General features: G+C 55.3%; 54 protein-coding genes, 6 tRNA genes and 3 rRNA genes (2 of these 63 running past the window's edge). 11 read left to right on the top strand and 52 right to left on the bottom strand.

Annotation, left to right across the window (positions count from 1 at the left end):
- The 33 genes from rpsC to tyrS all read right to left on the bottom strand — a co-directional run.
- Positions 1-164 carry the beginning of a 30S ribosomal protein S3 gene (rpsC, locus tag IF654_RS03235; RefSeq protein ID WP_003176422.1) on the bottom strand. 523 nt of this gene lie to the left of the window's left edge, so the window shows 164 of its 687 coding nt (coding positions 1-164); its start codon is at positions 162-164; its stop codon lies off the left edge, out of view.
- Between the two features lie 13 nt (positions 165-177).
- Positions 178-510 carry a 50S ribosomal protein L22 gene (gene rplV, locus IF654_RS03230; protein ID WP_003444373.1) on the bottom strand — a complete coding sequence of 111 codons (333 nt, stop codon included), beginning with the start codon at positions 508-510 and terminating at the stop codon, positions 178-180.
- A gap of 13 nt (positions 511-523) precedes the next feature.
- Entirely contained in the window at positions 524-799 is a 276-nt protein-coding gene (gene rpsS / locus IF654_RS03225) for a 30S ribosomal protein S19 (RefSeq protein ID WP_003232420.1), read from the bottom strand.
- A 16-nt stretch (positions 800-815) separates the two neighbouring features.
- Positions 816-1,640, bottom strand: coding sequence for a 50S ribosomal protein L2 (gene rplB / locus IF654_RS03220; RefSeq protein ID WP_047277892.1), 825 nt, complete (start codon positions 1,638-1,640; stop codon positions 816-818).
- A 14-nt stretch (positions 1,641-1,654) separates the two neighbouring features.
- Positions 1,655-1,954, bottom strand: a complete 300-nt coding sequence (gene rplW, locus IF654_RS03215) for a 50S ribosomal protein L23 (RefSeq protein ID WP_003444375.1) — start codon at positions 1,952-1,954, stop codon at positions 1,655-1,657.
- Positions 1,951-2,553 (bottom strand): 50S ribosomal protein L4, encoded by a 603-nt coding sequence (gene rplD, locus IF654_RS03210; RefSeq protein WP_047277894.1) that lies wholly within the window; start codon positions 2,551-2,553, stop codon positions 1,951-1,953. The genes rplW and rplD overlap by 4 nt, the downstream gene beginning before the upstream one ends.
- A gap of 12 nt (positions 2,554-2,565) precedes the next feature.
- The gene (gene rplC / locus IF654_RS03205; RefSeq protein WP_003444377.1) at positions 2,566-3,201 is read right to left on the bottom strand and encodes a 50S ribosomal protein L3; all 636 of its coding nucleotides are present in this window, start codon (positions 3,199-3,201) and stop codon (positions 2,566-2,568) included.
- 81 nt (positions 3,202-3,282) lie between these two features.
- Positions 3,283-3,594, bottom strand: a complete 312-nt coding sequence (rpsJ, locus tag IF654_RS03200; protein WP_003186070.1) for a 30S ribosomal protein S10 — start codon at positions 3,592-3,594, stop codon at positions 3,283-3,285.
- A gap of 143 nt (positions 3,595-3,737) precedes the next feature.
- Positions 3,738-4,931 carry an elongation factor Tu gene (gene tuf, locus IF654_RS03195; RefSeq protein ID WP_005791980.1) on the bottom strand — a complete coding sequence of 398 codons (1,194 nt, stop codon included), beginning with the start codon at positions 4,929-4,931 and terminating at the stop codon, positions 3,738-3,740.
- A gap of 35 nt (positions 4,932-4,966) precedes the next feature.
- Positions 4,967-7,069: an elongation factor G gene (gene fusA / locus IF654_RS03190; protein WP_047277898.1), complete on the bottom strand. Its 2,103-nt coding sequence runs from the start codon at positions 7,067-7,069 to the stop codon at positions 4,967-4,969.
- 30 nt (positions 7,070-7,099) lie between these two features.
- Positions 7,100-7,570: a 30S ribosomal protein S7 gene (gene rpsG, locus IF654_RS03185; protein WP_016779172.1), complete on the bottom strand. Its 471-nt coding sequence runs from the start codon at positions 7,568-7,570 to the stop codon at positions 7,100-7,102.
- A 123-nt stretch (positions 7,571-7,693) separates the two neighbouring features.
- On the bottom strand, positions 7,694-8,065 hold the full coding sequence (gene rpsL, locus IF654_RS03180; protein ID WP_002555494.1) for a 30S ribosomal protein S12: 372 nt from the start codon (positions 8,063-8,065) through the stop codon (positions 7,694-7,696).
- Positions 8,066-8,281: 216 nt separating this feature from the next.
- Positions 8,282-12,481: a DNA-directed RNA polymerase subunit beta' gene (gene rpoC / locus IF654_RS03175; RefSeq protein ID WP_047277900.1), complete on the bottom strand. Its 4,200-nt coding sequence runs from the start codon at positions 12,479-12,481 to the stop codon at positions 8,282-8,284.
- Between the two features lie 64 nt (positions 12,482-12,545).
- On the bottom strand, positions 12,546-16,619 hold the full coding sequence (gene rpoB, locus IF654_RS03170; RefSeq protein WP_047277902.1) for a DNA-directed RNA polymerase subunit beta: 4,074 nt from the start codon (positions 16,617-16,619) through the stop codon (positions 12,546-12,548).
- Between the two features lie 219 nt (positions 16,620-16,838).
- A complete protein-coding gene (gene rplL, locus IF654_RS03165) occupies positions 16,839-17,204 on the bottom strand; it encodes a 50S ribosomal protein L7/L12 (protein WP_047277905.1) in 366 nt (121 codons plus the stop codon).
- Positions 17,205-17,284: 80 nt separating this feature from the next.
- The gene (rplJ, locus tag IF654_RS03160; RefSeq protein WP_003444392.1) at positions 17,285-17,785 is read right to left on the bottom strand and encodes a 50S ribosomal protein L10; all 501 of its coding nucleotides are present in this window, start codon (positions 17,783-17,785) and stop codon (positions 17,285-17,287) included.
- Between the two features lie 196 nt (positions 17,786-17,981).
- Positions 17,982-18,677, bottom strand: a complete 696-nt coding sequence (rplA, locus tag IF654_RS03155) for a 50S ribosomal protein L1 (RefSeq protein ID WP_016779167.1) — start codon at positions 18,675-18,677, stop codon at positions 17,982-17,984.
- Complete coding sequence (gene rplK, locus IF654_RS03150; RefSeq protein ID WP_008008888.1) at positions 18,677-19,108, bottom strand: 50S ribosomal protein L11; 432 nt, start codon at positions 19,106-19,108, stop codon at positions 18,677-18,679. The genes rplA and rplK overlap by 1 nt, the downstream gene beginning before the upstream one ends.
- Before the next feature lie 116 nt (positions 19,109-19,224).
- Positions 19,225-19,758 (bottom strand): transcription termination/antitermination protein NusG, encoded by a 534-nt coding sequence (nusG, locus tag IF654_RS03145; RefSeq protein WP_047277909.1) that lies wholly within the window; start codon positions 19,756-19,758, stop codon positions 19,225-19,227.
- A gap of 9 nt (positions 19,759-19,767) precedes the next feature.
- Positions 19,768-20,136: a preprotein translocase subunit SecE gene (gene secE / locus IF654_RS03140; protein WP_047277911.1), complete on the bottom strand. Its 369-nt coding sequence runs from the start codon at positions 20,134-20,136 to the stop codon at positions 19,768-19,770.
- A gap of 46 nt (positions 20,137-20,182) precedes the next feature.
- Positions 20,183-20,258 (bottom strand) — tRNA-Trp (locus IF654_RS03135).
- 245 nt (positions 20,259-20,503) lie between these two features.
- Positions 20,504-20,579, bottom strand: a tRNA-Thr gene (locus IF654_RS03130).
- Positions 20,580-20,603: 24 nt separating this feature from the next.
- A tRNA-Gly gene (locus IF654_RS03125) sits at positions 20,604-20,677 on the bottom strand.
- Positions 20,678-20,701: 24 nt separating this feature from the next.
- A tRNA-Tyr gene (locus IF654_RS03120) sits at positions 20,702-20,786 on the bottom strand.
- A gap of 159 nt (positions 20,787-20,945) precedes the next feature.
- Positions 20,946-21,329: a hypothetical protein gene (locus IF654_RS03115; RefSeq protein WP_047283159.1), complete on the bottom strand. Its 384-nt coding sequence runs from the start codon at positions 21,327-21,329 to the stop codon at positions 20,946-20,948.
- Positions 21,330-21,336: 7 nt separating this feature from the next.
- The gene (locus IF654_RS03110) at positions 21,337-22,080 is read right to left on the bottom strand and encodes a pantothenate kinase (RefSeq protein WP_047283160.1); all 744 of its coding nucleotides are present in this window, start codon (positions 22,078-22,080) and stop codon (positions 21,337-21,339) included.
- Positions 22,070-23,017 (bottom strand): bifunctional biotin--[acetyl-CoA-carboxylase] ligase/biotin operon repressor BirA, encoded by a 948-nt coding sequence (gene birA / locus IF654_RS03105; RefSeq protein WP_047283161.1) that lies wholly within the window; start codon positions 23,015-23,017, stop codon positions 22,070-22,072. Before birA ends, IF654_RS03110 begins: the two co-directional genes overlap by 11 nt.
- Positions 23,018-23,196: 179 nt before the next feature.
- Positions 23,197-23,312, bottom strand: a 5S ribosomal RNA gene (rrf, locus tag IF654_RS03100).
- A gap of 150 nt (positions 23,313-23,462) precedes the next feature.
- Positions 23,463-26,354: ribosomal RNA gene (locus IF654_RS03095) — 23S ribosomal RNA — on the bottom strand.
- A gap of 235 nt (positions 26,355-26,589) precedes the next feature.
- Positions 26,590-26,665: transfer RNA gene (locus tag IF654_RS03090), tRNA-Ala, on the bottom strand.
- A 9-nt stretch (positions 26,666-26,674) separates the two neighbouring features.
- Positions 26,675-26,751: transfer RNA gene (locus IF654_RS03085), tRNA-Ile, on the bottom strand.
- Between the two features lie 122 nt (positions 26,752-26,873).
- A 16S ribosomal RNA gene (locus IF654_RS03080) occupies positions 26,874-28,410 on the bottom strand.
- The 16S, 23S and 5S rRNA genes sit together here with 2 tRNA genes alongside, the layout of an rRNA operon.
- Positions 28,411-28,887: 477 nt before the next feature.
- Complete coding sequence (gene tyrS / locus IF654_RS03075) at positions 28,888-30,087, bottom strand: tyrosine--tRNA ligase (protein ID WP_047277942.1); 1,200 nt, start codon at positions 30,085-30,087, stop codon at positions 28,888-28,890.
- A gap of 213 nt (positions 30,088-30,300) precedes the next feature.
- Between tyrS and IF654_RS03070 the strand changes: the two genes are divergently transcribed.
- On the top strand, positions 30,301-31,701 hold the full coding sequence (locus tag IF654_RS03070; protein WP_047277945.1) for a peptidoglycan DD-metalloendopeptidase family protein: 1,401 nt from the start codon (positions 30,301-30,303) through the stop codon (positions 31,699-31,701).
- A 3-nt stretch (positions 31,702-31,704) separates the two neighbouring features.
- On the top strand, positions 31,705-32,796 hold the full coding sequence (locus IF654_RS03065; RefSeq protein ID WP_083334294.1) for an anhydro-N-acetylmuramic acid kinase: 1,092 nt from the start codon (positions 31,705-31,707) through the stop codon (positions 32,794-32,796).
- A gap of 78 nt (positions 32,797-32,874) precedes the next feature.
- On the opposite strand, the gene erpA is transcribed toward IF654_RS03065, so the two are convergent.
- A complete protein-coding gene (erpA, locus tag IF654_RS03060; protein ID WP_003444456.1) occupies positions 32,875-33,225 on the bottom strand; it encodes an iron-sulfur cluster insertion protein ErpA in 351 nt (116 codons plus the stop codon).
- Between the two features lie 135 nt (positions 33,226-33,360).
- Positions 33,361-34,395, bottom strand: coding sequence for an N-acetyl-gamma-glutamyl-phosphate reductase (gene argC, locus IF654_RS03055; protein ID WP_047277950.1), 1,035 nt, complete (start codon positions 34,393-34,395; stop codon positions 33,361-33,363).
- Between the two features lie 134 nt (positions 34,396-34,529).
- On the opposite strand from argC, the gene hemJ reads away from it, so the two are divergent.
- From hemJ to coq7, 6 genes are all read left to right on the top strand, one after another.
- A complete protein-coding gene (hemJ, locus tag IF654_RS03050) occupies positions 34,530-34,958 on the top strand; it encodes a protoporphyrinogen oxidase HemJ (protein WP_047277952.1) in 429 nt (142 codons plus the stop codon).
- A 30-nt stretch (positions 34,959-34,988) separates the two neighbouring features.
- On the top strand, positions 34,989-35,954 hold the full coding sequence (locus IF654_RS03045) for an NAD(P)H-dependent flavin oxidoreductase (protein WP_047277954.1): 966 nt from the start codon (positions 34,989-34,991) through the stop codon (positions 35,952-35,954).
- A 61-nt stretch (positions 35,955-36,015) separates the two neighbouring features.
- Positions 36,016-36,531, top strand: coding sequence for a DUF805 domain-containing protein (locus tag IF654_RS03040; RefSeq protein WP_047277956.1), 516 nt, complete (start codon positions 36,016-36,018; stop codon positions 36,529-36,531).
- Between the two features lie 76 nt (positions 36,532-36,607).
- Entirely contained in the window at positions 36,608-37,396 is a 789-nt protein-coding gene (locus tag IF654_RS03035) for an SDR family NAD(P)-dependent oxidoreductase (protein ID WP_047277958.1), read from the top strand.
- A gap of 66 nt (positions 37,397-37,462) precedes the next feature.
- Complete coding sequence (locus IF654_RS03030; protein WP_047277960.1) at positions 37,463-37,801, top strand: histidine triad nucleotide-binding protein; 339 nt, start codon at positions 37,463-37,465, stop codon at positions 37,799-37,801.
- Between the two features lie 118 nt (positions 37,802-37,919).
- Positions 37,920-38,567: a 2-polyprenyl-3-methyl-6-methoxy-1,4-benzoquinone monooxygenase gene (coq7, locus tag IF654_RS03025; RefSeq protein WP_047277962.1), complete on the top strand. Its 648-nt coding sequence runs from the start codon at positions 37,920-37,922 to the stop codon at positions 38,565-38,567.
- A 73-nt stretch (positions 38,568-38,640) separates the two neighbouring features.
- Here the strand turns inward: coq7 and speD are convergent, their stop codons facing one another.
- Positions 38,641-39,432, bottom strand: a complete 792-nt coding sequence (gene speD, locus IF654_RS03020) for an adenosylmethionine decarboxylase (protein ID WP_047277964.1) — start codon at positions 39,430-39,432, stop codon at positions 38,641-38,643.
- Between the two features lie 240 nt (positions 39,433-39,672).
- Positions 39,673-40,095: an OsmC family protein gene (locus IF654_RS03015; RefSeq protein ID WP_003444470.1), complete on the bottom strand. Its 423-nt coding sequence runs from the start codon at positions 40,093-40,095 to the stop codon at positions 39,673-39,675.
- 224 nt (positions 40,096-40,319) lie between these two features.
- Between IF654_RS03015 and crp the strand changes: the two genes are divergently transcribed.
- A complete protein-coding gene (gene crp, locus IF654_RS03010; RefSeq protein ID WP_047277966.1) occupies positions 40,320-40,964 on the top strand; it encodes a cAMP-activated global transcriptional regulator CRP in 645 nt (214 codons plus the stop codon).
- On the opposite strand, the gene IF654_RS03005 is transcribed toward crp, so the two are convergent.
- From IF654_RS03005 to rpe, 7 genes are all read right to left on the bottom strand, one after another.
- On the bottom strand, positions 40,961-41,662 hold the full coding sequence (locus IF654_RS03005) for a lipoate--protein ligase family protein (RefSeq protein WP_194862767.1): 702 nt from the start codon (positions 41,660-41,662) through the stop codon (positions 40,961-40,963). The genes crp and IF654_RS03005 overlap by 4 nt on opposite strands.
- A gap of 28 nt (positions 41,663-41,690) precedes the next feature.
- Positions 41,691-42,527 (bottom strand): indole-3-glycerol phosphate synthase TrpC, encoded by an 837-nt coding sequence (trpC, locus tag IF654_RS03000; RefSeq protein WP_047277970.1) that lies wholly within the window; start codon positions 42,525-42,527, stop codon positions 41,691-41,693.
- A complete protein-coding gene (trpD, locus tag IF654_RS02995; protein ID WP_047277972.1) occupies positions 42,524-43,573 on the bottom strand; it encodes an anthranilate phosphoribosyltransferase in 1,050 nt (349 codons plus the stop codon). The genes trpC and trpD overlap by 4 nt, the downstream gene beginning before the upstream one ends.
- A gap of 9 nt (positions 43,574-43,582) precedes the next feature.
- A complete protein-coding gene (locus IF654_RS02990) occupies positions 43,583-44,176 on the bottom strand; it encodes an aminodeoxychorismate/anthranilate synthase component II (RefSeq protein ID WP_047279287.1) in 594 nt (197 codons plus the stop codon).
- Positions 44,177-44,187: 11 nt separating this feature from the next.
- A complete protein-coding gene (gene trpE, locus IF654_RS02985; RefSeq protein WP_047277977.1) occupies positions 44,188-45,675 on the bottom strand; it encodes an anthranilate synthase component I in 1,488 nt (495 codons plus the stop codon).
- Positions 45,676-45,745: 70 nt separating this feature from the next.
- A complete protein-coding gene (locus IF654_RS02980; protein ID WP_047277979.1) occupies positions 45,746-46,564 on the bottom strand; it encodes a phosphoglycolate phosphatase in 819 nt (272 codons plus the stop codon).
- Entirely contained in the window at positions 46,561-47,235 is a 675-nt protein-coding gene (rpe, locus tag IF654_RS02975; protein WP_047277981.1) for a ribulose-phosphate 3-epimerase, read from the bottom strand. Before rpe ends, IF654_RS02980 begins: the two co-directional genes overlap by 4 nt.
- Before the next feature lie 216 nt (positions 47,236-47,451).
- Between rpe and IF654_RS02970 the strand changes: the two genes are divergently transcribed.
- Positions 47,452-47,910 carry an REP-associated tyrosine transposase gene (locus tag IF654_RS02970; protein ID WP_047277984.1) on the top strand — a complete coding sequence of 153 codons (459 nt, stop codon included), beginning with the start codon at positions 47,452-47,454 and terminating at the stop codon, positions 47,908-47,910.
- Here IF654_RS02970 and IF654_RS02965 read toward each other — a convergent pair.
- The 6 genes from IF654_RS02965 to IF654_RS02940 form a co-directional block, all read right to left on the bottom strand.
- The gene (locus tag IF654_RS02965) at positions 47,907-48,737 is read right to left on the bottom strand and encodes an ABC transporter permease (RefSeq protein ID WP_047277986.1); all 831 of its coding nucleotides are present in this window, start codon (positions 48,735-48,737) and stop codon (positions 47,907-47,909) included. The genes IF654_RS02970 and IF654_RS02965 overlap by 4 nt on opposite strands.
- Before the next feature lie 10 nt (positions 48,738-48,747).
- Positions 48,748-49,995, bottom strand: coding sequence for an ABC transporter permease (locus IF654_RS02960; RefSeq protein ID WP_047277987.1), 1,248 nt, complete (start codon positions 49,993-49,995; stop codon positions 48,748-48,750).
- A gap of 68 nt (positions 49,996-50,063) precedes the next feature.
- Entirely contained in the window at positions 50,064-51,104 is a 1,041-nt protein-coding gene (locus IF654_RS02955; protein WP_194862768.1) for an ABC transporter substrate-binding protein, read from the bottom strand.
- A gap of 35 nt (positions 51,105-51,139) precedes the next feature.
- Positions 51,140-52,264 (bottom strand): ABC transporter ATP-binding protein, encoded by a 1,125-nt coding sequence (locus IF654_RS02950; protein WP_047277990.1) that lies wholly within the window; start codon positions 52,262-52,264, stop codon positions 51,140-51,142.
- 250 nt (positions 52,265-52,514) lie between these two features.
- The gene (locus tag IF654_RS02945; RefSeq protein WP_047283179.1) at positions 52,515-53,144 is read right to left on the bottom strand and encodes a response regulator; all 630 of its coding nucleotides are present in this window, start codon (positions 53,142-53,144) and stop codon (positions 52,515-52,517) included.
- A 19-nt stretch (positions 53,145-53,163) separates the two neighbouring features.
- Positions 53,164-55,542: a PAS domain-containing sensor histidine kinase gene (locus IF654_RS02940; RefSeq protein ID WP_047281406.1), complete on the bottom strand. Its 2,379-nt coding sequence runs from the start codon at positions 55,540-55,542 to the stop codon at positions 53,164-53,166.
- 74 nt (positions 55,543-55,616) lie between these two features.
- On the opposite strand from IF654_RS02940, the gene IF654_RS02935 reads away from it, so the two are divergent.
- Positions 55,617-56,615 (top strand): alpha/beta hydrolase family protein, encoded by a 999-nt coding sequence (locus tag IF654_RS02935; protein WP_047283181.1) that lies wholly within the window; start codon positions 55,617-55,619, stop codon positions 56,613-56,615.
- 3 nt (positions 56,616-56,618) lie between these two features.
- Here IF654_RS02935 and IF654_RS02930 read toward each other — a convergent pair whose 3' ends face one another.
- Both IF654_RS02930 and murU read right to left on the bottom strand, forming a co-directional pair.
- Complete coding sequence (locus IF654_RS02930; protein WP_047295842.1) at positions 56,619-57,383, bottom strand: TerB family tellurite resistance protein; 765 nt, start codon at positions 57,381-57,383, stop codon at positions 56,619-56,621.
- Position 57,384: 1 nt separating this feature from the next.
- On the bottom strand, positions 57,385-57,671 hold the 3' portion of the coding sequence (gene murU / locus IF654_RS02925; RefSeq protein ID WP_070414526.1) for an N-acetylmuramate alpha-1-phosphate uridylyltransferase MurU. The gene runs 385 nt beyond the window's last position; only the last 287 of its 672 coding nucleotides appear in the window; its start codon lies off the right edge, out of view — the gene reads right to left on this strand; the stop codon is at positions 57,385-57,387.

Genomic DNA, 57,671 nt, shown 5'->3' with positions numbered 1-57,671 from the left:
ATACGGCTTACGGACGCGCTTTTTAGTTTGTCTTGGAGGTATTCACGCACCTTCAGATCAGCGAACAAGTAGTCCGCATAAGTCCGGCCGTCTGCGTACCAGACGGAGGTGTGCTCCTTGACGATTCCCAGGCGAATGCCAATGGGATGTACTTTCTGACCCATCTCTTCGACTCCGTTACTTGTCAGCAACCTTGACAGTGATATGGCAAGACCGCTTGACGATGCGATCAGCGCGGCCTTTGGCACGCGGCATGATGCGCTTCAGCGAACGCCCTTCGTTGACGAAAACGGTGGCGACTTTCAAGTCGTCAACGTCTGCGCCTTCGTTATGCTCGGCGTTGGCTACGGCCGACTCCAGCACTTTCTTGATGATCTCGGCGGCTTTCTTGTTGCTGAAAGCCAACAGGTTGAGCGCTTCGCCCACCTTCTTCCCGCGGATCTGGTCGGCGACCAAGCGGGCTTTCTGGGCGGAGATTCGAGCGCCCGACAACTTAGCGGCTACTTCCATCGTTCCTTACCCCTTAACGCTTGGCTTTCTTGTCTGCCACGTGCCCACGATAAGTGCGGGTACCGGCAAACTCGCCTAGTTTATGGCCAACCATGTCTTCGTTCACGAGAACTGGAACATGCAGACGACCGTTATGCACAGCGATGGTCAGACCGACCATTTGTGGCAGGATCATCGAACGACGCGACCAGGTTTTCACCGGCTTGCGATCATTCTTTTCCGCCGCCACTTCGATCTTCTTCAGTAGGTGAAGATCAATAAAAGGACCTTTTTTCAGAGAACGTGGCACTGTCGTATCCCTCTATTTACTTGCGACGACGGACGATCATTTTGTCGGTACGCTTATTACCACGAGTCTTCGCGCCCTTAGTCGGGAAGCCCCATGGCGATACCGGATGACGACCACCAGAGGTACGACCTTCACCACCACCATGTGGGTGGTCAACCGGGTTCATGGCAACACCACGAACGGTTGGGCGAACGCCACGCCAGCGTTTGGCACCAGCTTTACCCAGCGAACGCAGGCTGTGCTCGGAGTTCGAGACTTCACCCAGGGTCGCACGGCATTCAGCCAGAACTTTACGCATTTCACCGGAGCGCAGACGCAGGGTCACGTAGACACCTTCACGAGCTACCAGCTGAGCAGATGCACCAGCGGAGCGAGCGATTTGCGCGCCTTTACCCGGCTTCAACTCGATGCCGTGTACGGTGCTACCAACTGGAATGCTACGCAGCTGCAGCGAGTTACCCGGCTTGATCGGAGCCAAAGCACCCGAAATCAGCTGGTCACCAGCGCTCACGCCTTTTGGGGCGATGATGTAACGGCGTTCGCCGTCTGCGTACAGCATAAGAGCAATGTGAGCAGTACGGTTTGGATCGTATTCGATACGCTCAACAGTGGCAGGAATGCCATCTTTGTCGTTGCGACGGAAGTCGACCATACGGTAATGCTGCTTATGACCACCACCGATGTGACGCGTGGTAATGCGGCCATTGTTGTTACGACCACCAGACTTCGATTTTTTCTCGAGCAGCGGTGCGTGAGGAGCGCCTTTATGCAGCTCCTGGTTGACCACCTTGACCACATGACGGCGGCCAGGGGAAGTCGGTTTGCATTTAACGATTGCCATGATGCACCCCTTCCTTACTCAGCACTGCTGCTGAAATCGAGATCTTGGCCTGGCTGAAGGGAAATTACCGCCTTCTTCCAGTCATTACGCTTGCCCACGCCGCGAGCGGTGCGCTTGCTCTTACCCAGTACATTCAGGGTAGTAACACGCTCAACTTTCACGCTGAACAGGCTTTCGACGGCCTTCTTGATTTCCAGCTTGGTTGCATCAGTAGCAACCTTGAAAACGAACTGGCCTTTCTTGTCTGCCAGAACCGTAGCCTTCTCGGAAACGTGCGGGCCAAGCAGAACTTTAAATACGCGTTCCTGGTTCATCCCAGCAGCTCCTCGAATTTCTTCACGGCCGACACGGTGATCAACACCTTGTCGTATGCGATCAGACTAACTGGATCGGAACCTTGCACGTCACGGACATCAACGTGTGGCAGGTTACGAGCAGCCAGGTACAGGTTCTGATCAACAACTTCAGACACGATCAGGACATCAGTCAGACCCATGCCATTCAGTTTGTTCAGCAGATCTTTGGTTTTCGGCGCTTCAACAGCGAAGTCCTGAACCACGACCAGACGATCAGTACGCACCAGCTCAGCAAGGATGGAACGCATTGCTGCGCGATACATCTTCTTGTTCAGCTTCTGAGAGTGATCCTGTGGACGAGCTGCGAATGTGGTACCACCGCCACGCCAGATTGGGCTACGGATAGTACCGGCACGAGCACGGCCAGTACCTTTCTGACGCCAAGGGCGCTTACCGCCACCACGAACGTCGGAACGGGTCTTTTGCTGCTTGCTACCTTGACGGCCGCCAGCCATGTAGGCCACGACTGCTTGGTGAACCAGCGTCTCGTTGAACTCGCCGCCGAATGTCAGTTCGGAAACTTCGATCGCTTGAGCGTCATTTACGTTTAATTGCATGTCAGCTTCCCCTTAACCGCGAGCCTTGGCCGCCGGACGTACAACCAGGTTGCCGCCAGTAGCGCCAGGAACAGCACCCTTGACCAACAACAGATTGCGTTCAGCGTCGACGCGCACTACTTCGAGGGACTGCACGGTCACGCGCTCAGCGCCCATATGACCGGACATTTTTTTGCCCTTGAATACACGACCAGGAGTCTGGCACTGGCCAATAGAGCCCGGGACGCGGTGGGAAACGGAGTTACCGTGAGTGTTATCTTGGCCACGGAAATTCCAACGCTTGATCGTACCCTGGAAGCCTTTACCTTTGGACTGACCGGTCACATCGACCATCTGACCTGCGGTGAAGATTTCAGCGTTGATCAGATCGCCTGCCTGGTACTCGCCTTCTTCAAGGCGGAATTCCATTACGGTACGACCGGCTGCAACGTTTGCCTTGGCGAAGTGACCCGCCTGGGCAGCTGTTACACGCGAAGCGCGACGCTCGCCGACAGTGACTTGCACTGCACGATAGCCATCGGTTTCTTCAGTTTTGAACTGGGTGACGCGATTCGGCTCGATCTCAATGACCGTGACCGGAATGGAGACACCTTCTTCGGTGAAAATACGGGTCATACCGCATTTACGACCGACTACACCAATAGTCATGTTGTAAACCTCATGAGTGTACGGGGCTTTCACCCGCTATGGCCGCCCATTTCAGAGCGTTACACGACTAAGACCCAAGTCTTAGCCGAGGCTGATCTGCACTTCCACACCGGCCGCAAGATCAAGCTTCATAAGTGCATCAACGGTTTTATCCGTTGGCTGGACGATGTCCAGTACGCGCTTATGAGTACGGATCTCGTACTGGTCACGCGCGTCTTTGTTGACGTGCGGGGAGACCAGAACGGTGAACCGCTCTTTACGGGTAGGCAGTGGAATTGGACCACGCACTTGAGCACCAGTACGTTTCGCGGTTTCCACGATTTCCTGGGTTGATTGGTCGATCAGGCGATGGTCAAAAGCCTTCAACCTGATACGGATTTGCTGATTTTGCATTGGATTTCAGACTCCAGATTGCTATTCCCACCGAGCGCAATACGCCCGTTAAAAGGAGGCGCAATTCTATAGACGACCCCAGTAGGTGTCAACTCAATAAAAAAAGCCCCCGCTAGGCGGGGGCTTTTTCATGCAATCATCGATTACTCGATGATTTTGGCTACGACGCCAGCGCCGACGGTACGACCGCCTTCACGGATAGCGAAACGCAGACCATCTTCCATTGCGATGGTTTTGATCAGGGTAACAGTCATTTGAATGTTATCACCCGGCATTACCATTTCAACGCCTTCTGGCAGCTCGCAGTTACCAGTCACGTCAGTAGTACGGAAGTAGAACTGTGGACGGTAGCCTTTGAAGAACGGAGTATGACGGCCGCCTTCTTCCTTGCTCAGAACATATACTTCTGCAGTGAACTTGGTGTGCGGCTTAACCGAACCCGGCTTAACCAGAACCTGACCACGCTCAACGTCGTCACGCTTAGTACCACGCAACAGAACGCCGCAGTTCTCGCCTGCACGACCTTCGTCAAGCAGCTTGCGGAACATTTCAACGCCGGTGCAAGTGGTAACAGTCGTGTCACGCAGACCAACGATTTCCAGCGGATCCTGAACGCGAACGATACCGCGCTCGATACGACCAGTCACAACAGTACCGCGACCAGAGATCGAGAATACGTCTTCGATTGGCATCAGGAACGGCTTGTCGGTCAGACGAACTGGTTCTGGGATGTAGCTGTCCAGAGTTTCAACCAGCTTACGAACAGCAGTGGTGCCCATTTCGTTTTCGTCGTTGCCTTCCAGAGCCATACGAGCAGAACCGATGATGATCGGAGTGTCGTCACCTGGGAAGTCGTAAGTGCTCAGCAGATCGCGCACTTCCATCTCAACCAGTTCCAGCAGCTCAGCGTCGTCTACCAGGTCAGCCTTGTTCAGGAAAACCACGATGTACGGAACGCCTACCTGACGGGACAGCAGGATGTGCTCACGGGTTTGTGGCATCGGACCATCAGCGGCCGAACAAACCAGGATCGCGCCGTCCATCTGGGCAGCACCAGTGATCATGTTCTTCACGTAGTCAGCGTGACCTGGGCAGTCAACGTGAGCGTAGTGACGAATTGTCGAGTTGTACTCAACGTGAGCAGTGTTGATGGTGATACCACGAGCTTTTTCTTCTGGCGCGCTGTCGATCTTGTCGAAGTCAACACGAGCAGAACCGAAAACTTCGGAGCAAACACGAGTCAGAGCTGCAGTCAGAGTGGTTTTACCATGGTCAACGTGACCGATAGTGCCAACGTTGACGTGCGGTAGGGAACGATCAAATTTTTCTTTAGCCACGACAATTAACTCCTTGCCTAAAGGACTGAACTAAATCAGCCTTGTTTTTTAGTAACAGCTTCGACGATGTGCGACGGCGCTGTATCGTATTTTTTGAATTCCATAGAGTAGCTTGCGCGACCCTGGGACATGGAACGAACGTCGGTTGCATAACCGAACATTTCACCCAACGGAACCTCAGCGCGGATAACCTTGCCAGAAACCGTATCTTCCATACCCTGAATCATGCCGCGACGACGATTCAAGTCGCCCATCACGTCACCCATATAGTCTTCTGGTGTAACAACCTCTACCGCCATGATCGGCTCAAGCAGCTCACCACCACCTTTGGTAGCCAGTTGCTTGGTCGCCATGGAAGCAGCCACCTTAAACGCCATCTCGTTGGAGTCGACGTCGTGGTAAGAACCATCAAACACGGTAGCCTTCAGGCCGATCAGCGGATAGCCGGCAACAACACCGTTCTTCATCTGCTCTTCGATACCCTTCTGGATAGCCGGGATGTATTCCTTAGGAACCACACCACCTACCACTTCGTTCACGAACTGCAGACCTTCCTGACCTTCGTCAGCAGGTGCAAAACGGATCCAGCAATGGCCAAACTGACCACGACCGCCGGACTGACGAACGAACTTGCCTTCGATCTCACAGCTCTTCGTGATGCGCTCACGATAAGAAACCTGAGGCTTACCGATGTTGGCTTCGACGTTGAACTCACGCTTCATCCGGTCTACCAGGATGTCGAGGTGCAATTCGCCCATGCCAGAGATGATCGTCTGACCAGTCTCTTCATCAGTTTTTACACGGAAAGATGGATCTTCCTGAGCAAGCTTGCCCAGTGCGATACCCATTTTTTCCTGGTCATCCTTGGTTTTAGGTTCAACGGCAACCGAAATAACCGGCTCCGGGAATTCCATACGAACCAGAATGATTGGCTTGTCAGCGGCGCACAGGGTATCACCAGTGGTGACATCCTTCATGCCGATCAAGGCCGCGATGTCACCAGCGCGCACTTCCTTGATCTCTTCACGGGCGTTTGCGTGCATTTGCACCATACGACCCACACGCTCTTTCTTGCCTTTAACCGAGTTGATCACGCCGTCACCGGAGTTCAACACGCCCGAATAAACACGGACAAAGGTCAAAGTACCCACGAATGGGTCAGTCGCAATCTTGAACGCCAAAGACGAGAACGGTTCAGCATCATCCGCGTGACGCTCCATCTCGATATTTTCGTCATCCGGATCAGAACCCTTGATGGCTGGAATATCGGTAGGCGCTGGCAGGTAATCGATCACAGCATCGAGAACCAGGGGAACACCCTTGTTCTTGAAGGAAGAACCACAAACAGCCAGAACGATCTCACCAGCGATAGTACGCTGACGCAGAGCCGCCTTGATTTCCGCGACGGTGAGCTCTTCACCTTCGAGGTACTTGTTCATCAGCTCTTCACTGGCTTCGGCCGCAGCCTCAACCATCTGGCTGCGCCACTCTTCAGCCAATTCCTGCATTTCAGCAGGGATAGCTTCACGACGCGGCGTCATGCCCTTGTCAGCATCGTTCCAGTAAACCGCTTCCATGGTCATCAGATCGATCTGACCCTGGAAGTTGTCTTCGGAACCGATAGCCAACTGGATAGGCACCGGAGTGTGACCCAGACGCTTCTTGATCTGACCTACTACGCGCAGGAAATCTGCACCAGCACGGTCCATCTTGTTTACGTAAACAAGACGCGGAACCCCGTACTTGTTGGCTTGACGCCATACGGTTTCAGACTGAGGCTCAACACCCGAGGTGCCGCAGAACACAACAACCGCGCCATCGAGTACACGCAGGGAACGTTCAACTTCAATCGTGAAGTCAACGTGGCCCGGGGTATCAATTACATTGAAACGGTAGTTGTCGTACTGCTTGGCAGAACCCTGCCAAAAGGTAGTGATCGCAGCAGAAGTAATGGTAATACCACGCTCCTGCTCCTGCACCATCCAGTCCGTGGTCGCGGCGCCGTCATGCACCTCGCCCATCTTGTGACTTTTGCCCGTGTAAAAAAGTACCCGCTCAGTAGTCGTGGTTTTACCCGCGTCCACGTGAGCACAGATACCAATGTTACGGTAGCGGTTAATCGGTGTAGTACGAGCCATAAAGCCCTCGCAAAGTGAGTAGCGCTGAAATTAGAAGCGGTAGTGCGAGAAAGCTTTGTTAGCTTCAGCCATACGGTGCACGTCTTCACGCTTCTTAACTGCTGCACCTTTGCCTTCAGCAGCGTCCAACAGTTCGCCAGCCAAGCGCAAAGCCATAGACTTTTCGCCACGCTTGCGCGCGAAGTCTACCAACCAGCGCATGGCCAGAGCGTTACGACGGGACGGACGAACTTCGACCGGAACCTGGTAAGTAGCACCGCCTACACGGCGCGACTTCACTTCGACCAGCGGAGCGATGGCGTCGAGTGCTTTCTCGAAGAGTTCCAGGGGATCGCTGTTCTTACGCTCTTTAACCTTCTCCAGCGCGCCATAAACGATACGCTCGGCAACGGCTTTCTTGCCGCTTTCCATCACGTGGTTCATGAACTTGGCCAGGATTTGGCTTCCGTATTTTGGATCGTCAAGCACTTCGCGCTTGGCTGCTACGCGTCTTCTTGGCATGGATAAGCCCTCAAACGGTCTTCAGGTTAGCTCGGAACCATTGCATCTTGACGATGCACGTCCGACCTTACTCTTATCGACTCAGAAAAAAAGAAATCTGCATTATTTACCAGCTACCGAAAACTACTTCGGCTTCTTGGTACCGTACTTCGAGCGACCCTGGTTACGACCTTTAACGCCGGAAGTATCCAAAGAACCGCGAACGGTGTGATAACGAACACCTGGCAAGTCTTTTACACGACCGCCACGAATCAGTACCACGCTGTGCTCTTGCAGGTTGTGGCCTTCACCGCCGATGTACGAGGAAACCTCGAAACCGTTGGTCAGACGCACACGGCATACTTTACGCAGTGCCGAGTTAGGTTTTTTCGGCGTAGTTGTATACACACGAGTGCATACACCACGACGTTGCGGGCAGTTTTGCAGCGCAGGCACGTCGGATTTCTCGACGATACGCTTACGCGGCTGACGTACCAGCTGGTTGATAGTTGCCATCTACTAGCTCCACTGTTGTCTTGCGACGCTATTGTCTTGCAAGAAAAGCAAAATGGCAGGAACGAATTCCCGCCAAATTTAGGGGTACAAGAGTCTAAAGAGGATCTTGCCCCCAGTCAAGGCAAGGCCCCGACCTTCCGCATCATCAAACCTAGACTATTGGTCTCGATTCGATGAACGGAACAGCCAGGGCCCTTCCTTCATTTAGTACCGAACTCAGTTACCGCTTGAGTTCAGCGCTTCGGTCAGTGCAGCTTCCACTTCACTGGCGCTAACGCGCAATGGCTTGTCAGCATCACGGCGGCGCTTGCGCTCGCTGTGGTAAGCCAAACCAGTACCTGCCGGGATCAAACGACCCACGACAACGTTTTCTTTCAGGCCGCGCAGGTAATCGCGCTTACCCGTTACCGCTGCTTCGGTCAGAACGCGGGTTGTCTCTTGGAAAGAGGCCGCAGAGATGAACGATTCAGTCGACAACGATGCCTTGGTGATTCCCAACAGAACACGCGTGAACTTGGAGACAAACTTGTCTTCAGTGCTCAGACGCTCGTTCTCGGTCAACACCTGCGTCAACTCCATCTGGTCACCCTTGATGAAGGAGGAGTCGCCAGACTCGGAAATTTCAACTTTACGCAGCATCTGACGCAGGATGGTCTCGATGTGCTTATCGTTGATTTTCACGCCTTGCAGACGGTAAACATCTTGAATCTCGTTAACGATGTACTTGGCCAGCGCACTCACACCCAGCAGACGCAGGATGTCATGCGGATCGCTAGGACCGTCGGAGATAACTTCGCCACGGTTCACTTGTTCGCCTTCGAAGACGTTCAGGTGACGCCACTTCGGAATCAGCTCTTCATACGGATCGCTACCATCGTTCGGGGTAATGACCAGACGGCGCTTGCCCTTGGTCTCTTTACCGAACGCGATTGTGCCGCTGACTTCAGCCAAAATCGAAGCTTCTTTTGGACGGCGCGCTTCGAACAAGTCAGCAACCCGCGGAAGACCACCGGTGATGTCTCGAGTTTTCGAAGTCTCTTGCGGAATACGAGCGATAACGTCACCGATCGCGATTTCCGCACCATCCGCCACACCAACCAAGGCGTTTGCAGGCAAGAAGTACTGTGCCGGTACGTCAGTACCTGGCAAGAGCAAGTCTTTGCCATCTACACCCACCATCTTCACAGCAGGACGGATATCCTTACCGGCAGCTGGACGGTCTTTGGCATCAAGCACTTCAATGTTGGTCATACCGGTCAATTCGTCAGTCTGACGCTTGATCGTGATGCCTTCTTCCATGCCCACGTAGGTCACGGTACCTTTCATTTCGGTAACGATTGGGTGAGTGTGCGGATCCCACTTGGCTACGATTGAGCCAGCATCGACCTTGTCACCCTCTTTAACCGAGATAACAGCACCGTACGGCAGCTTGTAGCGCTCACGCTCACGACCGAAGTCATCAGCGATCGCCAGCTCACCGGAACGCGAAACAGCGACCAGGCAGCCATCTACACGCTCAACGTGCTTCAGGTTGTGCAGACGGACAGTACCGCCATTCTTCACCTGAACGCTGTCAGCAGCCGAGGTCCGGCTAGCCGCACCACCGATGTGGAACGTACGCATTGTCAGCTGTGTACCTGGCTCACCGATCGACTGAGCGGCGATTACGCCGACAGCTTCACCAATGTTCACCTGGTGACCACGGGCCAGATCGCGGCCGTAGCACTTGGCGCAGATACCAAAACGGGTTTCGCAGCTGATTGGCGAGCGAACGATAACTTCGTCGATGCTGTTCAGCTCGATGAACTCAACCCATTTCTCGTCAACCAGAGTGCCAGCAGGAACGATAACTTCCTCAGTACCCGGCTTGAATACGTCGCGGGCGATCACTCGGCCCAATACGCGCTCACCCAACGGCTCTACAACGTCACCGCCTTCAATGTGCGGCGTCATCAGCAGACCGTGCTCGGTACCGCAATCAACTTCAGTTACAACCAGGTCTTGTGCGACGTCCACGAGACGACGAGTCAGGTAACCGGAGTTAGCCGTTTTCAAGGCCGTATCCGCGAGACCCTTACGAGCACCGTGAGTCGAGATGAAGTACTGAAGTACGCTCAAACCTTCACGGAAGTTCGCAGTGATCGGTGTTTCGATGATCGAGCCGTCCGGCTTGGCCATCAGACCACGCATACCGGCCAACTGACGGATCTGCGCAGCAGAACCACGAGCACCGGAGTCAGCCATCATGTACATCGAGTTGAACGACTCTTGCTCAACTTCATTGCCGTGACGATCGATAACCTTCTCTTTCGAGAGGTTCGACATCATCGCCTTGGAAACTTCATCGTTAGCTTTCGACCAAAGGTCGATTACCTTGTTGTACTTCTCGCCCTGAGTCACCAGGCCGGAGGCGTACTGACTTTCGATTTCTTTCACTTCATCGGTAGCAGCACCGATGATGCGGGCTTTTTCATCCGGGATAACGAAGTCGTTAACACCGATGGAAACGCCGGAAATAGTCGAGTAAGCAAAACCTGTGTACATCAACTGGTCAGCAAAGATCACAGTCTCTTTCAAGCCAACCACGCGGTAGCACTGGTTGATCAGTTTGGAGATTGCCTTTTTCTTCATTGGCAGGTTGACGACGTCGTAAGACAGACCTTTTGGAACAACCTGGAACAACAACGCACGGCCGACAGTCGTGTCGACGATACGGGTGTTGGTCACGCTGCCGCCATCACGATCATTGACGGTTTCGTTGATCCGCACCTTGACCTTAGCGTGCAGCGCAGCTTCGCCAGCGCGGAACACGCGGTCAACTTCCTGCAGGTCGGCGAATACACGACCTTCGCCCTTGGCGTTGATCGCTTCGCGGGTCATGTAGTACAGACCCAGTACAACGTCCTGCGACGGAACGATGATTGGCTCACCGTTGGCTGGCGACAGAATGTTGTTGGTCGACATCATCAAGGCACGCGCTTCCAGCTGGGCTTCCAGCGTCAGCGGTACGTGCACGGCCATTTGGTCGCCGTCGAAGTCGGCGTTGTACGCAGCACAAACCAGAGGGTGAAGCTGAATAGCCTTACCTTCAATCAGTACTGGTTCAAATGCCTGGATACCCAAACGGTGCAAGGTTGGCGCACGGTTAAGAAGTACCGGGTGTTCGCGAATGACTTCGGCAAGAACGTCCCAAACTTCAGGCAGCTCGCGCTCAACCATTTTCTTGGCGGCTTTAATAGTGGTAGCGAGACCACGCATTTCAAGCTTGCCAAAAATGAACGGTTTGAACAGCTCAAGGGCCATTTTCTTCGGCAGACCGCACTGGTGCAGACGCAAGGTCGGACCTACGGTAATTACCGAACGACCCGAATAGTCAACGCGCTTACCGAGCAAGTTCTGACGGAAACGACCTTGCTTACCCTTGATCATGTCAGCCAGGGATTTCAGAGGACGCTTGTTAGAACCGGTAATGGCACGGCCGCGACGACCGTTGTCGAGCAGGGCATCGACAGCTTCCTGCAACATACGTTTTTCGTTACGCACGATGATGTCCGGTGCGGACAGATCAAGCAGGCGCTTCAAACGGTTGTTACGGTTGATCACGCGACGATACAGGTCGTTGAGGTCGGAGGTCGCAAAACGACCGCCATCCAACGGAACCAGAGGACGCAGATCTGGCGGCAGTACTGGCAAAACAGTCAGAACCATCCACTCTGGCAAGTTGCCGGAGCCTTGGAAGGCTTCCATCAACTTCAGACGCTTGGACAGTTTTTTAATCTTGGTTTCAGAGTTGGTTTGCGGAATCTCTTCGCGCAGACGACCAATCTCATGCTCCAGATCGATAGCGTGCAACAGTTCGCGAACAGCTTCGGCACCCATACGGGCATCGAAATCGTCACCAAACTCTTCCAGCGCTTCGAAATACTGCTCATCGTTCAGCAGCTGACCTTTTTCCAGCGTGGTCATGCCCGGATCGATAACGACGTAGCTCTCGAAATAGAGAACGCGCTCGATATCACGCAGGGTCATGTCCATCAGCAAGCCGATACGGGACGGTAGCGACTTCAGGAACCAGATGTGGGCTACTGGCGAAGCCAGTTCAATGTGGGCCATGCGCTCACGACGGACCTTGGCCAGCGCAACTTCAACGCCGCACTTCTCACAGATCACACCGCGGTGCTTCAAGCGCTTGTACTTACCGCACAGGCACTCGTAATCCTTTACCGGGCCAAAGATTTTGGCGCAGAACAGGCCGTCACGCTCAGGCTTGAACGTACGGTAGTTGATGGTTTCCGGCTTTTTAACTTCACCGAACGACCACGAACGGATCATCTCAGGCGATGCCAATCCAATACGGATGGCGTCGAACTCTTCGACTTGACCCTGGTTTTTCAGCAAATTCAGTAGGTCTTTCAAGGCCTTTCCTCCTGGCGGAGCAGAGAGCGGGCAGTACAGCCCCGCTCTCGATTCGCGTCACGTGTTATTCGGTTTCCAGATCGATATCGATGCCGAGGGAACGAATTTCTTTGATCAACACGTTGAAGGACTCGGGCATGCCCGGCTCCATACGGTGATCGCCGTCCACGATGTTTTTGTACATCTTGGTACGACCGTTCACATCGTCCGACTTCACTGTGAGCATTTCTTGCAGAGTGTATGCCGCGCCATAGGCTTCCAGCGCCCAGACCTCCATCTCCCCGAAACGCTGACCACCGAACTGCGCCTTACCACCCAACGGCTGTTGAGTAACCAGGCTGTAAGAACCGGTAGAACGAGCATGCATCTTGTCGTCTACCAAGTGGTTCAGTTTCAGCATGTACATGTAGCCAACGGTAACCGGACGCTCAAACTTGTTGCCGGTACGACCGTCAGTCAGCTGCATCTGGCCGCTGTCGGGCAGATCTGCCAAGCGCAGCATGGCCTTGATTTCGCTTTCCTTGGCACCGTCAAATACCGGGGTAGCCATAGGAACACCGCCGCGAAGGTTCTTCGCCAGATCAAGAATTTCCTGATCAGAGAAGTCATCCAGGCTTTCTTGACGACCGCCAATTTCGTTGTAGATCTCATGCAGGAACTTACGCAGGTCTGCAACCTTGCGCTGCTCCTCGATCATGAGGTTGATCTTCTCGCCCAACCCTTTGGCTGCGAGGCCCAGGTGAGTTTCAAGAATCTGACCAACGTTCATACGCGATGGTACGCCCAACGGGTTGAGGACAACATCAACCGGGGTGCCATTGGCATCGTACGGCATGTCTTCAACCGGCATGATCACGGAGACCACACCTTTGTTACCGTGACGACCAGCCATCTTGTCACCCGGCTGGATGCGACGGCGAATTGCCAGGTAAACCTTGACGATTTTCAACACGCCTGGAGCCAGGTCATCGCCTTGCTGCAGCTTGCGTTTCTTATCTTCGAACTTGTCATCCAGCAGACGACGACGGTCGATGATGTAAGCCTGAGCCTTTTCAAGTTGCTCGTTCAGAGCATCTTCAGCCATGCGCAGCTTGAACCACTGACCATGCTCAAGACCATCCAGGACCTCATTGGTGATTTCCTGGCCTTTCTTGAGACCAGCACCGCCTTCGGCAATGTTACCCACCAATGCAGAGCGCAGACGTTCGAAAGTTGCACCTTCAACGATACGGAACTCTTCGTTCAGATCCTTGCGGATTTCGTCCAGCTGGGTTTTTTCGATCGAGAGTGCACGAGCGTCACGCTCAACGCCGTCACGGGTGAAAACCTGAACGTCAATGACAGTACCTTTGGTGCCGGTCGGCACACGCAGAGAAGTGTCTTTTACGTCACTGGCTTTTTCACCGAAGATTGCGCGCAACAGCTTCTCTTCTGGCGTTAGCTGCGTCTCACCTTTCGGTGTCACTTTACCAACCAGAATGTCGCCCGGGCCGACTTCAGCACCCACATAAACGATACCGGCCTCATCCAGTTTATTCAGAGCAGCTTCACCGACGTTCGGGATGTCTGCAGTGATTTCCTCTGGACCAAGCTTGGTGTCACGAGCCACACAGGTCAGTTCCTGAATGTGGATCGTGGTGAAACGGTCTTCCTGAACGACACGTTCCGACAGGCAGATGGAGTCTTCGAAGTTGAAGCCGTTCCATGCCATGAAGGCAATACGCATGTTCTGACCCAGAGCCAGTTCACCCATGTCGGTGGACGGACCGTCGGCCATGATGTCACTACGCTGGACCCGATCACCTTTGCGAACCAGCGGACGCTGGTTGATGCAGGTGTTCTGGTTGGAGCGCGTGTACTTGGTCAGGTTGTAGATGTCGACACCGGCTTCACCGGTTTCAACTTCATCATCTGCAACGCGAACAACGATACGACTTGCATCCACGGAGTCAATAACGCCACCACGACGGGCTACAACACAAACCCCCGAGTCTCGCGCTACGTTGCGCTCCATACCCGTACCCACCAGCGGCTTGTCAGCACGCAGTGTCGGTACAGCTTGACGCTGCATGTTCGAACCCATCAATGCACGGTTGGCATCGTCATGCTCGAGGAACGGAATCAGCGACGCAGCAACCGAAACTACCTGCTTCGGCGAAACGTCCATCAAGGTGACGTCTTCCGGCGCCTTAACGGTGAATTCGTTCAAGTGACGAACAGCTACCAGCTCATCGATCAGGACTTTCTGATCGTTCATGGTGGCCGAAGCCTGAGCAATAACGTGATCTGCTTCTTCAATGGCAGACAGGAACACGATCTCGTCGGTTACTACGCCTTCTTTCACAACACGGTACGGGCTCTCAAGGAAACCATACTGGTTGGTGCGGGCGTAAGCAGCCAATGAGTTGATCAGACCGATGTTCGGACCTTCCGGTGTTTCAATCGGGCATACACGACCGTAGTGAGTCGGGTGTACGTCACGAACTTCAAAGCCAGCACGCTCACGTGTCAAACCACCCGGGCCCAGTGCAGAGACACGGCGCTTGTGGGTGATTTCGGAAAGCGGGTTGTTTTGGTCCATGAACTGCGAAAGCTGGCTGGAGCCAAAGAACTCTTTCACCGCCGCAGCAACTGGCTTGGCGTTGATGAGGTCTTGCGGCATCAGGCCTTCGCTTTCTGCCATCGACAGACGCTCTTTAACTGCACGCTCAACACGCACCAGGCCAACACGGAACTGGTTTTCAGCCATCTCGCCCACGCAGCGAACACGACGGTTACCCAAGTGGTCGATGTCATCGACGATGCCTTTACCGTTACGGATGTCGACCAGAGTCTTCAACACTGCAACGATGTCTTCCTTGCACAGCACACCCGAACCTTCGATTTCGGTACGACCGATACGACGGTTGAACTTCATTCGGCCGACCGCAGACAGGTCATAACGCTCAGGGCTGAAGAACAGGTTGTTGAACAGGGTCTCGGCAGCGTCTTTGGTTGGCGGCTCGCCTGGACGCATCATGCGATAGATTTCGACCAGCGCTTCCAATTGGTTGCTGGTGGAATCAATTTTCAGCGTGTCAGAAACGAACGGACCACAGTCGATGTCGTTGGTGTACAACGTTTCGATACGGACAACCTGACTCTTGGCAACTTTTGCCAGAATTTCAGTGGTCAGCTCTGTGTTGCACTCAGCAATGATTTCGCCGGTAGCCGGATGCACGATTGCCTTGGCCGTTGTGCGACCCAGGACATAGTCAAGAGGCATTACGAGCTCTTTGACACCGGCTTTTTCCAGCTGGTTGATATGGCGAGCAGTAATACGACGGCCTTGCTCGACAATCACTTTGCCCTTGTCATCCATAATATCGATGACCGCGATTTCACCGCGCAGGCGCTGTGGTACCAGCTCCAGGCTGATGCTCTCACCTTGAACGTGGAATACGTTCGTGGTGTAGAACGCTTCAAGCACCTGTTCAGTGGTGTAACCCAATGCGCGCAGAAGCACGGACGCAGGCAATTTGCGACGACGGTCGATACGTACGAATACGCAGTCTTTCGGGTCGAACTCGAAATCCAACCACGAACCACGGTAAGGAATGATACGCGCGGAATACAGCAGCTTACCGGAGCTGTGCGTCTTGCCGCGGTCGTGGTCGAAGAACACGCCCGGGGAACGGTGCAGCTGGGAAACAATTACACGCTCGGTACCGTTAATAACGAAGGTACCGTTTTCAGTCATCAATGGGATTTCGCCCATGTAGACTTCTTGCTCTTTGATGTCCTTGATCGCTTTGTTCGACGATTCTTTGTCGAAAATGATCAAGCGAACTTTAACCCGCAAAGGTACGGCGTAAGTTACACCGCGCAACACGCATTCTTTGACATCAAATGCCGGTTCACCCAAACGATAACCCACATACTCCAGCGCAGCATTGCCGGAGTAGCTGATGATCGGGAAAACGGATTTGAAGGCCGCATGCAGGCCCACGTCGCGGAACTGATCTTTAGTCGCTCCCGCCTGCAAGAATTCACGATACGAATCCAGCTGGATTGCCAAGAGATACGGCACATCCATGACGTCCGGCAACTTGCTAAAGTCCTTGCGGATACGTTTTTTCTCAGTATATGAGTAAGCCATCAGCGTTCCCCAGCTTGGTCACCTGCTTGTTTGGCCCCTCCCGACGGGAGCAGCCAGAAAATCGTGCAAACCCCTTGGTTTGCTCCACCGCACAGGGTGGTTACAGCACGTTAAAAGCACCGACCCAGTCGGAAGCCAATAACGGAAAAAGGCCGGTGGCAAGAGCCACCAGCCATCAGCCTCAGCTTAACGCTTGGGCTGGAGACGCAAGGTCGATGCTTACTTCAGCTCGACTTTAGCGCCTGCTTCTTCCAAGGTAGCCTTGGCTTTGTCAGCTGCGTCTTTAGCAACAGCTTCCAGAACCATAGCTGGAGCGCCGTCAACTACTGCCTTGGCTTCTTTCAAGCCCAGACCGGTCAGCTCACGTACAGCCTTGATCACGTTAACTTTCTTCTCGCCAGCTTCAGTCAGCATAACGTTGAATTCAGTTTGCTCTTCAACAACAGCAGCGGCAGCAGCAGGACCAGCAGAAGCAGCAGCAGCGGAAACGCCGAACTTCTCTTCCATTGCCTTGATCAGCTCAACGATTTCCAGAACGGATTTTTCGCCGATTGCTTCGATGATTTGCTCGTTAGTCAGAGACATGACTATAAATTCCTGTATTGGGGTGACAGCCTAGGTGGCCATCGAAATAAACAATAAACGCTGAAAGAAATCGCTTAGCTTTAAGCTGCAGCGGCTTCTTTCTGGTCGCGAAGTGCTGCCAGTGTACGAGCCAATTTGCTGGTTGCGCCTTGAATCACGCTCATCAGCTGAGAAATTGCTTCGTCACGGGTCGGCAGGCTTGCCAGTACGTCGATCTGATTAGCTGCGAGGAACTTGCCCTCGAACGCAGCTGCCTTGATCTCGAACTTATCCTGACCTTTTGCGAACTCTTTGAACAAACGGGCAGCAGCGCCAGGATGTTCATTCGAGAATGCAATCAAGGTCGGGCCAGTGAACACGTCGTTGAGGACACTGTATTCAGTGTCAGCAACAGCGCGCTTCAGCAGTGTGTTACGTACAACACGTACGTAAACACCAGCTTCACGAGCCTCTTTACGGAGTCCGGTCATAGCGCCAACTGTCACGCCGCGGGCATCAGCCACAACAGCAGACAGGGCAACTTTGGCAGCCTCGTTGACTTCAGCGACGATGGCCTTCTTGTCTTCGAGTTTAATTGCCACGGGTTTAACTCCTGCTTGTTACCGTTTCATCCAACCGAAGCCGGATGTCGTTTTGGTGTCTGATTCGGTAAGGAACCGGGAGCACCATCTGCGTAGGCTTGAGGTTTAAGACTTGCGTCGCCTACGGTCTTGGATAGCCCCCGCCAGGCAGGGACCCCAATCTTTCAACCAATGCATTTAAAGCACCGGATTTGTCTTACGCGTCCAGAGAACCTTGGTCGATGACCAAGCCTGGGCCCATAGTGGTGCTCAGGGTAACGCGCTTGACGTAAATGCCTTTAGAAGAAGCTGGCTTGATACGCTTCAGATCAGCGATCAGGGCCTCAACGTTTTCCTTCAGCTGAACGGCGTCAAAACCGATCTTGCCAACGGAAGTGTGGATGATACCGTTTTTGTCAGTGCGATAACGAACCTGACCAGCTTTAGCATTTTTAACTGCTGTCGCTACGTCTGGAGTTACTGTACCAACCTTAGGGTTAGGCATCAGACCACGAGGACCGAGGATTTGACCCAACTGACCTACAACACGCATTGCATCCGGAGAAGCAATAACTACGTCATAGTTCAGATCGCCGCCTTTCATTTCAGCAGCCAGATCGTCCATACCTACGCGATCAGCACCTGCAGCCAGAGCAGCTTCAGCAGCTGGGCCCTGAGTAAAGACAGCTACGCGTACAGTCTTGCCAGTGCCGTGTGGCAACACAGTTGCGCTACGAACAACCTGGTCAGATTTACGCGGGTCTACGCCCAAGTTTACGGCGATATCAAAGGACTCGCTGAATTTTACAGTCGACAGCTCAGCCAGCAAAGCAGCAGCGTCTACAAAGTTGTAAGACTTGCCAGCTTCAATTTTACCGGCGATTGCCTTTTGACGCTTAGTCAGCTTAGCCATTACACACCCTCCACGTTAAGGCCCATGCTACGAGCAGAACCGGCGATGGTACGCACGGCTGCTTCCATATCAGCTGCAGTCAGATCCGCGTTTTTGGTTTTCGCGATTTCTTCCAGCTGAGCACGAGTAACGGTGCCAACCTTAACGGTGTTTGGACGAGCGGAACCGCTAGTCAAACCGGCAGCTTTCTTCAGCAGAACCGAAGCAGGAGTCGATTTGGTTTCGAACGTGAAGCTACGGTCGCTGTAAACGGTGATGATCACAGGGGTCGGCAAGCCTGGCTCAATACCCTGAGTACGGGCGTTGAAAGCTTTGCAGAACTCCATGATGTTCACGCCGTGCTGACCCAAAGCTGGACCAACAGGTGGGCTTGGGTTGGCCTGAGCGGCCTTTACTTGCAGCTTGATGTAAGCGGTAATCTTCTTGGCCATGAGGCACTCCAATTACGGGTTCAGACGCCTATAAAGGCTCCCCGGTTACTTGCGTGTTTATCCCAGTGACGACAAAACCCCACAGCCGAAGCCATGGGGTTGGGATACGTATTCAGCTAGACCTTTTCGACCTGGCTGAATTCAAGCTCTACCGGAGTAGAGCGACCGAAAATGAGCACAGCGACTTGGATGCGGCTCTTTTCGTAGTTAACTTCTTCAACTGTGCCGTTGAAATCAGCGAAAGGACCGTCAGTAACACGAACGACCTCACCCGGCTCAAACAGAGTCTTTGGCTTGGGCTTATCACTGCCATCAGCAACGCGACGCAGAATGGATTCTGCCTCTTTATCAGTGATCGGTGCTGGCTTGTCAGCAGTGCCACCAATAAAGCCCATGACACGAGGAGTATCCTTGACCAAATGCCAAGTACCTTCGTTCATGTCCATCTGGACAAGGACATAACCTGGAAAGAATTTGCGTTCACTTTTGCGCTTCTGGCCATTACGCATTTCAACCACTTCTTCAGTGGGAACCAGAATTTCGCCGAAGCCATCTTCCATGCCTGCCAGCTTGATGCGCTCAATCAAAGAGCGCATAACATGCTTTTCGTAACCCGAATAAGCATGCACAACGTACCAACGCTTAGCCACGGGACACCCTTAGCCAACAATCAAGGAAACGAGCCAACCGAGCAGGGAATCGAGCCCCCACAACAGCAACGCCATAACAAGAACAACAGCCACAACAATTAAAGTGGTCTGCGTAGTTTCTTGACGGGTTGGCCATACGACTTTACGAATCTCAGTGCGAGCTTCCTTTACCAGGACAGCGAACGACTTACCTTTTGCTGTCTGCAACCCAACATAGGCGGCGACGGCAGCAAGAACAAGAAGCGCAATGACACGATACAGAATCGGCGAACCAGAATAATACTGATTCCCAACAACGCCAACCACCACAAGGGCAACCACAGCCAGCCACTTGAGGAGATCGAAGCGAGAGCCTTGAACTTCAGCCTTGGGAGTCATCAAAGAAGGATCCTGTGAAAAGAAAGCCAGACGCATTGAGCGAATCTGGCAGGTCAGGAGGGAATCGAACCCCCAACCTACGGTTTTGGAGACCGTCGCTCTGCCAATTGAGCTACTGACCTATAACATTATCGAGCCGCTAATTATGCAGACTCGAGAGAGACTTTTCAACAACCAATGCAACTGCCTTTGCCAAAAAGCTACCTAAGCACCTAATGACAGCACGAGCAGCAGAATGCGAGCCACCCAAAACAGCAATTGCAAATCGGAGCAGCCATGCAACCAACACACAACCAGCAAACACTCCGAACAGGCTTTCTAGCCTGTTAAAACAAAGGCAGATACTTTCATATCTGCCTTTGCAATATGGAGCTCTTGAGCGGATTTGAACCGCTGACCTCACCCTTACCAAGGGTGTGCTCTACCAACTGAGCTACAAGAGCGAAACCGCATTAAACCAGCATGTATGGAGCGGGTGGCGGGAATCGAACCCGCATCATCAGCTTGGAAGGCTGAGGTTCTACCACTAAACTACACCCGCAAATCATGCTGGCTTACATAAATATGGTGGAGGGGGAAGGATTCGAACCTTCGAAGTCGTAGACGTCAGATTTACAGTCTGATCCCTTTGGCCGCTCGGGAACCCCTCCTGAGCTGAGCGGGATTATACAGCATCCCAACCCTATGTCAACCACTTTCTTAATAAAATCATAAGCTTAGCGTTTTGACTCACTTCACAACAAAACCAAGTTTGATTATCACTGCGGAGCGGGCGCCATTCTATGCAAACGAACCGCCTACCGCAACCCCTAACATGGTTTTTTTTCAAATCTTAAGTACTTGAATTCATTCATAAGATTCAATAATTTTTGCTCGCCTCTCAACGCAGTAGGGGGCCCAATGACTCTAAAGAGCCCCCTATCCCCAACCTGCTCAACCTGCAATTCCTTCTCCATCAACTTCAAGAGTGTCTCCTTGTCCACACCTTCTGCCTCTGAGCCTCTCAGATATATGCACTCACCATCCACTGACAGCTTTGCTGCATCGACCTCATTGATAAGCTGTATTCCTTGCTTGCTCCCTTTATATGCAGACAAAGAGGCCACCTCCTTGACCCTCAGAGGCGCTGCTTGGTGATGCCAGATGAAATAAAAAATATTTAGCACCATTAACAATAGAAACAGCCAACGCATAGCCACCTCAAGAAAATGGACAGGCAACCGCCAATCCAACGAACACCAGATCTTTAATCACCCTGGCATCAACGACCACATCTGCAACCAGATCTGCATCCCCACCGGTAAGGAAAACCCTATAATCGTCCCCCCAATACTCGCGTGCCAATTGAACCTGGGCGGATACAAAACCTCGCAACATTAGAAGGCAACCACGTTCCACGGCCTCAATTGTCGTATTAGCTGGTTCCAAACACTGCAATGCACCTTTCGCCGATGCAGCGTCATACCTGATACGTCGTGTGTGAGTTTGCAATTGATTGCGCATAAGTGACAGACCTGGGCATATAAATCCGCCCTTATGCTGCCCATCAGAATCCACAAAATCCGCAGTAACCGCCGTTCCTAAATCGAGAACCAAGCACGGCCCTCCGGACAATTTGTACCCACCCACCATCGCGAGCCATCGATCCAACCCTAAACGCTCAAAGTCTTTATAACCATTTGTTACACCCGCAAGCATTGATGCAGGGGCAACACAGTCGACCTTAACGGAAAACTCAGAGGCAATTGCAGCAACCAGATTCGATGTTTCGACATCACTGCGCACACTCACCATACGGCAGCGCGTGATACTCAATTCTGGACAAGCCAGAATTTCAACGATCAATCCTTCTGGGGAATCCGCCACTCCACCACTTACCGGCCCTTCAGAATCCAGAACTCGCCATTTGATGAAACTATTTCCGCAATCGAGCTCAAGAATCATGGCGCAATCTCAAACTCAGCTCGCCACCACTGTATGTTTTTAACTCATTATTGACCCTCAAACGCAATGCCCCTTGCTGATCAACACCTATGACAACTCCATCTACTTGGTGCAGCCCAGCCATCAATGAAACCTCTCGACCTTGCCACACGTGATTCTTTTCCCATTCATCATGAAACGAAGAGAAACCGGTGATTGCGTGAGATTTCAAATATTCCTTTAGCCGCATACTCAGCGCAGTTATAACCTCATTACGCGCAAACATCTTGCCAGTTTCCAGACTCATCGACGTCCAAGGCTGCCCCACACCCGCAGCCGTTGTCATATTGACATTGATACCAATACCCACCACCACATGACAAACATCTGCTGGATCACCTACCAACTCAAGCAATATCCCAGCAATTTTCTTGTCACAAACCAATATATCGTTTGGCCATTTCAGGCCCGCAGTCATTACGTCAAAACCCTTTAGCGTATTCAATACCGCTAGACCGACAACAAGACTTAACGCTTCAAGTTGGCGCAAACCACCATCGACCCGCAACACTAAGCTGTAGTAAACATTTTGCCCAAATGGACTTATCCAATGCCGTCCTCTACGCCCTCGCCCGGCACTTTGCTGCTCAGCCGAAATTACAAAAGGCGCCGAAACTCCTTTATTGATCTGACGAAATGCCTCTGCATTGGTTGAGTCTACTATTTCGTAAATATGGACTGGATAGCAGCTTTCCGAGACTCCCTCTTGATCGAGAAGATCTACAGGGGATGCTAATTTGTAGCCCCGACCACGAACCTTATGGATGGGCAGATTCATTTCTGCCTGCAGCTTTTGCAACTGCTTCCATACCGCACTGCGACTAATGCCCAATTGAGCACCTAAGGCTTGCCCCGAGTGGAAGCGACCATCTTTAAGGAGTTTCAACAACGTCAGCATGCAAGTATCGCCTCACAATCAAGCACGCATCATAACGATGAGCTCAAGGATTGCATAGGAGTCGGAAAGCGTGTGGAGTTGAGGATGAGGGAGTCCAGCAGAGATAACCTGAAGGCTCTTTTTCAGGCACAAAAACAAAATCCCCGTCTGCGTGAGCAGACAGGGATTTCGGAATTTAATCTTGACGATGACCTACTCTCACATGGGGAAACCCCACACTACCATCGGCGATGCATCGTTTCACTGCTGAGTTCGGGATGGGATCAGGTGGTTCCAATGCTCTATGGTCGTCAAGAAATTCGGTAGCCGGCGCGTTTACCTTGCGGTCAACGTTCCAGCGAATGGGTATGCAATAGAGTGGTGTTTTGTGAGGTGCAAACTTTCGGTTTGTATCGTCTTCACACACCGCAATCTGGCCTTTCGACGCAAATTGCTTGGGTGTTATATGGTCAAGCCTCACGGGCAATTAGTATTGGTTAGCTCAACGCCTCACAGCGCTTACACACCCAACCTATCAACGTCGTAGTCTTCGACGGCCCTTTAGGGAACTCAAGGTTCCAGTGAGATCTCATCTTGAGGCAAGTTTCCCGCTTAGATGCTTTCAGCGGTTATCTTTCCCGAACATAGCTACCCGGCAATGCCACTGGCGTGACAACCGGAACACCAGAGGTTCGTCCACTCCGGTCCTCTCGTACTAGGAGCAGCCCCTCTCAAATCTCAAACGTCCACGGCAGATAGGGACCGAACTGTCTCACGACGTTCTAAACCCAGCTCGCGTACCACTTTAAATGGCGAACAGCCATACCCTTGGGACCGGCTTCAGCCCCAGGATGTGATGAGCCGACATCGAGGTGCCAAACACCGCCGTCGATATGAACTCTTGGGCGGTATCAGCCTGTTATCCCCGGAGTACCTTTTATCCGTTGAGCGATGGCCCTTCCATACAGAACCACCGGATCACTAAGACCTACTTTCGTACCTGCTCGACGTGTCTGTCTCGCAGTCAAGCGCGCTTTTGCCTTTATACTCTACGACCGATTTCCGACCGGTCTGAGCGCACCTTCGTACTCCTCCGTTACTCTTTAGGAGGAGACCGCCCCAGTCAAACTACCCACCATACACTGTCCTCGATCCGGATAACGGACCTGAGTTAGAACCTCAAAGTTGCCAGGGTGGTATTTCAAGGATGGCTCCACGCGAACTGGCGTCCACGCTTCAAAGCCTCCCACCTATCCTACACAAGCAAATTCAAAGTCCAGTGCAAAGCTATAGTAAAGGTTCACGGGGTCTTTCCGTCTAGCCGCGGATACACTGCATCTTCACAGCGATTTCAATTTCACTGAGTCTCGGGTGGAGACAGCGCCGCCATCGTTACGCCATTCGTGCAGGTCGGAACTTACCCGACAAGGAATTTCGCTACCTTAGGACCGTTATAGTTACGGCCGCCGTTTACCGGGGCTTCGATCAAGAGCTTCGCGTTAGCTAACCCCATCAATTAACCTTCCGGCACCGGGCAGGCGTCACACCCTATACGTCCACTTTCGTGTTTGCAGAGTGCTGTGTTTTTAATAAACAGTCGCAGCGGCCTGGTATCTTCGACCGGCATGGGCTTACGCAGTAAATGCTTGACCCTCACCGGCGCACCTTCTCCCGAAGTTACGGTGCCATTTTGCCTAGTTCCTTCACCCGAGTTCTCTCAAGCGCCTTGGTATTCTCTACCCAACCACCTGTGTCGGTTTGGGGTACGGTTCCTGGTTACCTGAAGCTTAGAAGCTTTTCTTGGAAGCATGGCATCAACCACTTCGTGTTCTAAAAGAACACTCGTCATCAGCTCTCGGCCTTAGAATCCCGGATTTACCTAAGATTCCAGCCTACCACCTTAAACTTGGACAACCAACGCCAAGCTGGCCTAGCCTTCTCCGTCCCTCCATCGCAATAACCAGAAGTACAGGAATATTAACCTGTTTTCCATCGACTACGCTTTTCAGCCTCGCCTTAGGGACCGACTAACCCTGCGTCGATTAACGTTGCGCAGGAAACCTTGGTCTTTCGGCGTGGGTGTTTTTCACACCCATTATCGTTACTCATGTCAGCATTCGCACTTCTGATACCTCCAGCAAGCTTCTCAACTCACCTTCACAGGCTTACAGAACGCTCCTCTACCGCATCACTTACGTGATACCCGTAGCTTCGGTGTATGGTTTGAGCCCCGTTAAATCTTCCGCGCAGGCCGACTCGACTAGTGAGCTATTACGCTTTCTTTAAAGGGTGGCTGCTTCTAAGCCAACCTCCTAGCTGTCTAAGCCTTCCCACATCGTTTCCCACTTAACCATAACTTTGGGACCTTAGCTGACGGTCTGGGTTGTTTCCCTTTTCACGACGGACGTTAGCACCCGCCGTGTGTCTCCCATGCTCGGCACTTGTAGGTATTCGGAGTTTGCATCGGTTTGGTAAGTCGGGATGACCCCCTAGCCGAAACAGTGCTCTACCCCCTACAGTGATACATGAGGCGCTACCTAAATAGCTTTCGAGGAGAACCAGCTATCTCCGAGCTTGATTAGCCTTTCACTCCGATCCACAGGTCATCCGCTAACTTTTCAACGGTAGTCGGTTCGGTCCTCCAGTTAGTGTTACCCAACCTTCAACCTGCCCATGGATAGATCGCCCGGTTTCGGGTCTATTCCCAGCGACTAGACGCCCTATTAAGACTCGCTTTCGCTACGCCTCCCCTATTCGGTTAAGCTTGCCACTGAAAATAAGTCGCTGACCCATTATACAAAAGGTACGCAGTCACCCAACAAAGTGGGCTCCCACTGCTTGTACGCATACGGTTTCAGGATCTATTTCACTCCCCTCTCCGGGGTTCTTTTCGCCTTTCCCTCACGGTACTAGTTCACTATCGGTCAGTCAGTAGTATTTAGCCTTGGAGGATGGTCCCCCCATATTCAGACAAAGTTTCTCGTGCTCCGTCCTACTCGATTTCACTGCAAAGATGTTTTCGCGTACAGGGCTATCACCCACTATGGCCGCACTTTCCAGAGCGTTCCGCTAACATCAATACAGCTTAAGGGCTGGTCCCCGTTCGCTCGCCACTACTAAGGGAATCTCGGTTGATTTCTTTTCCTCAGGGTACTTAGATGTTTCAGTTCCCCTGGTTCGCTTCTTGTACCTATGTATTCAGTACAAGATAACCATCTTATGATGGTTGGGTTCCCCCATTCAGACATCTCCGGATCAAAGTCTGTTTGCCGACTCCCCGAAGCTTTTCGCAGGCTACCACGTCTTTCATCGCCTCTGACTGCCAAGGCATCCACCGTATGCGCTTCTTCACTTGACCATATAACCCCAAGCAATCTGGTTATACTATGAAGACGACATTCGCCGAAAACTTGCAATTACTCACAAATTTTACCTTAGCCTGAATAAACACCAGTGAAAGTGTTATTCAGTCTATCTTTCTATTACATACCCAAATTTTTAAAGAACGATCTAATCAAAAGATCAGAAATCAACATTCACCATCATGTGATGGAATGCTCATTTCTAAGCTTTACGATGCAGAAGCAAGTTTATGGTGGAGCCAAGCGGGATCGAACCGCTGACCTCCTGCGTGCAAGGCAGGCGCTCTCCCAGCTGAGCTATGGCCCCATACAAAATTGGTGGGTCTGGGCAGATTCGAACTGCCGACCTCACCCTTATCAGGGGTGCGCTCTAACCAACTGAGCTACAGACCCAATTTCGAGCTTGTAACTGTTAGCGTGAGCTATCAGCTTGGAGCTTAAAGCTGCTTCTATCGTCTTCTTCAATGAATCAAGCAATTCGTGTGGGAACTTATGGAGCAGCTGATGTCGTCGATTAAGGAGGTGATCCAGCCGCAGGTTCCCCTACGGCTACCTTGTTACGACTTCACCCCAGTCATGAATCACACCGTGGTAACCGTCCTCCCGAAGGTTAGACTAGCTACTTCTGGTGCAACCCACTCCCATGGTGTGACGGGCGGTGTGTACAAGGCCCGGGAACGTATTCACCGTGACATTCTGATTCACGATTACTAGCGATTCCGACTTCACGCAGTCGAGTTGCAGACTGCGATCCGGACTACGATCGGTTTTATGGGATTAGCTCCACCTCGCGGCTTGGCAACCCTTTGTACCGACCATTGTAGCACGTGTGTAGCCCAGGCCGTAAGGGCCATGATGACTTGACGTCATCCCCACCTTCCTCCGGTTTGTCACCGGCAGTCTCCTTAGAGTGCCCACCATTACGTGCTGGTAACTAAGGACAAGGGTTGCGCTCGTTACGGGACTTAACCCAACATCTCACGACACGAGCTGACGACAGCCATGCAGCACCTGTCTCAATGTTCCCGAAGGCACCAATCCATCTCTGGAAAGTTCATTGGATGTCAAGGCCTGGTAAGGTTCTTCGCGTTGCTTCGAATTAAACCACATGCTCCACCGCTTGTGCGGGCCCCCGTCAATTCATTTGAGTTTTAACCTTGCGGCCGTACTCCCCAGGCGGTCAACTTAATGCGTTAGCTGCGCCACTAAGAACTCAAGGTTCCCAACGGCTAGTTGACATCGTTTACGGCGTGGACTACCAGGGTATCTAATCCTGTTTGCTCCCCACGCTTTCGCACCTCAGTGTCAGTATCAGTCCAGGTAGTCGCCTTCGCCACTGGTGTTCCTTCCTATATCTACGCATTTCACCGCTACACAGGAAATTCCACTACCCTCTACCATACTCTAGCTTGCCAGTTTTGGATGCAGTTCCCAGGTTGAGCCCGGGGATTTCACATTCAACTTAACAAACCACCTACGCGCGCTTTACGCCCAGTAATTCCGATTAACGCTTGCACCCTCTGTATTACCGCGGCTGCTGGCACAGAGTTAGCCGGTGCTTATTCTGTCGGTAACGTCAAAGCACTAACGTATTAGGTTAATGCCCTTCCTCCCAACTTAAAGTGCTTTACAATCCGAAGACCTTCTTCACACACGCGGCATGGCTGGATCAGGCTTTCGCCCATTGTCCAATATTCCCCACTGCTGCCTCCCGTAGGAGTCTGGACCGTGTCTCAGTTCCAGTGTGACTGATCATCCTCTCAGACCAGTTACGGATCGTAGCCTTGGTGAGCCATTACCTCACCAACTAGCTAATCCGACCTAGGCTCATCTGATAGCGCAAGGCCCGAAGGTCCCCTGCTTTCTCCCGTAGGACGTATGCGGTATTAGCGTCCGTTTCCGAACGTTATCCCCCACTACCAGGCAGATTCCTAGGTATTACTCACCCGTCCGCCGCTCTCAAGAGGTGCAAGCACCTCTCTACCGCTCGACTTGCATGTGTTAGGCCTGCCGCCAGCGTTCAATCTGAGCCATGATCAAACTCTTCAGTTCAAACATCTTTGGGTTTTGAGAAAACCCTAAACTTGGCTCAGCAATCGTTGGTTACATCTTTGATTTCTCGCGGAGTAACTTGTGATGCTGATAATCTTTTTGACTATCAGTCTGACCCCACAAGCACCCACACGAATTGCTTGATTCAGTTGTTAAAGAGCGGTTGGTTAAGCTTTCGCTCAACCGAGGCGCGCATTCTACAGCAGCCTCTGTTGCTGTCAAGCGGTTATTTAAGATGTTTTCAAAGTTTCCTCTGTAACATCAACCACTTGCGCTTTCGATCTCTCGTCAGCGGGAGGCGAATTCTACAGCGTTACACGCTGCTGTCAACACCTCATTTCCTGCTTCGATGATTTGAAGCTGGCACCGTCAAAACCGCTTAACTCATTGAAACTCAAGGAGTTTTCCGTTTCGACTGCGCCGGAAGTGGGCGCATTATAGGCCAACAAAATGCGCCGTCCAGCACTATTTCCAAGTTTATTCAGATTTCAACGTAATTCGGGCAAATGCCTTCTTACCCGCCTGACAAACATGAGTGGAGCCCAATGCATATATATAGGAGCGATCAACCACCTCTCCATCAATACGCACACCACCCGAACCCAACAAATCACGAGCAACCGCAGAATTCTTCACCAGCCCAGCTTTGTTCAGCACTGCAGCAATCGGCATGTCTTCAGTAGCGCTCAGCTCAATCTCCGGCAAGTCATCCGGCAGCTCACCATCTTTCATGCGGTTACCCGCACCACGGTGCGCATTAGCTGCAGCCTCTGCACCGTGAAAACGCGCCACAATCTCTTCAGCCAGCTTGATTTTGATATCTCGCGGATTGGCCCCAGCCTCAACCTCTGCCTTAAAGGCATTGATCTCATCCATCGAGCGGAAGCTGAGCAATTCAAAGTAACGCCACATCAACGCATCCGGGATCGACACCAGCTTGCTATACATCACACCAGGCGCTTCCTGAATACCAACGTAATTACCCAGGGATTTGGACATCTTCTTGACGCCATCCAACCCCTCAAGCAAAGGCATCGTGACGATGCACTGCGCCTCCTGCCCATAACCACGCTGCAACTCACGACCCATCAGCAAATTAAACTTCTGATCAGTGCCACCCAACTCGACATCCGCTCGCAAGGCAACCGAGTCATAGCCCTGTACCAACGGATACAAAAACTCGTGGATAGCAATAGGCTGATTGGTGGTGTAGCGCTTATCAAAGTCGTCGCGCTCAAGCATGCGCGCTACAGTGTATTGGGACGTCAGACGAATAAAATCCGCAGGCCCCATCTGATCCATCCAGGTTGAGTTGAACGCCACTTCGGTTTTCGATGGATCCAGAATCTTGAAGACCTGTGTCTTATAGGTCTCTGCGTTGTCGAGCACTTGCTCGCGCGTCAGCGGAGGACGCGTCGCACTCTTGCCACTTGGATCACCAATCATCCCGGTAAAGTCACCGATCAGAAAAATGACGTGATGGCCAAGCTCCTGAAACTGGCGCAGCTTATTGATCAGTACGGTGTGACCCAAATGCAGATCGGGTGCAGTAGGGTCAAATCCCGCCTTGATACGCAGCGGCTGGCCACGCTTCAACTTCTCGACCAGTTCAGACTCGACCAGTACCTCTTCGGCACCACGCTTGATTAGCGCTAGCTGCTCTTCAACCGACTTCATATCAGACCCGTAAGGCTCAATTTCAAAGGGAACCAACCATACAAGATCACCCACTAATTACAAGTTCTGGCGGGCGCACGGGGGGCTATCTGTCAGTTAATGTGTGGTCAACTTGCTTCAAGGGCGTTTTGGTTATATTTTATACAGTTATTTCATCTTCACAGTGTCAGTCATCTTTTCCAATTCATCCTTTATCTCAAAGTCAAATTACCTATGACCAGTCAACCGCCTAAAGCGCCACCGCTTTATCCGAAGACCCACCTGCTCGCCGCAAGCGGGATCGCAGCATTATTGAGTTTGGCACTGCTGGTATTTCCATCCAGCGAAGTCGAGGCCAAACGCACAACGCTAAACCTGGAACTGGAAACCCCCGCAGAACAACTGACACAAGATCAAGACGCCGCAGACCTCGTTCAGGCCACAAATGAAGCGACACCTGCTCCGTTTACCCAAATAGACCCGCAAGACAGCGCGCCCGCTGCGACTGCAAAAGCTGAAGACAAAAAAGCGCCTAGCCACCGCGAAGTCATTGTCGCGAAGGGCGATACCCTCTCTACCCTGTTTGAGAAAGTGGGCCTGCCCGCTGCGTCTGTACACGAGGTCCTGGCCAGCGACAAACAGGCCAAGCAGTTCAGCCAGCTGAAACACGGGCAGAAGCTCGAGTTTGAAATGGGCACAGACGGTCAGCTCAATAACCTGCACAGCCGCATCAGCGATCTCGAAACCATCACCTTGAGCAAAACAGCCAAGGGATATTCGTTTCGCCGTGTGACCGCTCAACCGACAATGCGCACCGCCTATGTTCACGGTGTAATCAGCAGCTCACTGTCTGCTTCCGGCCAGCGCGCCGGCCTGCCTCACAGCATGACGATGGATATGGCCAAAGTATTCGGCTATGACATCGACTTTGCACAAGATATACGGCCCGGCGATCAGTTCGAGGTCATCTACGAGCAAAAAGTGGTCAACGGCAAAACGGTTGGCACGGGCAACATCTTGTCTGCTCGCTTCACCAACCGAGGCAAAACCTATACGGCAGTGCGTTACACCAATAAGCTGGGCATCAGCAATTACTACACCGCTGACGGCAATAGCATGCGCAAAGCCTTCATCCGCACCCCAGTAGATTTCGCCCGCATCAGTTCACGCTTCTCTTCGGGACGCAAACACCCGATCCTGAACAAGATCCGTGCCCACAAAGGCGTGGATTACGCGGCACCACGTGGAACACCGATCAAGGCTGCCGGTGATGGCAAAGTATTACTTGCAGGCCGTCGTGGCGGGTACGGCAACACCGTCATCATTCAACATGGCAACACGTACCGCACGCTTTACGGCCACATGCAGGGCTTCGCCAAGGGCGTCAAAACGGGCGGCGCCGTCAAGCAAGGGCAAGTTATTGGTTACATTGGCACGACCGGCCTGTCGACCGGCCCACACCTGCATTACGAGTTTCAAGTCAATGGCGTCCATGTAGATCCGCTGGGGCAAAAACTCCCGATGGCTGATCCGATTGCCAAAAACGAGCGTGCCCGGTTCATGCAACAAAGCCAGCCATTGATGGCTCGCATGAATCAGGAAAAAGCCACCATGCTGGCTTCGAGCAAGCGCTAAGTCATGGCGCTCTACATAGGAGTGATGTCCGGCACAAGCCTTGATGGCATGGACATCGCTCTGATCGAGTTAGGGGCGAGCATCAAGCTTCTCGCCTCTCACTACACCCCCATGCCCTCCTCATTACGCGCCGAATTGCTCAGCCTGTGCGCCAGCGGCCCTGACGAAGTTGCCCGCTGCGCCATTGCTGAAAATCACTGGGTTGAACTGGCCGCCCAAGGCGTACACGCACTTCTCACACAACAACAGCTCTCCCCACAAGACATCCGGGCGATAGGCAGCCACGGCCAGACCATCCGGCACGAACCCGCTCTGGGCTATACCGTTCAAATCGGTAACCCTGCTTTATTGGCCGAGTTGACAGGGATTTGCGTGGTGGGCGATTTCCGTAGGCGGGATGTCGCAGCTGGCGGCCAAGGCGCGCCGCTCGTGCCGGCATTTCACGAAGCCTTGTTTACTCACGAGAGTGGCTATCGAGCCGTTTTAAATGTTGGCGGATTCAGCAACCTAAGCTTGATAACACCTACCGAGCCTGTAGCCGGATTCGATTGCGGCCCCGGGAACGTCTTGCTGGACGCCTGGATACAAGACACACGCGGCGATCTGTATGACCGTAGTGGCCAATGGGCTGCCAGTGGCAGAGTAGAACCTGCCTTGCTGAACACGTTGCTCAGCGACCCCTTCTTCAAGACACAAGGCCCAAAAAGCACCGGGCGCGAAGTCTTTAACTTGAATTGGCTGAAGCACCATCTCTTCAGCCTGCCAGCCTTCCCCGCTGAAGACATTCAGGCAACCCTGCTCGAACTCACAGCCCTAACGATCGTGGACTCACTGCAAAGCGCTCAACCGCACACCGACGAGCTTCTGGTATGCGGTGGCGGCGCGCACAACACCGCACTGATGACGCGGCTCGCTTCACTTCTCCCCCAAACTCGGGTCAATAGCACCCAGGTCAAAGGCGTGGATCCAGACTGGGTGGAAGCCATGGCTTTTGCGTGGTTGGCCCATTGCTGCCTGGAAAACATTCCTACCAACCGCCCCAGCGTAACTGGCGCTCGCGGCTTGCGCATCCTTGGCGCTATCTATCCCGCCTGAACACCCGTTCAATAAACGGCAGACAGCAAAACGCCGCGTATCGACGCGGCGTTGAGGGTCAAACGTGTGTGCGGACAATCAAATCGAGAAGGACGAACCGCAACCACAGGTCGTGGTGGCATTCGGGTTCTTGATCACAAAACGCGACCCTTCGAGACCTTCCTGATAGTCCACTTCAGCGCCAGCCAGATACTGGAAGCTCATCGGATCAACCACCAGGCTTACGCCCTCGCGCTCAACGATAGTGTCATCGTCCGCGACTTCTTCATCAAAAGTGAAACCGTACTGAAAACCCGAACAACCGCCGCCCGTCACAAATACGCGCAGCTTCAAACGATCATTACCCTCTTCATCGACCAGGCTCTTCACCTTGTGCGCAGCACCTTCGGTGAATTGCAAAGCCATGGGGGTGAAGGATTCGACGCTCATGCTGACTATCTCCCGGCGCTATGCCGCCATAATGCGTGATGACGCGCATTATCCGCTTCTCCTAGAAAAGCGGTCAACTATTCATAAGTAGCAGCGGTAAGGTGGACGCTTACCGCTTGAGGATATCTGCAAGGTTTAAGGCAGCATGCCGGCATGGGACAGGCCCAGACGCTCATCCAGACCAAACAGGATATTCATATTCTGCACGGCCTGACCTGACGCCCCCTTGACCAAGTTGTCGATAACCGACAAAACGACCACCAGATCGCCATCCTGCGGGCGGTGAATGGCTATGCGGCACACATTGGCGCCGCGCACACTGCGTGTTTCGGGATGGCTGCCAGCAGGCATTACATCCACAAATGGCTCGTTTGCGTAACGTTTTTCAAACAGCGCCTGCAGATCCACAGAGCGATCAGTAACCGTTGCGTACAACGTGGAATGAATCCCACGAATCATTGGCGTTAAATGCGGGACGAATGTCAGTCCTACCTCTTTGCCAGCGGCACGGCGTAAACCCTGACGAATTTCAGGCAGGTGACGATGCCCTTTGACGGCATAAGCCTTCATGCTTTCAGACGTTTCGGCATATAGAGAGCCAACACTCGCGCCCCGACCAGCACCGCTAACACCGGATTTACAGTCAGCAATCAAAACTGACGTATCGGCAATACCTGCTTCGAGCAAAGGAAGAAAACCCAGTTGGGTAGCAGTCGGATAGCAACCCGGCACTGCAATCAATCGTGCTTTCCTGATTTGTTCGCGATTGACTTCCGGCAGGCCATAAACCGCCTCTTCTAGCAGTTCAGGCGCACCATGCGGCTGGCCGTACCACTTGGCCCACTCCTCTGCATCTTGCAGACGGAAATCGGCTGACAGGTCGATCACCTTGGTTCCGGCCGCAAGCAATTCACCTGCCAAGGCATGAGCCACGCCATGGGGCGTCGCGAAAAACACCACATCGCACGCCGCCAATGTCTGAGTATCAGGCACGCTGAAGGCAAGGCCATCGTAATGACCGCGCAGGTTGGGATACATATCAGCAACAGGCAGGCCTGCTTCGGATCGAGAAGTGATCACTACCACTTCTGCCTGCGGATGCTGCGCCAGCAAACGCAGCAATTCGACACCGGTGTAACCCGTGCCGCCGACAATACCGACCTTGACCATAACCTGCCCCTCAACGAACCCACTGGAAAGCCCTCGATAATAGGGACAGCGCGCCCCTGCGACAACCGCCAAGGTGACTCCCGGACGCTCTACTACTACTATTTGATCTACCGTGAATCTGGGAATAACTAAAAATGCTTTATCTATGGCTCAAAGCCTTCCACATCATCAGCATCGTCTGCTGGTTTGCTGGCCTGTTTTACCTACCTCGCCTGTTCGTTTACCACGCCCAAAGCGAAGATTCCGTCAGCAAAGAGCGCTTCAGCGTCATGGAGCGCAAGCTGTATCGCGGCATCATGGGCCCCGCGATGATCGCCACAATCATTTTTGGCGGCTGGCTGATCAGCCTTAACCCTAGCGGCTATTTTAGCCAGGGCTGGATGCATGCCAAATTGACACTCGTGGTGCTGCTCATCGGCTATCACCACATGTGCGGGGCTCAAGTTAAACGCTTCGCCCGTGGAGAAAATACCCGCAGCCATGTGTACTTCCGCTGGTTCAACGAAGTACCGGTCCTGTTTCTGATCGCCATCGTAATTCTGGTGGTGGTCAAACCGTTCTAACGGCAACTCATCTTTCAACGAGGTTATCCGATGTCACTGCCCGCTCTGCTTGAACAACGCTTGCGCCTGCCGGTGGTGGCCGCTCCTATGTTTCTGATCTCAAACCCGCAACTGGTGCTTGCCTGCTGCCGTAACGGCGTAGTCGGCAGTTTCCCTGCACTGAACCAGCGCGACAGCCAAGGGTTCAAAGCCTGGCTGGAGGAAATCGAAGCAGGTCTGGCGCTACTGGATAACCCGGCGCCCTACGCCGTGAACCTGATCGTGCACAACAGCAACCCACGACTTGAAGCAGACCTCGCCATTTGCATTGAGCACAAAGTGCCCATCGTGATCACCAGCCTGGGCGCCGCTAAAGAGGTGATCGACGCGGTTCACAGCTACGGCGGGCTGGTCTTCCATGATGTCACCACCCGCCGTCACGCCGAAAAAGCCGCGCAAGCCGGTGTCGACGGTTTGATCGCTGTTGCTGCTGGCGCAGGCGGGCATGCGGGCACCTGGAGCCCTTTCGCTCTGGCAGCTGAGATACGCCAGTTTTTCGACAAAACGCTGCTGCTCGCAGGCTGCCTGAACCACGGCCACGAGATCTTGGCAGCTCAAACGCTTGGCGCCGACTTGGCCTATATGGGCACGCGCTTCATCGCCACCCGCGAAAGCCATGCGCCTGACGCTTATAAGCAGATGCTGCTAGCATCCCGCGCGGCCGATATCATTCACACCCCTGCGGTATCAGGCGTACCTGCCAGTTTCATGCGGCAAAGCCTTGAAAATGCCGGGTACGACTTGGCAGCGTTGCAAAGCAAGGGGGAATCAGGAAACAAACTGAAACCGCTCAACGATGAAGCCAAAGCATGGAAAACCGTGTGGTCGGCCGGTCAGGGCGTAGGCGAAATCTCCGACTTGCCTTCAACGGATGAACTGATCGCACGCCTGGACGAGGAATATCGTCAGGCGTTAAGTCGAATTCAACGGTTATCCAGCCATTGGCCACACCTTTGAAACATCGAAGCCCGCCCAATCAGCGGGCTTCATTTTTTAAATACCTGACAAGGACGCAGTAATGCCGGAAGTAAGCCTGGATAAAAAATCTCACGAATCGTATGGCACGCTGGACCCACTGGGGTTCGACGGTCGAATTGGCCGCATGCGAATGCTGGCCTGGCCACTGGTGCTCACCGCAATCGCGGCTGCACTGCTCATCCCGTGCCTGCTGTTAGCCCAAGTCTCATACACGCTGGGGTTCACCTGTAGCCTGACGGTGCTACTGGCCTATTTCGTCATTAGCATCAGGATCAGCGCACAGCGCCTGCATGATCTCAACTGGTCAGCGTGGATGCTCTTGCTGCATTTAGTGCCTGTGGCAACCCTGATCCTGTCCTTTATGTTGGTACTGATGCCCGGTACGACCGGTCCGAACCAGTATGGCCCGCCACCGCCGCCTAACAGTCCGGCAGTCAAAGTTCTGGCTTGGGTTGCGATCACGCTGATGATTGTTTCGTTAATCGTGACGGTCCTCGCCTTTGCACTGGGCCTTGCAACCTCGTTCATCAACGCAGCCGGCACCAACAGCCTGTAGACTGCGCTCTTTATTAAACGCGCTAACGCCAGGGACATCATTGTCACCGGACTGAACCGTTGCGATGGAGAACAGCATGACCCGTTACGCTTTGATCACTGGCGCCTCAAGCGGCATTGGCCTGGCCCTGGCAGAAGCCCTTGCCCGTCGCGGGCGCAGTTTGATTCTGGTTGCCCGCCAACGGGACGCACTGGAGGCCATAGCCCTCGAATTCACCCAGCGCTTTGGCGTAGAAGTGCTGATTCGCGCCTGCGATCTGGGCGAGCCGCTGCGCTTGTCCGGCTTCTTGCTGGAGCTGGAAGAAGGTGACAGGCAGATTGATTTGCTGATCAATTGCGCAGGGATCGGAACCTGCGGCCCTTTCCTGGCCAACGACTGGAGCGCAGAGCAAGATTTGATCGAGCTCAATGTGCTGGCCCTCACGCGGCTGTGCCATGCCATCGGCAATATGATGGCGGTCCAGGGCGGCGGGCAGATCCTCAACGTTTCCTCGATCGCGGCGTATCAGCCGGGCCCTTGGCTGAGCACCTACTTCGCCAGTAAAGCCTACGTGCTGCACTTTTCAGAGGGCCTGCGCGAAGAGGTCAAGAAAACCGGGATCAAAGTGTCAGTGCTCTGCCCCGGCATCACCCGCACCGGTTTTTTTGAAGCGGCGAACATGAATGCCGACACGGTCAAACACAATCGCCATGCACTGAGCCCTGAAGAAGTCGCGCTTTACACCGTACGCGCACTTGAAAAGAACAAGGCGATTATCATGCCGGGCTGGCGAAACCGCTGGATGACCCGCGTCCCCCGGCTGCTAACACGCTGGATGACGCGCAAGATTGCCGCCTCGGTTAATAAGTCGTACTGCCCACGTTAAGGTGGCTGGCCGCCAAACGATCCCCTGCGTACACTCAGATCGGACTTCACTTACGGAGATACAGCTTTGGATACTCTGTTCACCAAGATCATCAACCGTGAAATACCCGCAAAGATCATTTATGAAGATGATCAGGTTCTGGCGTTTCACGACATTGCGCCACAAGCGCCGGTGCACTTTCTGGTCATCCCGAAAAAACCGATCCGCACCCTCAATGACCTGACCGAAGAAGACAAAGCGCTGGCCGGTCATATTTTGTTCACCGCGCAGCGTCTGGCGGTCGAACAAGGCTGCGAGAAGGGCTTTCGTGTCGTGATGAACTGCAATGAAGAGGGCGGCCAAACGGTTTACCACATTCACATGCACGTGCTGGGTCAGCGCCAAATGAACTGGCCACCGGGCTGATTCATCGATCGGTTTGCGCGGGAGTGCCAAAACCTCCTGCGCTGACCCATGATCCAACGCAAACCCTGCCCGTCCGATTGGGGTAAACTGGCCGCCGTGATTTTTTCCGGAGGTAAGCATGACTACCCAACGTCACTACTCGCCGATTGACCGTCTTCTGTTACAAGCTGATACCGCAATGCGCACTTTGCTGCCTTTCAGCGGTCAGCCGTATCGCCCCTCACCTGCCATCGTCAAACCTGAAAACCCTCTGGGGGAACAGGCCACGCGTCATGTGGCGGGTCTGATGCGCATCAACCATACCGGCGAAGTCTGCGCCCAGGCCTTGTATCAGGGCCAAGCCCTGACCGCCAAGCTGCCGCAGGTGCGCGAAGCCATGGAACATGCCGCTGAAGAAGAAATCGATCATCTGGCCTGGTGCGAACAACGCATTCGTCAATTGGGTAGCCACCCGAGCGTACTGAACCCGCTGTTTTACGGCATGTCTTTCGGGATTGGCGCTGTGGCCGGCCTGATCAGCGACAAAGTCAGCCTGGGTTTTGTCGCCGCTACCGAAGATCAAGTGTGCAAGCACTTGAACGAACACCTGGCGCAACTGCCGCCCGAAGACGAAAAGTCGCGCGCCATTCTCGAACAAATGCGCATCGATGAAGAACACCATGCTGAGTCCGCACTGGAGGCGGGCGGCTACCGTTTCCCGGCACCCGTAAAATTCGGGATGAGCCTGATGGCAAAAGTCATGACCAAAAGTACCTATCGCATTTAATCGCCCCTGCGCAAAATGCACACAAAAAAGGCGGCTCACCTCACGGTAGCCGCCTTTTTTGGTTGCTCGTTGCTTACGACATATTGCGTGCGTAAAAGATTTCGAGCATTTCGTGCTTCACCCGCTCAGTGACCTGAGCGCGCTGCTCGGTCGACAGATTGCTCGTGGCATCGCCGAACAGGTAGTTATCCAGTTCGAAGTCCTTGAGCAGCATCTTGGTGTGAAACAGGTTCTCTTGATACACATTCACGTCGGTCATTTGATAACCGTCGCGGGTGTCTTCGGAGAGGTAGTTCTGGATCGAATTGATCTCGTGATCGATAAAGTGCTTTTTACCTTCCACGTCGCGGGTAAAGCCGCGCACGCGATAGTCGACCGTCACGATATCCGAATCAAATTGATGGATCAGATAGTTGAGAGCTTTAAGCGGTGAAATAACGCCGCACGTCGACACGTCGATGTCCACACGGAAAGTCGCGATTCCGTCCACCGGATGAATCTCCGGATAGGTGTGTACCGTGATATGACTTTTGTCGAGGTGACCCAAAATGGTCTCTGGCAGCGGGCCTGGGGATTCTTCGATCTGGCTTTCGGTAGGTGTTACCGGCTGCTCGGAAATCAGAATAGTCACGCTGGCGCCTTGGGGATCGTAATCCTGACGGGCGATGTTCAGGATGTTGGCACCAATGATATCAACCACATCTGTAAGGATCTGCGTCAGGCGTTCTGCGTCGTACTCTTGATTGATGTACTCAACGTATGCCTGCTGGTCTTGCGGGGTTTCCGCATAGCAGATGTCATAGATGTTGAAGCTCAAGGTCTTTGTCAGGTTATTGAACCCGTGGAGCTTGAGTTTGCTTTTCACCGTAATAAAACTCTCTATGTCGATGCGGCTCGGCCGCGTGATCCAGCATGCCCGTCAAGTGCGTGGGACGCACCTGCGTAGGACGGTTAACACCTCTTCGCGATGGCGATTTTGGTTATCTGTTCGGACCCGCCGCCGGGATGATTCCCCGCCACGACCCTTAAAAAAGTGGCGCATTATGCAGACGTCAGCGACTGATCGCCAGAGTCTGCAATGCTTTTATGAAAATTGAATGTCCACTCAGCCCAGTTCGATTATTTCGTAGTCATGGCTGATGGCGACGCCGGCCGCGCCCAGCATGATCGACGCCGAGCAATACTTCTCGGCAGACAGTTCGATCGCACGTTTAACTTGCGCTTCTTTGAGCCCACGTCCCTTGACCACGAAGTGCAGGTGAATCTTGGTAAACACTTTCGGGTCTTCAGTGGCGCGCTCCGCCTCCAGGAACGCCTCGCAGCTTTCGACTGCCTGACGCGACTTCTTGAGGATGCTGACCACATCAAAATTGCTGCAACCGCCAAGGCCCAGCAGCAGCATCTCCATGGGACGCACACCCAGGTTCCGGCCGCCGCTTTCTGGAGGCCCGTCCATGACGACGACGTGGCCACTGCCCGACTCGCCCAAAAACATGGCTTCGCCCGCCCATTGAATGCGTGCCTTCATCGCTCAGACTCCACTGTCTTAAAAGGGGCGCCAGCTTATCACAGGGCCAAAATTCAATGACCGACAGGCCAGAAGCGTTTCTCTGACGCCGCATGAGGAAATTTCTGCGTTAGGTGAAGAATTCGTCTGTTAAGCTGGCGCCAATTCGCTGGCGCCATGCCGGCAAGCGCTCTACATAAAAATAGATCAAACCCCTTACCGTGCAGGCTTTACGGGACACAACCATGGTTGCCCTTACTCCCATACCCAAGATCAAGAACCTCGACAAATTTCTGACTCATTGCCAACGCAGGCGTTATCAAGCCAAAAGCAACATCATCTGCGCCGGTGAACGTTCACAGACGCTGTTCTTCATCGTCAAAGGCTCCGTGACCATCGTGATCGAAGACGACGACGGTCGTGAAATGATCATCGCCTACCTCAACGCCGGGGATTTTATTGGCGAACTAGGGTTGTTCGAACAGCCGGGCCTGGAACAGGCGCGCAGTGCGTGGGTCAGGGCCAAGACCGAATGCGAAGTTGCAGAAATCACTTACGCCAAATTCAGGGAGTACGCGCATCAAGAACCTGAAATCCTCTACGCGCTTAGCGGGCAAATCGCACAACGATTGCGCAATACCACACGCAAGGTAGGTGATCTGGCGTTCTTTGACGTGACTGGTCGCGTGGCCCGTTGCTTGTTGGAACTGTGCAAGCAGCCTGACGCAATGACTCACCCCGACGGCATGCAAATCAAAGTGACGCGTCAGGAAATCGGCAGGATCGTCGGGTGTTCGCGGGAGATGGTGGGACGCGTGCTCAAGGATCTGGAAGAACAGAACCTGGTCAGCGTTAAAGGCAAGACCATGGTGGTGTACGGCACACGTTAAGGCTTGAGCAACGGCGCCAGAAGGTCTTGATAGCGGGAAGCCAGCTGTTCAAAAAAGTCGGGCGCCGCAAACACCTCATGCAACGCAATGTGACTCTGCGCACGGCAACGCTGCTCCAGTGAACACAGCTCATTGAATCGGTTGACCGACGCCACCATCGATTCGCGCTCGTTATCCAGCAGCAGAGCACCGTGAACCAGCCCTACCGGCCGTTGCCCCCCCTGACTCTGGCGCCAGCGCTGAGCGGTACCCACCAACTTGCGCCCATTGAGGTTGACGTTGAAACGGCCATCACAGAAAGCCCCTTCAATTTCTCCCAATGAAGCAAGGCCGCCCAGTTCGGTCAAAAGATCACAGATGGGTTGGCACAGGCGCTGATAAGCAGTTTCGATACGCCCCTGATCCCCCTCGCTGCGAAGCGGGGCGTAAACCAGCGCGATGTTGACCGTAGATGCGGATTGAGGAACTGGCTCGCCGCCTGTTTCCCGCAACAGGATCGGCCAACCGTGGGTCGCCAATTCAACACTCGCACTCTCAAAACCGGGCAGTCGAGCCAGGCGTTTAGGCATGACCAACGCCCGGTCGGTGGGCTGCCAAAACAGCACCCCGGCTTCACGCTCACCCGCGCAGACCGATGCCAGCAAATCTTGTTCGGCTTTGAGCCCGGCTTCGACACAGAGACGCTGAATACGGGTCATGGCAGTCCTTGCTAAACGCTGGCCGGGTTTAATCCGCTGTTGAGCCCGAAATGGGTGTACCGCGTTCCGGGAAGAACAACCGCTGCAATTCTGCGCCCGGACTTTCAGCGCGCATGAATGCTTCACCGACCAGGAACGAATACACCTCGCTGATTTCCATCAGCTCGACATCGGCGCGGTTCAAAATTCCGCTTTCGGTAATCACCAGTCGATCACGCGGCACACGGGGCAACAGGTCCAGTGTGGTTTCCAAACTCACCTCAAAGGTGTGTAGGTTGCGGTTGTTGATGCCGATCAGGGGCGTATCAAGGGTTTTCAGCGCTCGCTCAAGCTCATCGCCGTCATGCACTTCGACCAGCACGTCGAGCCCCACGCTTTTGGCAACACTGGCCAGTTCGGCCATTTTGACGTCATCCAGCGCCGAAACAATCAACAGCACGCAGTCCGCACCCAGTGCGCGGGCTTCAACGATCTGATACGGATCGATCATGAAATCTTTGCGAATTACCGGCAGCTTGCACGCCGCGCGCGCCTGCTGCAGGTACGCATCTGCGCCCTGAAAAAAATCAATGTCCGTCAGCACTGAAAGGCAGGTTGCGCCGCCTTTTTCATAGCTTTGTGCAATGTCAGCAGGCACAAAGTGCTCGCGAATCACACCTTTGCTCGGTGATGCTTTCTTGATTTCGGCAATCACCGCCGGCTGCTTCAACTTGGCCTGCGCCAGCAATGCTTTGGCAAAGCCACGGACCGGATCGGCCTGAGCGACCTGACGTTCAAGTTCAGCCAAACTGATGCGCGCGCTACGCTCGGCCACTTCCTGAACCTTGCGCGCCAGAATATTTTCCAGAACGGTTGGCACACTCATGCTTCATTCTCCTGCTTGAAAATCGCGGTAAACGCGCCCAGTTCTTCCAGCTTCTCCCGGGCCAGCCCGGTGTGCAGCGCATCGTGCGCCAGCGCCACACCCTCTTTCAGAGTGTAGGCAAGATCAGCAGCGTATAACGCAGCACCCGCATTCAGCACGATCATCTCGGCGGCCTTCTGCCCGGCCTCGGTCTTACGGCGCCCCAGCGCATCGCGAATCAGCTCCAGCGATTGCTCGGGGCTGTCGACCACCAGGCCAAACAGGCTTTGGCTCTTGATGCCCAGGTCTTCAGGCTGAACCCAATACTCCGTGATCTCGCCTTTGCGCAGCTCAGCGACATACGTCGGCGCGGCAAGGCTGAACTCGTCCAGGCCGTCCTGCGAATGAACCACCAGCACATGCTTGCTGCCCAGACGCTGCAACACTTCGGCCAAAGGACGGCACAACGCCTGATTGAACACGCCGACCACCTGGTGCAACACACCGGCCGGATTCGTAAGCGGGCCAAGCATATTGAACAGGGTACGCAGGCCCAGATCGCGACGCGCAATGGCCGCGTGCTTCATGGCGCCATGGTGGGATTGAGCAAACATGAAACCAATGCCCACGCTGTCAATGCAGCGCGCCACTTGCACCGGGGTCAGGTTCAGGTAAACGCCTGCGGCTTCCAGCAAGTCAGCACTGCCGCTTTTGCCGGAGACAGCGCGATTGCCATGTTTGGCTACCGTGCAACCGGCCGCTGCGATCACCAGAGCGGACGCTGTGGAAACGTTGAAAATATTCGCACCGTCACCGCCGGTGCCCACAATGTCGACCACGCCGTCGAGTGTGTTGAGTTCGACTTTGTCCGCCAGCTCACGCATCACCGTGACCGCACCGACGATTTCGTCGATGCTCTCACTCTTCATGCGCATGCCCATCATGAAGGCGCCGATCTGCGCCTCGGTGCATTCGCCGGTCATGATGTCGCGCATTACATCGCGCATTTCCTCGGTGCTCAGGTCGAGGTGACCGACGATACGGTTCAGGGCAGTCTTGATATCCATATGAAGTCCTTAGCGCGTGCCGCCGGTTTGTTTAAGAAAGTTGGCGAACAGTTCATGACCTTGTTCGGTCAGGATCGATTCAGGGTGAAATTGCACCCCTTCGATGTTGAGGGTTTTGTGACGCACGCCCATGATCTCGTCGACCGAGCCATCGGCATGTTGCGTCCAGGCCGTCAGCTCAAGGCAGTCCGGCAGGGTCTCGCGCTTGACCACCAACGAGTGATAGCGGGTAACGGTCAACGGGTTGTTCAATCCCTCGAACACCCCCGTGTCGCGGTGATAAACCGGGCTGGTCTTGCCATGCATCACTTGGCGCGCGCGCACCACATCGCCGCCAAAGGCCTGGCCAATGGATTGATGCCCCAGGCACACGCCCAGAATCGGCAATTTGCCCGCGAAGTGTTTAATCGCTTCAAGTGAGATGCCCGCCTCATTGGGCGTGCACGGGCCGGGTGAGACCACAATGCGCTCGGGGTTGAGCGCTTCGATCTCGGCCACGGTCAGCTCATCGTTGCGCACCACCTTGACCTCTGCACCCAGCTCGCCGAGGTACTGCACAACGTTGTACGTAAAAGAGTCGTAATTATCGATCATCAGCAACATGGCTAAGCTCCTCAGGCGTCGGACGCGGGGGTTTGTTCGGCGAGCGCTACGGCACGAAACATCGCGCGGCGTTTATTCAGCGTCTCTTCCCACTCCAGGGCCGGTACCGAGTCGGCGACAATCCCGCCGCCCGCTTGCACATGCAATTCACCGTTCTTGATCACCGCTGTACGAATGGCGATGGCCGTGTCCATATTGCCGTTCCACGCAAAATAACCGACCGCGCCGCCATACACGCCGCGCTTGACCGGCTCCAGTTCGTCGATGATTTCCATCGCACGGATTTTCGGCGCACCCGACAACGTGCCTGCCGGCAAAATCGCACGCAAGGCGTCCATCGCCGTCAGACCGCTCTTCAACTGGCCGGTGACATTGGACACGATGTGCATCACGTTGGAGTAACGCTCGATCACCATTTTTTCGGTGAGTTTGACCGAACCAATTTCAGAGACCCGCCCCGTGTCATTGCGCCCCAGGTCGATCAGCATCAAGTGTTCAGCGATTTCCTTGTCATCACCGAGCAAGTCCTGCTCCAGCGCCAGATCCGCCTCTTCGGTCGCACCTCGCGGACGCGTCCCGGCAATCGGGCGCACAGTGATCAAATTATCTTCAACCCGCACCAGCACTTCAGGCGAGCTGCCCACCACGTGGAAGTCGCCAAAGTTGAAGAAGTACATATACGGCGTCGGGTTGAAGCAGCGCAGCGCGCGATACAGATCGATCGGCGCGGCCTTGAAATCAATGGACATGCGCTGCGACGGCACCACCTGCATGCAATCGCCCGCGAGAATGTAGTCCTTGATGGTATCGACGGCTTTCTCGTAGTCGCTCTGGGTAAAACTGGAACGGAATACCGGGTCGGCTGCCTGTTGGGCCGTGAAGTCCAGGCCGCGGCGCGGTGCAATCGGCTGACGCAATTGCTCAAGCAATGCTTCAAGTCGCGCCTGCCCCTCTTCGTACGCACCCGGCTGTGCCGGATCGACCAGCACAATCGCGTGCATCTTGCCTGCTAGGTTGTCGAACACCACCACGGCATCGGACACCATCAGCAGGATATCCGGCACACCCAGCGGATCCGGGTTCGGGCATTGGCCCAAACGTTTTTCCACGTACCGCACACAGTCATAACCGAAGTAGCCCACCAATCCGCCGTTGAAACGCGGCAACCCGGCAATGGTCGGCACGTTGTAGCGGGCTTTGAAGGCTTCGACAAACGCCAGCGGATCTTCGGCCTCGCAGGACTCGATCTCGACACCGTCGTGGGTCACACGCACCTGATGGTCGTGCACGCGCAATACGGTGCGGCACGGCAAACCGATGATCGAGTAACGCCCCCACTTCTCGCCGCCTTGCACCGACTCCAGCAAATAGGAGTTGGGCTGATCGGCCAGTTTCAGGTAGATCGACAGCGGCGTGTCAAAGTCGGCGAGGGTTTCGCGGGCAAGCGGGATACGGTTATAGCCGGCAGCGGCCAAACGCAGGAATTCTTCACGGATCATGAGGTGCCTCGTGGTCTGAGGGTCAAACAGTCAGGTATGCAAACGTGCCGGATCTCCGGCCAGATTCAAGTCAGGCGCGCCAACGCCAACGGGCCAGGGCCTTGATAACTTTCATCCAGAGTTTGCGAGTGACCACCACGATGGAATCTCTACGAGAGGGGTGAACAGAAGAGCCCAACGGTATCTCAGCCGCCGAATCTAAGCAACCGGCTATCAGCTCCTGCAAATTGCCAATCACCATGTCCGGCGACTCTTCTTCAATCGGGCGACCGTGGTTGTAACCGTAGTTCAGGGCCACGCAACGCACGCCAGCCGCCTTGGCGGCCAGCACGTCATTGCGCGAATCACCGATAAACATCGATTGCTGCGGGGTGACGCCAGCCATTTTCATCACAAACTGCAGCGCAGCGGGATCGGGCTTTTTCTGCGGCAAGGTGTCGCCGCCGATGATCCAGCGGAAAAACCGGCCCAGCTTCAATTCATCCAGCAGCGGCGCCACGAAACGCTCGGGCTTGTTGGTGATCAGCGCCATTTCGACGCCCTGCTTTTGCAGCCACTTGAGGCTTTCGCGTACGCCGGGGTAAACCTTGGTGTGCTCATGGCCGCCGTCGTAGGCCTCCATGAAAATCTCCAGGGCCCGCTCCGCCTCGGCATCATCGACGCCCGACGCATCAAGATTGCCTGCCAGCGCACGTCGCACCAGCATCGGCGCACCGTTGCCAATCCACATCTTGACGTTTTCGAGCCCGGCCGGCGGTCGGCCCAGCGCCTGCAGCATGGTTTCCACGGCAGCCGCCAGGTCCGGCACCGAATCAATCAGCGTGCCGTCCAGGTCGAACATCACCAGTTTTGGCAGCTGCCCTTGAAGGAGCTGCTCAAAACGGCTCATGGGCGAGCCAACGCAAGCTCGGCGCGCATTTGCTGGATGACGTGCTCGTAATTCGGCGTGTTGAAAATGGCCGAGCCCGCGACAAATGTGTCGGCGCCAGCTTCAGCGATTTCACGGATGTTGCCGACGTTGACGCCGCCATCGATTTCGAGACGGATGTCGCGACCCGACGCATCGATCAGTGCACGGGCTTCACGCAGTTTGTCGAGGGTGCCGGGAATGAACTTCTGACCGCCGAAACCGGGGTTCACGCTCATCAGCAAGACCATGTCGACCTTGTCCATCACGTACTTGAGCACGTCCAGCGGAGTGGCCGGGTTAAACACCAGACCGGCCTTGCAGCCGCCTTCGCGGATCAATTGCAGGGAACGGTCGATGTGCTGCGTGGCTTCGGGGTGGAACGTAATGTAGGTTGCGCCCGCCTCGATGAAGTCGCCGATGATGCGATCCACAGGGCTGACCATCAAATGCGCATCGATAGGCGCCGTGATCCCGTACTTGCGCAAAGCCGCGCACACCATCGGGCCGATGGTCAGGTTGGGCACGTAATGATTGTCCATGACATCGAAGTGAACGATGTCAGCACCCGCTGCGAGAACGTTGTCCACCTCTTCGCCAAGACGGGCGAAATCGGCGGAAAGAATCGATGGGGCAATAGCGAAGGGCTGCATGACGCACCTTTTAGTGAGCTAAACACGGTGGCGCGCATTGTATACCGCCGACCGCGACCCGCACACCGCCTCACGACCGCGACGCGACCGATCGCGCTCCAAGGCTGCAATCCGCGCCCAAGCCCCCCGCTGCAATATCTTGCGAACAAAGGCCAACGGCATGCGCTGACAACCGGTCTAGCGTTAAAAAACGATCACCACAAGGAAGGCAATGGAATGCCGAGACCCTATAGCAGCGCGCTACGTTTGAAGGACCGCTCCCCCGAGCCCGGCCGTATTTACCTGATCACCACCGTTACTGACCACCGCCGCCCGATCTTCAGTGACTTCACGCTGGGACGTCTGGTGGTCAACCAACTCAAACACGCGCACGACGAAGGCATCGTCCAGTCCATCGCGTGGGTTGTGATGCCTGACCATTGCCATTGGCTGGTTGAGTTACGCCACAAAACCATGGGTGAGGTGATGTGCAGGGTTAAATCGCGCAGCAGCAGGAGCATCAACGAGACGACCCGTTCCAGTGAACGTGTCTGGCAAAAAGGCTATTACGACCGCGCCCTGCGCAAGGAGGATGACCTCAAGGCCACCGCCCGCTACCTGATCAACACCCCGATTCGCGCGCAATTGACCTCACGAATCGGGGATTACCCCTTATGGGACGCCTGCTGGGTCTAGGCCTGAACCTGCGCGGTACGCATCTTCTCGCTGCGCCCGCGCAACCATTCGAGGGTCAGCAGCAGCACCACTGAGAACGCAATCAATAACGTGGCCGCCGCCGCAATGGTCGGGCTCAGGTTTTCGCGAATGCCGCTGAACATCTGCCGTGGCAAGGTCGCCTGCTCGGGCCCGGCCAGAAACAACGTCACCACCACTTCATCAAACGACGTGGCGAAGGCAAACAGCGCACCTGAAATCACCCCCGGCGCAATCAGCGGCAAAGTCACCCGGCGGAACGCGGTCAAGGGCGACGCCCCCAGGCTAGCCGCCGCGCGCACGAGGTTGTGATTGAACCCCTGCAAAGTCGCGGACACGGTGATGATCACAAACGGCACCCCCAAGACCGCATGCACCACGATCAACGAGAAGAAGCTGTTGCCCAGCCCCAGCGGGGCAAAAAACAAGTAACTGGCCACACCGATGATCACCACGGGCACCACCATGGGCGAAATCACCAGCGCCATGACCAGCGCTTTGCCCGGAAAATCGCCGCGGGTCAGGCCAATCGCCGCCAACGTGCCGAACACCATGGCCAATACGGTGGCCGCCGGGGCCACGATTACGCTGTTTTTCAGCGCGCGCATCCACTCGGCAGAGGCGAAGAAGTCCTGATACCAATGCAAGGAAAACCCTTGCAGCGGGTACACCAGAAAGCTGCCCGAGTTGAAGGACAACGGAATGATCACCAGCACAGGCAAGATCAGGAACAACAGGATCAGCCCGCAAAGAATGCGCAAGCTGTAGAACCAGATCCGCTCAATGGGGGACATGTAAGGGCTCAGCATGGCGATCTCCTTAACTCAAACGCAGGCGGGTAGCACCCACCAGCCAGTTGTAAATCAGGTACAGCACGACGGTTGCCAGCAGCAGCAAACCGCCCAGCGCCGTGGCCATGCCCCAGTTGATACTAGTGTTGGTATAGAACGCCACGAAGTAACTGACCATTTGATCGTTCGGGCTGCCGAGCAACGCCGGGGTGATGTAGTAGCCAATCGCAATGATGAATACCAACAAGCAACCGGCGCCCACACCCGCGTAGGTCTGTGGGAAGTACACACGCCAGAAGCTGGTAAATGGATGGCACCCCAGTGAGATGGCGGCACGCATATAGGTCGGAGAAATACCCTTCATCACGCTGTAAATCGGCAGGATCATGAACGGCAGCAAGATGTGCACCATGGCGATGTACACGCCGGTGCGGTTGAACACCAGCTCCAGCGGTTTGTCGATCAGCCCCATGCTCATCAGCGCGCTGTTGATCAACCCGCCCGATTGCAGCAACACGATCCAGGCCGCGACCCGCACCAGCACGGACGTCCAGAACGGCAGCAACACCAGAATCATCAACAGGTTGCTCTGGCGTGCAGGCAAATTGGCCAGCAGGTACGCCAAGGGATACGCCAGCACCAGACAGATGCAGGTGATGACCAGCCCCATCCAGAAGGTACGGGCGAAGATATCCAGATAAATCGCCTGGTCCGGTGTGGCCGGGGCCACTTCACCCAGGTCATCAATACGGTGATCGACGGCCGCCAACAGGTAAAACGGGGTCACGCTTGAGCTGTTGCGCTTGATCGCCTGCCAATACGCCGGATCTCCCCAACGCTCGTCGAGGGCTTCCAGTGCATCTTTATAAGAGTCAGGCGCCACCTTGAACGGCAGCGCTTTGGCGGTTTTCATCAGCAGGCTGCGATAGCCGGCCAATTCCATGTTCAGACGCTTCGACAAATCGCCCAGCACCTGATTCTTGCGTGCTTCGGCCAAGTCTTCGCTAAGTGCCAGATACACCGGTTCGGCCGGTAAGCCTTTGCCATCCCACCCGTGCACGGCCACCACAGTGCGTGGCAGGCCTTCGACCACTTCCGGGTTGCCGACACTTTTATAAAGCAGCGCCGCTATCGGCACCAGAAACACCAACAGCAAGAAAATCACCAGCGGCGCAATCAACGCCTGCGCTTTCCAGCGATTCACGCGCTCGGCATGCGCCAGACGCTTCTTCAAACTGGGGCTGGCGACTTCGTTCAGGGGGATGGCGATGGCCATGGCGAACTCCGCAAATCTTTAAACGGGGGCGGCGCGACCAGGTCGGGCGCGCCGCGTGTCAGCGCTGCTTACTTGGCAGCCCAGGCGTTGAAGCGTTGTTCCAGTTGCTCGCCGTTATCAGCCCAGAAGCTGACGTCGATCTGTACTTGATCCTTGAGGTTCTCAGCAGCAGTCGGCATGTCGGCTTTCACGGCCAGGGGCAGCAATGACATTGCCGCTTTGTTGGCCGGGCCATAGGCGATGTTTTGCGAGTAGACGCTTTGCTGCTCAGGTTGCAGCGTGAACTGCATGAACTTCTTCGCTGCGTCGGCCTTGTCTTTGCTCAAACCTTTAGGAATGGCCCAGGCGTCAAAGTCATAAATCCCGCCGTTCCAGACAATTTTCAGGTTGCTTTCTTTCTGCACGGCAGCAATTCGACCGTTGTAAGCAGAACTCATGACCACATCACCCGAGGCCAAATACTGCGGCGGCTGTGCACCGGCTTCCCACCATTGAATGCTGGGTTTCAACTCGTCGAGTTTCTTGAACGCGCGGTTCTGACCGTCCTTGCTCGCCAGCACCTTGTACACGTCCTTGGGCGCGACGCCGTCTGCCATCAAGGCAAATTCCAGCGTGTATTTGGCGCCCTTGCGCAACCCGCGCTTGCCGGGGAAGGTTTTGGTGTCCCAGAAGTCCGCCCAACTGGTCGGCGCCGTTTTCAGCTTGTCGGCGTTGTAGGCCATCACGGTCGACCATACGAAGAAGCCAGCCCCGCACGCCTGGATTGCACCGGAGACGTACTGATCGGGATTGCCAAACAGCGCCGGGTCCAGTTGCTCAAACATGTCTTCGTCACAGCCACGGGACAATTCAGGGGACTCCACTTCGACCAAGTCCCACGAAATGCTTTTGGTGTCGACCATGGCCTTGATCTTGGCCATTTCGCCGTTGTATTCCCCGGCGATGATTTTGCCGTCGCCCTTGGCTTCCCAAGGCGCGTAGAAGGCTTTGACCTGAGCGGCCTTGTTCGCCCCGCCAAACGAGATCACGGTCAGATCGGTGGCGGCCAACGCATTGGCGGCGCACATCAGGCCCAAGCTCAGGGCCGTGAATTTCAGAGTGTTATGCATTTTTATTCTCCACAGGGTTGGTGAAGCCGGGGCGATTAATTCGCCTCTAAGAGAGGGTCCAGCGCACGTACGTGTTCAACCTGCCAACCGAGTGGCACCACGTCACCGACGGCCAGCGTCGGGTCCAGTTCGGCAATCGGCTGTTTCACAAAAAAATCGTTCTTGCCGCAGACTTCCAGCCGCACCCGCACGTGGTCGCCCAGATAGATGAACTCTTCAACGCGCCCCGAGAACCGGTTCACGCACGCCTCGCTGGCGCCGTTAAGGCTGATACGTTCGGGGCGGATCGACAGGGTCACGGGTTCGCCGGGGCGACCGACATTCACCGCCAGTGCCTGAACCTTCTCGCCACGCCCCAGCTCAACCACGCAGCGCTCGCCATCCTGGCTGTGCAGGCGGCCATTGAGGCGATTGTTCTCGCCGATGAAGTTGGCGACAAAGGTGTTTTTCGGCTCTTCGTACAAGCAACGCGGCGGGGCAATCTGCTGAATTTCCCCTTGATGGAACACCGCCACCCGGTCCGACATGGTCAGGGCTTCGCCCTGATCGTGGGTCACGTAGACCACCGTCACGCCAAGGCGCTGGTGCAGGTGCTTGATCTCCATCTGCATGTGTTCGCGCAGTTGTTTGTCCAGGGCCCCCAACGGTTCGTCCATCAGCACCAGTTGCGGCTCGAACACCAGCGCCCGTGCCAGGGCCACCCGCTGTTGCTGGCCGCCGGACAACTGCGCCGGGTAACGCTGGGCGAAGGCATCGAGCTGCACCATGCTCAGCACGCGTTTGACCCGCTCGCTGATGTCGGTGCGATTGAGGCCGCGCACCGACAACGGAAAACCCAGGTTTTCAGCCACGGTCATGTGCGGGAACAACGCGTAGTTCTGAAACACCATGCCGATGTCGCGCTTGTGCGGCGGCACGTTGTTGATAGCGCGGCCCGCGAGCTGGATCTCGCCCGCGGTCGGGGTTTCAAACCCCGCCAGCATCATCAGGCTGGTGGTTTTGCCCGACCCGGAAGGCCCGAGCAAGGTCAGGAACTCGCCTTTGCGAATGTCCAGGTTGAGGTCTTTCACAATCAGGTTTTCGCCATCGTAGCTTTTCTGCACACCACGAAAGCTGACCAAAATGTCATTCGACCCAGCGCTTGCACCGACCTCACTCATAGCCACACCTTTTTGTTTTGGACTGCTGTAGTCCAAGACTAAAGAAGGCGTCAGTCCCCAGAAATCGGGGCGCAGGAGAGATTCACATCAGCAGGCTGGAAGATTGTGGGTAGGGCACGCCCTACAGAGATGTCGCGAATAGAACACTGGGTAACGCAAGACACAGCGCGCGGCTGAAGCACCGCTCAAAAAGCGTCGCAAACAGGCATGCCCTGTCGCCGCGGCTCTAATGCTCGCGGCGCGTCAGCCGTTACACCAGCTTATGTTCCATGGCGTATTTCACCAGCTCGGCCAACGAGGTGACGTGAAGTTTTTGCATCAGCCGCGCTTTATGGGTGCTGATGGTTTTGCTGCTCAGGGCCAGTTGCTGGGCGATGTCATTCACGTTCACCCCCTGCGCCAGCCGTTCAAACACCGAGAATTCGCGCTCTGACAGCTGCGCATGCAGCGGACGCGCGTCAGTCAGGCCTACCTCAAAGACCATGCGGTCCGCCAGCTCGGGGTCGATGTAGCGCCCGCCTGCCGCCACTTTACGAATGGCCATGAGCAAGAGTGCCGGGTCGCTGTCCTTAGTCGCGTATCCGGCCGCGCCGAACTTCAACGCCCGCGCCGCCATCTGCGCCTCGTCGTGCATCGACAGCACCAGGATCGCCGGCGGATTATTCAAGGCGCGGATGCGCGGGATCGCTTCCAGCCCGTTAACGCCGGGCATGGAGATGTCCAGCAGCACCACCTCGCACGGCACATGGCGCAGGGTTTCCAGCAATTGCTCGCCGTTGCTCGCCTCCCCCACCACCCGCAGGTCTTTGGCCAGGCCGATCAATTGCTTGATCCCCTCCCGCACAATGGTGTGGTCTTCAGCTACCAGTACACGGATCACAGACAACGCCTCCTCAAAGTCACAACGGCACCCGCACACTCAGGGTCGTGCCTTCGCCCGGCACACTGTGCACCGACAGCGTCCCGCCCATCATCAATACCCGCTCACGCATGCCCACCAGCCCGAAGGATGTCGGCCTGCCGGTAGCGGGAATAAACCCCTGGCCATCATCGCTGATGCTCAGGCACAGCGCATGCGCTTCAACACTCAGGGTTAACTCTACGGTTTGCGCCTGAGCATGACGCATCACGTTGGTCAGCGCCTCCTGCAAAATTCGGAACAGCCCGACTTCCTTGGCCGCACTCAGCGGTGGCAAATGCTCAGGAACCTGCACCAGACACGGAATGTGCGTACGCGCTTCAAAGCGCTGTGCCTGCCATTCGATGGCCGAACTGATGCCCGCATCCAAAATGGGCGGCCGCAGTGCTGTGGCCACATCGCGCACCAACTGGAACAACTGCGCGATGAGTTTTTTCATGCTGTTCAAGCGCTCACGCAGACCGGGGTCCAGATCCGCGTAGGCCAACTCGCACATGGACGTTTCAAGTTTGAGCACGGTCAACATCTGCCCCAGCTCATCGTGCACTTCTCGGGCAATGCGCGCCTTTTCTTCTTCGCGCACGCTTTCAAGGTGCGCGGACAGTTCGCGCAGCTGGCCGCGAGAGCTGTCCAGCTCCAGTTCGATTCGCTTGCTTTCGCTGATGTCCCACACGATGCCGTCCCAGACCACGGTGCCATCTTGCAGGCGGCGGGTGATGGCCTTGATCTCGGCCCAGCGCTGCTCGCCTTCACGCGTGACAATCCGGCCCTGCCAAGACCAATCGCTGTCGCTGTCGAGCGCCTGGTCCTGCACGCGGTGGTAATCCGCTTTGTCGTCCGGGTGCACAAGGCTGCGCAGACCGACTTCACGTTTACGCAACGTCGCGGGCGAGAACCCGGCCAGGCTTTCACTGCCTTCGCTGATGTAGGGGAAGTCCAACTCGCCCGTGAGCAACGAACGTTCCAGACGAAACACCAGCCCGGGGACGTTGGCCGCAATGCCTTGCAGGCGTGCATCACTTTCTTGCAGCGCGGCCTGCACGCGGCGGCGCTCGGTGATGTCATTGAGGTACACCACCAGGTATTCCGCCGCCTGAAAGCGCAAAAAACTGAGCGTGACGTCGGCCGGAAAGGTGCTGCCATCCGCCCGCACGCACTGCGTTTCAAACCGTTGCGCGCCCTCTTCACCGGCCCGCGCACGCTTCCACAACCCCAGCCAGCGGTCCATGCTCAGCCCCGGTTCGAATTCACTCAAGGGCCGCTCCAGCACTGCACCCGGCGCGCACCCGAGCATGTGCTCGGCGGCCAGGTTGGCGTAGCGCACGTGGCTGTCCCAATTGACCCACAAGATGCCAACCGGGCTGCGATCAATTGAAAACTGGGTCAGGCGCAAGGCTTCGGCACTGGCGGCGCGCAGGGCAATGTCTTCGCGCGCGCTAAGCAGGGCACGCTCCAGCGAGGTTTGCTGACGCCGCTGCCAGAACACAATCGCCATGCTCGCCAACAGCAAGGCACCGATCAACAGGCTGACATTCTGCCAAAAACCGGGGGACGGCCCGGCGTGGGGATACTTGGGCTGCAACCAGCGCGCGTGCAATTGCTCCATGTCCCGCGCAGGGATGGCGTGCAAACCGCGCTCGACGATGCTGGCCAACTCCGGCCAGTCACGCCGGGTCGCCACGCGCAGCAACAGCGGCAAACCAATATCACCCACCACGGTCAACCCGGAGAACTCCGGTTCGATGGACAAGCGACTGAGCTGCGCTTCATCAATCACGGCGTAAGTGGCTTGCTGGCTCAGCAACAATTGCAGGGCCTGACGCTCCAACGGCACGCCCTGCACATTCAGGCCCGGATAGCTGGTGCGCAAGAACTCTGCCGTGCTGCCAGGCATGCGCACAGCCACGCGGGTCTGGCTGTCGAGCCGCTCCAGATCGACGGAGCCACTGCCGTCGCGCACGCCCACAATCAACTGCGGGACGCGCATGTAAGGGTCGGAAAATTGCCACAACCTCAACCCCGCGGGGGTTTGCAAAAGGCCCGGCACCAGGTCGATTTCCCCGGCCTGGGCGGCTTTTTCCAGTTGCGTCAGGTCCGGGTAATTGCGCCATCGCAACTCTACGTTAAGTGCCTGCGCCAGCCATTTCATCAGCTCCACATTGGCCCCGGACAACTGCTGCAAACGCTGGTCGAAGCGCGCGTAAGGGGCTTGCAACACTAGCCCCACGCGCAATTCCCGATGCTGCGACAGCCACTGCTGTTGCCCGGCACTCAATTGCGCCGCCGGCACAGGCGCTGCATGGCTCATCAAGGGCAGCCAGAACCAGCCGATAACTAACAGATAGCAAAAACGTGTCATCTGAACGCTCACACCCTGACAAATACGGATCAACCCTTTAGGCTGCCGGGATTACTTCTGGCCTGGAAAAAACGATGTCTTCTTACCGTCTGGCACTGCCAGCCCTGTGCCTGTCGTTGTTATTGCCCCTGGCATTACCTGTTCAGGCGGACGACCCGGCGCCCGCCGCAGAACCCGCCCAACCCCAGCCCGTGGTGCGCGAGCCGCTGCCCGAGCGCAGCCAGGAAGACGCAGCCGCGCTGGAGCGGCAACTCCCGCCCCACGAGCAGCAACAGCTACAGGCCGGGGACGTCAGCTTTCTCGCCCTCTGGAAGCCCGCCAATAACAGCGACCCCAGCGGGGCGGTGATTATCGTCCCCGGCGCAGGCGAAACCGCCGACTGGCCCATCGTTGTCGGCCCGCTGCGCAGCAAGCTGCCCGACGCCCGCTGGGCAAGCCTGAGCCTCAGTTTGCCGGACATGCAAAGCGAAGCCAGTCAGGCACGCACCGTCGAACCAGAGAAATTGCCTACACCTCAAGCGCCAGACAGTAGCAGTAAAGACGCCAGCACCACAGCCAAACCTATTGAACAAGCCGCCAGTGTCGGCACCGAAAACCCGGCACCGGACCTGACGCCGGTGGCGTCGCAGGAAGACATGAACAAGGCGGATGCCGAGCGAATTTTCGCCCGTATCGAGGCGGGCATTGCCTTCGCGCAGCAACAGAATGTGCGCAGCATTGTGCTGCTGGGGCACGGCACAGGCGCGTACTGGGCAGCACGCTATATCGCCGAGAAACAACCGGCGCAAGTGGGCAAACTGATCATGGTCGCCGCGCAGACACCGGTTCAGGCACAGGCAGACCTAAGCCAGATGACACCCAACCTGAAGGTGGCGTTGCTGGACGTGTTCTACAAAGACAACGCGCTACCGCGCAAGGCCGCCCTGGAACGGCTGCAAGCCAGCAAGCGGGTCAATGGCGGGAATTTCACTCAGGTCGGGTTGTCCGCGATGCCGGGCAATCGCGATGCCAGTCAAGAACAGTTGTATCGCCGTATTCGCGGCTGGCTCAGCCCGCAGCCTGTGGATAAGTAACGGTCAAAAACCGCGACGCTGCCGGATTAACGCGTAAGCGTGATGCAGCTCGCGGGTTTTCTCCGTGGCGTCGAGCACCTGAGCCGGACCGGCGCCTGAACCGGCCACCTTGTCGGGATGATGACGACTGAGCAAACGTCGGTAAGCCCGTTTGATGTAGGCCGGGTCGCTCTGATGGGTGACACCGAGTAGCGTGAGTGACTCCTGATAGGTGCCACCACGCGTGGCCAGCGGCTTTTTGTGCGGCTCATAATCGGCCCCCAGCGCCTGAATCTGTTGCGGGGTCCAGCCCAGCCATTTGCCCCACAACCCTATCAAGGCTCGCTCTTGAGCATCTACACGCCCGTCCGCCACGATCATCCGCCAGCAAGCGCGCAACACGCCTTCGGCCGCATGGGGTTGGGCCTTGAGCCGCCGCAAATAACCGCGTAACGAGTCGTTGCCAGACTTGCCCCGATTAAACGCAGCAATCGCCCGCTGCTGCGCGGGCGCGCTCATGTCGAGCAGGCGCATCTCTTGGCGTGCCTGCTCGATGTGCTTATCCACCACGCGCCCGCCGCTTTTGGCCAGACGGCCGAGCAACACGAACAACAGCTCGTCATTGCGCAGCGCAGCGCGACCGCCCAGGCGTTCGCGCAGATGGGCCCAGCTTTGCAGGTTCAGGCGCCGGTCCAGCGCCTGCCCCAACAACGCACCCAACATGGCCCCCGGAATGCTGGCAATCAAAAACCCGCCTCCGGCGCCGATCAGCGTCCCTGGCCACAGCATCTTACTGAGCGCCCTTGATCAGGCCTTCGGCCTCAGCCAAACGCTCGTGTGTGCCTACATCCACCCAATGCCCTTGCAAATGCTCTCCTGTGACATGGCCTGCGGCCATGGCTGTACGTAATAACGGCGCCAGTTTGAACGCGCCGGGCTCACACCCGCGGAACAGCGCCGGGCTCAACACGGCAATGCCGCTGTAAGTCAGCGCGGGGCCATCAGGTTGCGCATCCTGAACCTGCGATCCCATCAGGCAAAAATCACCCGTGGGGTGATGAGGCGGGTTATCGACCA

The organism is Pseudomonas lundensis (assembly GCF_015377145.2).
Classification (GTDB): domain Bacteria; phylum Pseudomonadota; class Gammaproteobacteria; order Pseudomonadales; family Pseudomonadaceae; genus Aquipseudomonas; species Aquipseudomonas lundensis.
Note: the sequence above shows the minus strand (reverse complement) of the source record. Positions and strands in the feature narration are given on the sequence as shown.

Bases quoted from the DNA above. Each gene is read 5' to 3' on its own strand.
- IF654_RS03005 (WP_194862767.1), bottom strand. From the start codon at position 41,662: ATGACCCGTATTCAGCGTCTCTGTGTCGAAGCCGGGCTCAAAGCCGAA.
- fusA (WP_047277898.1), bottom strand. From the start codon at position 7,069: ATGGCTCGTACTACACCGATTAACCGCTACCGTAACATTGGTATCTGT.
- coq7 (WP_047277962.1), top strand. From the start codon at position 37,920: ATGACTACCCAACGTCACTACTCGCCGATTGACCGTCTTCTGTTACAA.
- IF654_RS02965 (WP_047277986.1), bottom strand. From the start codon at position 48,737: ATGCTGAGCCCTTACATGTCCCCCATTGAGCGGATCTGGTTCTACAGC.
- rplD (WP_047277894.1), bottom strand. From the start codon at position 2,553: ATGCAATTAAACGTAAATGACGCTCAAGCGATCGAAGTTTCCGAACTG.
- rplL (WP_047277905.1), bottom strand. From the start codon at position 17,204: ATGTCTCTGACTAACGAGCAAATCATCGAAGCAATCGGCGAAAAATCC.
- birA (WP_047283161.1), bottom strand. From the start codon at position 23,017: ATGCTGACGTTGTTGAAACTCCTTAAAGATGGTCGCTTCCACTCGGGG.
- rpe (WP_047277981.1), bottom strand. From the start codon at position 47,235: ATGCAGCCCTTCGCTATTGCCCCATCGATTCTTTCCGCCGATTTCGCC.
- erpA (WP_003444456.1), bottom strand. From the start codon at position 33,225: ATGAGCGTCGAATCCTTCACCCCCATGGCTTTGCAATTCACCGAAGGT.
- IF654_RS03045 (WP_047277954.1), top strand. From the start codon at position 34,989: ATGTCACTGCCCGCTCTGCTTGAACAACGCTTGCGCCTGCCGGTGGTG.
- rplW (WP_003444375.1), bottom strand. From the start codon at position 1,954: ATGAACCAGGAACGCGTATTTAAAGTTCTGCTTGGCCCGCACGTTTCC.
- rpsL (WP_002555494.1), bottom strand. From the start codon at position 8,065: ATGGCAACTATCAACCAGCTGGTACGTCAGCCGCGTAAGCGTATCGTC.
- IF654_RS02960 (WP_047277987.1), bottom strand. From the start codon at position 49,995: ATGGCCATCGCCATCCCCCTGAACGAAGTCGCCAGCCCCAGTTTGAAG.
- crp (WP_047277966.1), top strand. From the start codon at position 40,320: ATGGTTGCCCTTACTCCCATACCCAAGATCAAGAACCTCGACAAATTT.
- IF654_RS02970 (WP_047277984.1), top strand. From the start codon at position 47,452: ATGCCGAGACCCTATAGCAGCGCGCTACGTTTGAAGGACCGCTCCCCC.
- IF654_RS02955 (WP_194862768.1), bottom strand. From the start codon at position 51,104: ATGCATAACACTCTGAAATTCACGGCCCTGAGCTTGGGCCTGATGTGC.
- argC (WP_047277950.1), bottom strand. From the start codon at position 34,395: ATGGTCAAGGTCGGTATTGTCGGCGGCACGGGTTACACCGGTGTCGAA.
- IF654_RS03065 (WP_083334294.1), top strand. From the start codon at position 31,705: ATGGCGCTCTACATAGGAGTGATGTCCGGCACAAGCCTTGATGGCATG.
- hemJ (WP_047277952.1), top strand. From the start codon at position 34,530: ATGCTTTATCTATGGCTCAAAGCCTTCCACATCATCAGCATCGTCTGC.
- rpoB (WP_047277902.1), bottom strand. From the start codon at position 16,619: ATGGCTTACTCATATACTGAGAAAAAACGTATCCGCAAGGACTTTAGC.
- secE (WP_047277911.1), bottom strand. From the start codon at position 20,136: ATGACTCCCAAGGCTGAAGTTCAAGGCTCTCGCTTCGATCTCCTCAAG.
- tyrS (WP_047277942.1), bottom strand. From the start codon at position 30,087: ATGAAGTCGGTTGAAGAGCAGCTAGCGCTAATCAAGCGTGGTGCCGAA.
- IF654_RS03110 (WP_047283160.1), bottom strand. From the start codon at position 22,080: ATGATTCTTGAGCTCGATTGCGGAAATAGTTTCATCAAATGGCGAGTT.
- IF654_RS03040 (WP_047277956.1), top strand. From the start codon at position 36,016: ATGCCGGAAGTAAGCCTGGATAAAAAATCTCACGAATCGTATGGCACG.
- IF654_RS02930 (WP_047295842.1), bottom strand. From the start codon at position 57,383: ATGCTGTGGCCAGGGACGCTGATCGGCGCCGGAGGCGGGTTTTTGATT.
- IF654_RS02950 (WP_047277990.1), bottom strand. From the start codon at position 52,264: ATGAGTGAGGTCGGTGCAAGCGCTGGGTCGAATGACATTTTGGTCAGC.
- rpsJ (WP_003186070.1), bottom strand. From the start codon at position 3,594: ATGCAAAATCAGCAAATCCGTATCAGGTTGAAGGCTTTTGACCATCGC.
- IF654_RS02940 (WP_047281406.1), bottom strand. From the start codon at position 55,542: ATGACACGTTTTTGCTATCTGTTAGTTATCGGCTGGTTCTGGCTGCCC.
- IF654_RS02935 (WP_047283181.1), top strand. From the start codon at position 55,617: ATGTCTTCTTACCGTCTGGCACTGCCAGCCCTGTGCCTGTCGTTGTTA.
- rplB (WP_047277892.1), bottom strand. From the start codon at position 1,640: ATGGCAATCGTTAAATGCAAACCGACTTCCCCTGGCCGCCGTCATGTG.
- rplK (WP_008008888.1), bottom strand. From the start codon at position 19,108: ATGGCCAAGAAGATTACCGCTTACATCAAGCTGCAAGTAAAGGCCGCT.
- IF654_RS03115 (WP_047283159.1), bottom strand. From the start codon at position 21,329: ATGCGTTGGCTGTTTCTATTGTTAATGGTGCTAAATATTTTTTATTTC.
- rplA (WP_016779167.1), bottom strand. From the start codon at position 18,677: ATGGCTAAGCTGACTAAGCGTCAAAAGGCAATCGCCGGTAAAATTGAA.
- IF654_RS02990 (WP_047279287.1), bottom strand. From the start codon at position 44,176: ATGTTGCTGATGATCGATAATTACGACTCTTTTACGTACAACGTTGTG.
- trpE (WP_047277977.1), bottom strand. From the start codon at position 45,675: ATGATCCGTGAAGAATTCCTGCGTTTGGCCGCTGCCGGCTATAACCGT.
- trpD (WP_047277972.1), bottom strand. From the start codon at position 43,573: ATGGATATCAAGACTGCCCTGAACCGTATCGTCGGTCACCTCGACCTG.
- rplV (WP_003444373.1), bottom strand. From the start codon at position 510: ATGGAAGTAGCCGCTAAGTTGTCGGGCGCTCGAATCTCCGCCCAGAAA.
- IF654_RS02980 (WP_047277979.1), bottom strand. From the start codon at position 46,564: ATGAGCCGTTTTGAGCAGCTCCTTCAAGGGCAGCTGCCAAAACTGGTG.
- IF654_RS03035 (WP_047277958.1), top strand. From the start codon at position 36,608: ATGACCCGTTACGCTTTGATCACTGGCGCCTCAAGCGGCATTGGCCTG.
- IF654_RS03015 (WP_003444470.1), bottom strand. From the start codon at position 40,095: ATGAAGGCACGCATTCAATGGGCGGGCGAAGCCATGTTTTTGGGCGAG.
- rpsG (WP_016779172.1), bottom strand. From the start codon at position 7,570: ATGCCAAGAAGACGCGTAGCAGCCAAGCGCGAAGTGCTTGACGATCCA.
- IF654_RS03070 (WP_047277945.1), top strand. From the start codon at position 30,301: ATGACCAGTCAACCGCCTAAAGCGCCACCGCTTTATCCGAAGACCCAC.
- rplC (WP_003444377.1), bottom strand. From the start codon at position 3,201: ATGACTATTGGTGTAGTCGGTCGTAAATGCGGTATGACCCGTATTTTC.
- trpC (WP_047277970.1), bottom strand. From the start codon at position 42,527: ATGAGTGTGCCAACCGTTCTGGAAAATATTCTGGCGCGCAAGGTTCAG.